This window comes from Nonomuraea mesophila (assembly GCF_004352805.1).
GTDB lineage: Bacteria > Actinomycetota > Actinomycetes > Streptosporangiales > Streptosporangiaceae > Nonomuraea > Nonomuraea longispora.
Window position 1 is genome coordinate 1 of record NZ_SMLD01000062.1, and the last position, 47,678, is coordinate 47,678.

Annotated in this window: 48 protein-coding genes and 2 pseudogenes; 33 read left to right on the forward strand and 17 right to left on the reverse strand. The window is 71.4% G+C overall.

What is annotated here, in order from left to right:
* Nucleotides 1-3: 3 nt before the first annotated feature.
* Nucleotides 4-657 (reverse strand): hypothetical protein, encoded by a 654-nt coding sequence (locus E1295_RS23145; protein ID WP_132632544.1) that lies wholly within the window; start codon nt 655-657, stop codon nt 4-6.
* 186 nt (nt 658-843) lie between these two features.
* Here E1295_RS23145 and gap point away from each other — a divergent pair, with 186 nt between their 5' ends.
* The 5 genes from gap (at nt 844) to E1295_RS23170 (ending at nt 4,705) form a co-directional block, all read left to right on the forward strand.
* Nucleotides 844-1,848: a type I glyceraldehyde-3-phosphate dehydrogenase gene (gene gap, locus E1295_RS23150; protein WP_132632546.1), complete on the forward strand. Its 1,005-nt coding sequence runs from the start codon at nt 844-846 to the stop codon at nt 1,846-1,848.
* Nucleotides 1,849-1,972: 124 nt separating this feature from the next.
* Nucleotides 1,973-3,172 (forward strand): phosphoglycerate kinase, encoded by a 1,200-nt coding sequence (locus E1295_RS23155; protein WP_132632548.1) that lies wholly within the window; start codon nt 1,973-1,975, stop codon nt 3,170-3,172.
* Between the two features lies 1 nt (nt 3,173).
* Nucleotides 3,174-3,956 (forward strand): triose-phosphate isomerase, encoded by a 783-nt coding sequence (gene tpiA, locus E1295_RS23160; RefSeq protein ID WP_132632550.1) that lies wholly within the window; start codon nt 3,174-3,176, stop codon nt 3,954-3,956.
* Nucleotides 3,957-4,055: 99 nt separating this feature from the next.
* A complete protein-coding gene (gene secG / locus E1295_RS23165; RefSeq protein ID WP_132632552.1) occupies nt 4,056-4,286 on the forward strand; it encodes a preprotein translocase subunit SecG in 231 nt (76 codons plus the stop codon).
* 74 nt (nt 4,287-4,360) lie between these two features.
* Nucleotides 4,361-4,705, forward strand: coding sequence for an RNA polymerase-binding protein RbpA (locus E1295_RS23170; RefSeq protein WP_132632554.1), 345 nt, complete (start codon nt 4,361-4,363; stop codon nt 4,703-4,705).
* Nucleotides 4,706-4,864: 159 nt separating this feature from the next.
* Here the strand turns inward: E1295_RS23170 and E1295_RS51085 are convergent.
* Both E1295_RS51085 and E1295_RS51090 read right to left on the reverse strand, forming a co-directional pair.
* Nucleotides 4,865-4,954: pseudogene (locus E1295_RS51085) on the reverse strand (hypothetical protein); the annotation flags it as partial.
* Nucleotides 4,951-5,376: a hypothetical protein gene (locus E1295_RS51090; RefSeq protein WP_246080264.1), complete on the reverse strand. Its 426-nt coding sequence runs from the start codon at nt 5,374-5,376 to the stop codon at nt 4,951-4,953. The pseudogene E1295_RS51085 and the gene E1295_RS51090, both read right to left, overlap by 4 nt.
* A gap of 901 nt (nt 5,377-6,277) precedes the next feature.
* Here E1295_RS51090 and E1295_RS23190 point away from each other — a divergent pair.
* Nucleotides 6,278-7,300, forward strand: coding sequence for a GNAT family N-acetyltransferase (locus E1295_RS23190; RefSeq protein ID WP_132632556.1), 1,023 nt, complete (start codon nt 6,278-6,280; stop codon nt 7,298-7,300).
* 99 nt (nt 7,301-7,399) lie between these two features.
* On the opposite strand, the pseudogene E1295_RS23195 reads toward E1295_RS23190, so the two are convergent.
* Nucleotides 7,400-7,879: pseudogene (locus E1295_RS23195) on the reverse strand (Clp protease N-terminal domain-containing protein); the annotation flags it as partial.
* 74 nt (nt 7,880-7,953) lie between these two features.
* On the opposite strand from E1295_RS23195, the gene E1295_RS23200 reads away from it, so the two are divergent.
* Nucleotides 7,954-8,718: a hypothetical protein gene (locus E1295_RS23200; RefSeq protein WP_132632560.1), complete on the forward strand. Its 765-nt coding sequence runs from the start codon at nt 7,954-7,956 to the stop codon at nt 8,716-8,718.
* 52 nt (nt 8,719-8,770) lie between these two features.
* On the opposite strand, the gene E1295_RS23205 is transcribed toward E1295_RS23200, so the two are convergent.
* On the reverse strand, nt 8,771-9,073 hold the full coding sequence (locus E1295_RS23205; RefSeq protein WP_166427370.1) for a hypothetical protein: 303 nt from the start codon (nt 9,071-9,073) through the stop codon (nt 8,771-8,773).
* A 64-nt stretch (nt 9,074-9,137) separates the two neighbouring features.
* On the opposite strand from E1295_RS23205, the gene add reads away from it, so the two are divergent.
* Nucleotides 9,138-10,157, forward strand: a complete 1,020-nt coding sequence (add, locus tag E1295_RS23210) for an adenosine deaminase (protein ID WP_132632564.1) — start codon at nt 9,138-9,140, stop codon at nt 10,155-10,157.
* A 40-nt stretch (nt 10,158-10,197) separates the two neighbouring features.
* Here the strand turns inward: add and pgl are convergent, their stop codons facing one another.
* From pgl to tkt, 6 genes are all read right to left on the reverse strand, one after another.
* Nucleotides 10,198-10,971, reverse strand: a complete 774-nt coding sequence (gene pgl / locus E1295_RS23215; RefSeq protein WP_132632566.1) for a 6-phosphogluconolactonase — start codon at nt 10,969-10,971, stop codon at nt 10,198-10,200.
* A 69-nt stretch (nt 10,972-11,040) separates the two neighbouring features.
* Nucleotides 11,041-11,952 (reverse strand): glucose-6-phosphate dehydrogenase assembly protein OpcA, encoded by a 912-nt coding sequence (locus tag E1295_RS23220; RefSeq protein WP_132632568.1) that lies wholly within the window; start codon nt 11,950-11,952, stop codon nt 11,041-11,043.
* 61 nt (nt 11,953-12,013) lie between these two features.
* Nucleotides 12,014-13,543: a glucose-6-phosphate dehydrogenase gene (zwf, locus tag E1295_RS23225; RefSeq protein ID WP_132632628.1), complete on the reverse strand. Its 1,530-nt coding sequence runs from the start codon at nt 13,541-13,543 to the stop codon at nt 12,014-12,016.
* Nucleotides 13,544-13,616: 73 nt separating this feature from the next.
* Nucleotides 13,617-15,215, reverse strand: a complete 1,599-nt coding sequence (locus tag E1295_RS23230) for a glucose-6-phosphate isomerase (protein WP_132632630.1) — start codon at nt 15,213-15,215, stop codon at nt 13,617-13,619.
* On the reverse strand, nt 15,215-16,306 hold the full coding sequence (tal, locus tag E1295_RS23235; protein WP_132632570.1) for a transaldolase: 1,092 nt from the start codon (nt 16,304-16,306) through the stop codon (nt 15,215-15,217). Before tal ends, E1295_RS23230 begins: the two co-directional genes overlap by 1 nt.
* A 6-nt stretch (nt 16,307-16,312) precedes the next feature.
* Nucleotides 16,313-18,421 carry a transketolase gene (tkt, locus tag E1295_RS23240; protein ID WP_132632572.1) on the reverse strand — a complete coding sequence of 703 codons (2,109 nt, stop codon included), beginning with the start codon at nt 18,419-18,421 and terminating at the stop codon, nt 16,313-16,315.
* 299 nt (nt 18,422-18,720) lie between these two features.
* Between tkt and E1295_RS23245 the strand changes: the two genes are divergently transcribed.
* The 4 genes from E1295_RS23245 to E1295_RS23260 all read left to right on the forward strand — a co-directional run bounded on the left by E1295_RS23245 (nt 18,721) and on the right by E1295_RS23260 (nt 22,236).
* Nucleotides 18,721-19,665 carry a heme o synthase gene (locus tag E1295_RS23245; RefSeq protein WP_132632574.1) on the forward strand — a complete coding sequence of 315 codons (945 nt, stop codon included), beginning with the start codon at nt 18,721-18,723 and terminating at the stop codon, nt 19,663-19,665.
* Between the two features lie 96 nt (nt 19,666-19,761).
* Nucleotides 19,762-20,100, forward strand: coding sequence for an ArsR/SmtB family transcription factor (locus tag E1295_RS23250; protein WP_246080258.1), 339 nt, complete (start codon nt 19,762-19,764; stop codon nt 20,098-20,100).
* Nucleotides 20,097-21,065: a cation diffusion facilitator family transporter gene (locus tag E1295_RS23255; protein ID WP_132632578.1), complete on the forward strand. Its 969-nt coding sequence runs from the start codon at nt 20,097-20,099 to the stop codon at nt 21,063-21,065. The genes E1295_RS23250 and E1295_RS23255 overlap by 4 nt, the downstream gene beginning before the upstream one ends.
* Nucleotides 21,052-22,236 carry a PrsW family intramembrane metalloprotease gene (locus E1295_RS23260; protein WP_132632580.1) on the forward strand — a complete coding sequence of 395 codons (1,185 nt, stop codon included), beginning with the start codon at nt 21,052-21,054 and terminating at the stop codon, nt 22,234-22,236. The genes E1295_RS23255 and E1295_RS23260 overlap by 14 nt, the downstream gene beginning before the upstream one ends.
* A 153-nt stretch (nt 22,237-22,389) precedes the next feature.
* Here E1295_RS23260 and E1295_RS23265 read toward each other — a convergent pair whose 3' ends face one another.
* Nucleotides 22,390-23,376 carry a COX15/CtaA family protein gene (locus tag E1295_RS23265; RefSeq protein ID WP_132632582.1) on the reverse strand — a complete coding sequence of 329 codons (987 nt, stop codon included), beginning with the start codon at nt 23,374-23,376 and terminating at the stop codon, nt 22,390-22,392.
* A 105-nt stretch (nt 23,377-23,481) separates the two neighbouring features.
* Between E1295_RS23265 and E1295_RS23270 the strand changes: the two genes are divergently transcribed.
* The 8 genes from E1295_RS23270 to E1295_RS23305 are packed head-to-tail and all read left to right on the forward strand — an operon-like array spanning nt 23,482 to nt 30,158.
* Nucleotides 23,482-24,627 carry an NAD(P)/FAD-dependent oxidoreductase gene (locus E1295_RS23270; protein WP_246080263.1) on the forward strand — a complete coding sequence of 382 codons (1,146 nt, stop codon included), beginning with the start codon at nt 23,482-23,484 and terminating at the stop codon, nt 24,625-24,627.
* On the forward strand, nt 24,624-24,866 hold the full coding sequence (locus E1295_RS23275; RefSeq protein WP_132632586.1) for a (2Fe-2S)-binding protein: 243 nt from the start codon (nt 24,624-24,626) through the stop codon (nt 24,864-24,866). The genes E1295_RS23270 and E1295_RS23275 overlap by 4 nt, the downstream gene beginning before the upstream one ends.
* Nucleotides 24,863-26,368: an NAD(P)/FAD-dependent oxidoreductase gene (locus tag E1295_RS23280; protein WP_132632588.1), complete on the forward strand. Its 1,506-nt coding sequence runs from the start codon at nt 24,863-24,865 to the stop codon at nt 26,366-26,368. The genes E1295_RS23275 and E1295_RS23280 overlap by 4 nt, the downstream gene beginning before the upstream one ends.
* Nucleotides 26,368-26,547 (forward strand): hypothetical protein, encoded by a 180-nt coding sequence (locus tag E1295_RS23285; RefSeq protein ID WP_132632590.1) that lies wholly within the window; start codon nt 26,368-26,370, stop codon nt 26,545-26,547. Before E1295_RS23280 ends, E1295_RS23285 begins: the two co-directional genes overlap by 1 nt.
* Nucleotides 26,544-27,545 carry a proline racemase family protein gene (locus tag E1295_RS23290; protein ID WP_132632592.1) on the forward strand — a complete coding sequence of 334 codons (1,002 nt, stop codon included), beginning with the start codon at nt 26,544-26,546 and terminating at the stop codon, nt 27,543-27,545. Before E1295_RS23285 ends, E1295_RS23290 begins: the two co-directional genes overlap by 4 nt.
* Nucleotides 27,542-28,534 carry a proline racemase family protein gene (locus tag E1295_RS23295; RefSeq protein ID WP_132632594.1) on the forward strand — a complete coding sequence of 331 codons (993 nt, stop codon included), beginning with the start codon at nt 27,542-27,544 and terminating at the stop codon, nt 28,532-28,534. The genes E1295_RS23290 and E1295_RS23295 overlap by 4 nt, the downstream gene beginning before the upstream one ends.
* Nucleotides 28,531-29,475, forward strand: coding sequence for an ornithine cyclodeaminase family protein (locus tag E1295_RS23300; protein ID WP_132632596.1), 945 nt, complete (start codon nt 28,531-28,533; stop codon nt 29,473-29,475). Before E1295_RS23295 ends, E1295_RS23300 begins: the two co-directional genes overlap by 4 nt.
* A gap of 14 nt (nt 29,476-29,489) precedes the next feature.
* The gene (locus tag E1295_RS23305) at nt 29,490-30,158 is read left to right on the forward strand and encodes a GntR family transcriptional regulator (RefSeq protein WP_132632598.1); all 669 of its coding nucleotides are present in this window, start codon (nt 29,490-29,492) and stop codon (nt 30,156-30,158) included.
* 377 nt (nt 30,159-30,535) lie between these two features.
* On the opposite strand, the gene E1295_RS23310 is transcribed toward E1295_RS23305, so the two are convergent.
* Together E1295_RS23310 and E1295_RS23315 are read right to left on the reverse strand one after the other, a co-directional pair.
* Nucleotides 30,536-31,465 (reverse strand): EamA family transporter, encoded by a 930-nt coding sequence (locus tag E1295_RS23310; protein WP_181958032.1) that lies wholly within the window; start codon nt 31,463-31,465, stop codon nt 30,536-30,538.
* 206 nt (nt 31,466-31,671) lie between these two features.
* Nucleotides 31,672-32,661 (reverse strand): hypothetical protein, encoded by a 990-nt coding sequence (locus tag E1295_RS23315; RefSeq protein WP_132632600.1) that lies wholly within the window; start codon nt 32,659-32,661, stop codon nt 31,672-31,674.
* Between the two features lie 156 nt (nt 32,662-32,817).
* Here E1295_RS23315 and E1295_RS23320 point away from each other — a divergent pair, with 156 nt between their 5' ends.
* Complete coding sequence (locus E1295_RS23320) at nt 32,818-34,017, forward strand: MFS transporter (RefSeq protein WP_132632602.1); 1,200 nt, start codon at nt 32,818-32,820, stop codon at nt 34,015-34,017.
* Between the two features lie 56 nt (nt 34,018-34,073).
* Here the strand turns inward: E1295_RS23320 and E1295_RS23325 are convergent, their stop codons facing one another.
* Entirely contained in the window at nt 34,074-34,871 is a 798-nt protein-coding gene (locus E1295_RS23325) for an ABC transporter permease (protein ID WP_246080260.1), read from the reverse strand.
* A complete protein-coding gene (locus E1295_RS23330; protein ID WP_132632604.1) occupies nt 34,868-35,776 on the reverse strand; it encodes an ABC transporter ATP-binding protein in 909 nt (302 codons plus the stop codon). The genes E1295_RS23325 and E1295_RS23330 overlap by 4 nt, the downstream gene beginning before the upstream one ends.
* Nucleotides 35,777-35,959: 183 nt before the next feature.
* Between E1295_RS23330 and E1295_RS23335 the strand changes: the two genes are divergently transcribed.
* The 12 genes from E1295_RS23335 to hisG all read left to right on the forward strand — a co-directional run bounded on the left by E1295_RS23335 (nt 35,960) and on the right by hisG (nt 47,124).
* Nucleotides 35,960-37,186, forward strand: coding sequence for a multidrug effflux MFS transporter (locus tag E1295_RS23335; protein WP_132632606.1), 1,227 nt, complete (start codon nt 35,960-35,962; stop codon nt 37,184-37,186).
* Between the two features lie 92 nt (nt 37,187-37,278).
* Nucleotides 37,279-37,977, forward strand: a complete 699-nt coding sequence (locus E1295_RS23340) for a helix-turn-helix transcriptional regulator (protein ID WP_132632608.1) — start codon at nt 37,279-37,281, stop codon at nt 37,975-37,977.
* Nucleotides 37,974-39,386, forward strand: a complete 1,413-nt coding sequence (sufB, locus tag E1295_RS23345; protein ID WP_132632610.1) for a Fe-S cluster assembly protein SufB — start codon at nt 37,974-37,976, stop codon at nt 39,384-39,386. Before E1295_RS23340 ends, sufB begins: the two co-directional genes overlap by 4 nt.
* Nucleotides 39,386-40,510, forward strand: coding sequence for a Fe-S cluster assembly protein SufD (gene sufD, locus E1295_RS23350; RefSeq protein WP_132632612.1), 1,125 nt, complete (start codon nt 39,386-39,388; stop codon nt 40,508-40,510). The genes sufB and sufD overlap by 1 nt, the downstream gene beginning before the upstream one ends.
* Nucleotides 40,507-40,827, forward strand: a complete 321-nt coding sequence (locus E1295_RS23355; protein WP_132333236.1) for a non-heme iron oxygenase ferredoxin subunit — start codon at nt 40,507-40,509, stop codon at nt 40,825-40,827. Before sufD ends, E1295_RS23355 begins: the two co-directional genes overlap by 4 nt.
* Nucleotides 40,828-40,831: 4 nt before the next feature.
* Nucleotides 40,832-41,578, forward strand: a complete 747-nt coding sequence (sufC, locus tag E1295_RS23360; protein ID WP_132632614.1) for a Fe-S cluster assembly ATPase SufC — start codon at nt 40,832-40,834, stop codon at nt 41,576-41,578.
* Nucleotides 41,575-42,831, forward strand: a complete 1,257-nt coding sequence (locus E1295_RS23365) for a cysteine desulfurase (protein WP_132632616.1) — start codon at nt 41,575-41,577, stop codon at nt 42,829-42,831. Before sufC ends, E1295_RS23365 begins: the two co-directional genes overlap by 4 nt.
* Before the next feature lie 2 nt (nt 42,832-42,833).
* On the forward strand, nt 42,834-43,274 hold the full coding sequence (sufU, locus tag E1295_RS23370) for a Fe-S cluster assembly sulfur transfer protein SufU (protein WP_132632618.1): 441 nt from the start codon (nt 42,834-42,836) through the stop codon (nt 43,272-43,274).
* A 61-nt stretch (nt 43,275-43,335) separates the two neighbouring features.
* The gene (locus tag E1295_RS23375; RefSeq protein ID WP_132632620.1) at nt 43,336-43,695 is read left to right on the forward strand and encodes a metal-sulfur cluster assembly factor; all 360 of its coding nucleotides are present in this window, start codon (nt 43,336-43,338) and stop codon (nt 43,693-43,695) included.
* 306 nt (nt 43,696-44,001) lie between these two features.
* Nucleotides 44,002-45,792, forward strand: coding sequence for a DEAD/DEAH box helicase (locus E1295_RS23380; RefSeq protein ID WP_132632622.1), 1,791 nt, complete (start codon nt 44,002-44,004; stop codon nt 45,790-45,792).
* 161 nt (nt 45,793-45,953) lie between these two features.
* Complete coding sequence (locus E1295_RS23385; RefSeq protein ID WP_132333230.1) at nt 45,954-46,217, forward strand: phosphoribosyl-ATP diphosphatase; 264 nt, start codon at nt 45,954-45,956, stop codon at nt 46,215-46,217.
* Between the two features lie 61 nt (nt 46,218-46,278).
* Nucleotides 46,279-47,124 (forward strand): ATP phosphoribosyltransferase, encoded by an 846-nt coding sequence (gene hisG / locus E1295_RS23390; RefSeq protein WP_132632624.1) that lies wholly within the window; start codon nt 46,279-46,281, stop codon nt 47,122-47,124.
* Between the two features lie 123 nt (nt 47,125-47,247).
* Here the strand turns inward: hisG and E1295_RS23395 are convergent.
* Nucleotides 47,248-47,678: CBS domain-containing protein (locus tag E1295_RS23395; protein ID WP_484214001.1), on the reverse strand; the 431-nt coding region annotated here is incomplete at its 5' end.

Consider the following 47,678-nt stretch of genomic DNA (forward strand, 5'->3'; position numbering starts at 1 on the left):
GTGTCAGTCGCGGGCCGGTTTGCGGGGGGTGAACAGGTCGGTCGTGGGCTTGGGAGCCGGGGCCTGGGCGGGTTCGAAGGGTGCCCGGTATTCCGGCTCCCGCGCTTCCTCGGCCTCGGCCTCCGCTTGCGCCTGCGCCTCCTGGGCCCGCTGCGAGCGGCGTACGCGGGTGACCCGGAGGGCGACCAGGACGAGGGCGGCCAGCGCCGCAACGGCGATGTAGAGCCAGGCGGGCCAGGTCTGCGTCAGCGGGTCACGATAGAGGGCCAGCGCTCCGGGCAGGCCTTCGGTGAAGGCGGGCAGGGTGATGTCGGACAGGCCGGCAGGGGCTTGCCTGCCGGGTTCGCGCTGGGCGGAGCTGATCATGATGGCCAGCCCCGCGATCTGGCCGGCGGCCACGGCTCCGCCGGCGTACAACGCGGCGAAAGGCGCCAGGGTGAACGCGCGCGGGCGCACCGCGCCCATGGCGAAGGCCACCACCAAGGCGATGACCAGGGACAGGGCCAGAGGGAGAGGAAGGCCGTTGCCGAACGTCGTGATGCCGCTGGGCAGGCTCTCCTGCAGAAGCACGGCCGCCCCCAGCCCCGCCGCGCAGATCAGCCCGGCCAGCAGGCCGACGATCAGTCCGGACAGCAGGCCGGATCGCTTGTGTGACATCTCAGCCCCCAGAGAATCACGAATTTACTCCGACGAGTCGGGCACTTTACTCGAACCTCTCAAAACGCGCCGCCAGAACGACGATTCACAGGTGGGCACCTGAAGTGGTCTAAACCAATTTGAGTCCGATAAGGTTCGTGGTTGAGGTACCAGCCCGCATCATTTGTTCGAGGAGATCGGTTCCCGATGAGCATCCGCGTAGGCGTCAACGGCTTCGGCCGCATCGGTCGCAACTTCTGGCGCGCTGTCGCCGCCAGCGGCAAGGACATCGAGATCGTCGCGGTCAACGACCTGACCGACAATGCGACGCTCGCCCACCTGCTGAAGTACGACAGCATCCTCGGCCGGCTGCCCTACGAGGTGAAGGCCACCAGCGACGAGATCACCGTCGACGGCAAGGCGATCAAGGTCTTCGAGGAGCGTGACCCGGCCAAGCTCCCGTGGGGAGACCTGGGCGTCGACGTGGTGCTCGAGTCCACGGGCCTGTTCACCGACGCCACCAAGGCCAAGGTGCACGCCGACAACGGCGCGAAGAAGGTCATCATCTCCGCGCCCGCGAAGAACGAGGACGTCACGATCGTCCTGGGCGTCAACGACGGCGACTACGACCCGGCCAAGCACACCATCATCTCCAACGCCTCCTGCACCACCAACTGCCTGGCGCCGATGGCCAAGGTCCTGCACGACACCTTCACCATCGAGAAGGGTCTGATGACCACCATCCACGCCTACACGCAGGACCAGAACCTGCAGGACGGCCCGCACAAGGACCTGCGCCGCGCCCGCGCCGCCGCGCTCAACGTGGTGCCCACCTCCACCGGCGCCGCCAAGGCCATCGGCCTGGTGCTGCCCGAGCTGAAGGGCAAGCTCGACGGCTTCGCCATGCGCGTGCCGATCCCCACCGGCTCGGCCACCGACCTCACCGTCGACGTCGGCCGTGAGGTCACCGTCGACGAGGTCAACGCCGCGGTCAAGGCCGCCGCCGAGGGCCCGCTGAAGGGCATCATCAGCTACACCGAGGACGCGATCGTCTCCTCCGACATCGTCACCGACCCGGCCTCCTGCATCTTCGACGCCGGCCTCACCAAGGTCATCGGCAACCAGGTCAAGGTCGTCGGCTGGTACGACAACGAGTGGGGCTACTCCAACCGCCTCGCCGACGTGGTCGAGCTGGTCGGTCGCGGCGCCTGATGCGGCGAGGGAGTGCCGCCGCCCGCGCGGGCGGCGGAAGTGAAGCGACCGCGGCGGCGGAAGGCGGCGGTGGACGGCGACCGAGCCCGCCTTGCGGGGTGAGGCCATGAGCAGGAGCACGAGCATGCGCACGCTTGACAATCTCGACGTGAAAGGGCGGCGGGTGCTCGTCCGCGCCGACCTCAACGTGCCCCTCGACGGGGAGACGATCACCGACGACGGCCGCATCCGCGCGTCCGTCCCGACGATCAGAGCGCTGACCGGCGCGGGCGCCAAGGTCGTGGTCTGCGCCCACCTGGGCCGGCCCAAGGGCCAGGTCACGCCGGAATACTCGTTGCGGCCGGTGGCCGCGCGGCTCGGGGAGCTGCTGGGACAGGACGCGGCCTTCGCCTCCGATGTGGTCGGCGACAGCGCCCGCAGTCGTGTCGAGTCGCTCCAGGACGGCCAGGTCGCCCTCCTGGAGAACCTGCGCTTCGAGCCGGGCGAGGAGTCCAAGGACGACGCCACACGGCGCGCCTTCGCCGAGCGGCTGGCCGGGCTGGCCGAGCTCTACGTCGGCGACGGCTTCGGCGCGGTGCACCGCAAGCACGCCAGCGTCTACGACGTGCCCCAGCTGCTGCCGCACGCGGCGGGAGGGCTGGTCGTGGCCGAGGTGGAGGTGCTGAAGAAGCTGACCGGGGAGCCCGAGCGGCCCTACGTGGTCGTGCTGGGCGGAGCCAAGGTCTCCGACAAGCTGGGCGTCATCGCCAACCTGCTGACCAAGGTCGACCGGCTGCTCATCGGCGGCGGCATGGCCTACACCTTCCTCAAGGCGCAGGGCCACGAGGTCGGCAGGTCGCTGCTCCAGGAGGACCAGCTCGACCAGGTCCGCGGCTTCCTCGACGAGGCCGCCAAGCGGGGCGTCGAGCTCGTCCTGCCGGTCGACGTGCTGGCAGCCGTCACCTTCGCCGCCGACGCCGAGCACGAGGTGGTCGAGGCCACCGCGATCCCCGCCGACCGGGAGGGTCTCGACATCGGGCCCAGAACGCGCGAGCTGTTCGCGAGCAAGCTGGCCGACGCCAAGACCGTGTTCTGGAACGGCCCGATGGGCGTGTTCGAGTTCGACGCGTTCGCGGGCGGCACGAAGGCGGTGGCCGAGGCGCTGATCGCCCGGACCGGCGGCGACGGCGCCTTCACCGTGGTGGGCGGCGGCGACTCCGCGGCGGCCGTTCGCCGGCTCGGCCTGCAGGAGGACGGGTTCTCGCACATCTCCACAGGTGGCGGGGCCAGTCTCGAATATCTCGAGGGCAAGACCCTCCCCGGACTCGCGGCTCTGGAGGCGTGACGTGACGACCCGCAAGCCGCTCATCGCCGGCAACTGGAAGATGAACCTCAACCACCTCGAGGCCATCGCGCTGGTCCAGAAGCTGGCCTTCGGGCTCAGCGACAAGGACTTCGACAAGGTCGAGGTCGCCGTCCTGCCGCCGTTCACCGACCTGCGCAGCGTCCAGACCCTGGTCGACGGCGACAAGCTGCGCATCGTCTACGGTGCCCAGGACCTCTCCCAGCATGACTCCGGGGCCTACACCGGCGAGGTGTCGGGCGCCATGCTGGCCAAGCTCGGCTGCACCTACGTCACCATCGGGCACTCCGAGCGGCGGCAATACCACGGCGAGGACGACGACCTCGTCAACGCCAAGGTGCAGGCCGCCTACCGCCACTCGCTCACCCCCATCCTGTGCGTGGGCGAAGGGCTGTCGGTGCGTCAAGAAGGCGGTCACATCGCGCACAGTCTTGGCCAACTCGACGGAGCGCTGCGCAAAATCACGGCCGAGCAGGCAAAATCGATAGTGGTGGCCTACGAACCGGTGTGGGCGATCGGCACCGGCGAGGTGGCCACCCCGCAGGACGCTCAGGAGGTCTGCGGAGCATTGCGAGTGAGACTCGCTGAGCTCTACGACTCCGAAGTGGCCTCTGCGGTCCGTATCCTTTACGGTGGCTCGGTCAAGTCAGGCAATATCGCAGGGATCATGGCTCAGCCCGATGTCGATGGCGCGCTCGTTGGTGGTGCGAGCATCGACGCCGGCGAGTACACGAAGATCTGCCGTTTCTCCGATATGCCCGGCTAACTGAGCCGTTCTGGGGGTGCGACTTGACATCAGGCCGTACCCTCAAGAAGCAAGTCTGAATCGTCACGCGTAACAGAGCATTGAAGGAACAGGCATACCGTGGAACTCGGAATCTCCATCGCCCTTATCCTGGCGAGCCTTCTCATGATCCTGCTCGTCCTCATGCACAAGGGCAAGGGCGGCGGCTTGTCCGACATGTTCGGCGGAGGGTTCTCGTCGAACTTCGGTGGTTCCTCGGTGGTGGAGCGCAACCTCGACCGGCTGACCGTCATCACCGGCATCGTCTGGTTGGTCTGCATCATCGCTCTCGGCCTGCTCCTGCGGCCCTGAGCAAGCAATTCGACGCGTGACAGTGATTCTCCCCCCGTGTCTGCGCGCGGGGCGATCGAGCGAGGAGTTCATCCGTGGGTAGTGGCAACGCGATCCGTGGCAGCCGAGTCGGCGCCGGCCCTATGGGGGAGGCCGAGCGCGGCGAGGCAGCTCCGAGAGTGCGGGTCTCGTTCTGGTGCGCCAACATGCACGAGACGCGCCCCAGTTTCGCCAGCGACGCGGCGGTCCCCGAGCTATGGGACTGCCCCCGCTGCGGCCTCCCAGCCGGACAGGACGAGGAGGCCCCGCCTGCCCCGCCCAAGAACGAGCCGTACAAAACGCACCTGGCTTATGTGAAGGAGCGCAGGAGCGACAAGGACGGCAAGGCGATCCTCGAGGAGGCGCTGGAACGCCTGCGGAGCAACAAGTCCCCCTGGTAGGCGTGTCAACGGAAGGGCCCCGGCGTCGTGCGGGGGCCCTTCCGTCGTTTCCGCTCCGGGTGCGCGCCTGTCGGCCGCGCGTGAACCGGCTCGCCGTCCAGTCATGCGCACGCGCGTCGTCCAGAGGACTCCGGGCGCCAGCTCGAACGGGTCGCGGACCAGGACCACCAGGTCGGCCGGACGCCCCGGCTCGACGACGCCCGCCTGGGAGCGGTTGATCCAGGCCGAGCCGCCCGTGTACGCGGTCATGGCCGCGGCCAGGACGAGACGCTGTCCGGGCGGGAACGAACGTCGGCCGGGCAGGAGTGGGTGCCAGCCGTGCAGGGACGGGCGGCCAGGCAGGGACGGGCGCTGTCCAGGCAGGAACGGGTGTCGGCCGGGCGGCAACGGGCGCTGTTCGGGCAGGGGACGGGCGTCGGCCGGGCAGGGACGGCGCCGTGCGCTATCGGGGCGGCGAATGGATACCGCCAGGGTGCGCGAGGCTGGCCGAGGTAGGGCAGCGGCAGCTCGTCCATCTGCGCGTGGTGTGTAACCCGCAGCGGCTGCAGGTCGGCCGTGACGCCCAGGGCGGCGTAGCGCGGCACGTCGGAGGGCTCGATGATCTGCAGGTGTGCGTGCCCAAGGATCTGGTCGAGGCCGCGCGTCCTGTCCCACCTCAGGGCGCCCACCATGCGCGCCCGCAGCCGCCCGGAGCGGGCCGTCGCCGGACAGGTGGGCGAGCAATTGTCAGATCCTGTGGATCGCGGATGATTGAGTCACTGGACTCGAAGCCATTGATCGAGGACTGTGAAGTCTTCGTCGCCGAGTCCTCGGAATGACTCCACGTGGTGAAGGAGTGCTCGGCCGCTGTGATGCGTGGAGACCCAGTTGCGATCGGCGTCGGTGATCTCGTCGTCGACCCAGGCGAACGGGCGTCCGGCCGCCCAGGTCACCAAGGTCCTGGTCTTCCAGCAGAGCCTGAACCATTGATCCTCGCGTTCATCGGATACCTCCGAGGAAACCCCCGCCTTCAGGCGGGGGAGGGATCGGACCCCTGCGGAGCAGGACAGGGGTAGCCGATTCGCCGCCAGGCGAACCGGCGTCAAAACGCCGCACGACATCGCACGGTTCGGTAGTGTGTTCGACGGTGGTGATGACCAAGCCACCGGACGAACGATCAGAAGCACCCTCGCCGCAGGGCTTGCGGAGAGGTGAAACGCCTGTGGAGCTGGTGTAAGACCTCAACGGGAGTTCCCTTTCCCGGGCGGGCGACCGGCGGTGAAGCAGGAAGGCCAGTCGGCGACGGCTGGAATCCCGGTCCTTCAGGGCCGGGAGGATGTCAAGCTCGTCGGATGGCTCCGGCCAGGTCACGACTGGCAGGCGTGGCAGCCCGATCCGGGGTGCTATCTCGGCGTTCGCCTCCTCTTCCCAGGTGGTGGCCCAGACGAGATCGCAGGGCAGCGCCGCCAACCGACGCCCCACCTCGGCGGTGGTGGGTCAGGTATAGAGCCGCATACGGTGATGAATGGGCATATTTCCTGATGAAACACATCGTTAGTAGCGGTGTAACAGCCCCCAGGCATGCTCGTGGCCATGGGATTCTTGCGCATCCGGACCACGGTGGACGAACGCCCCGGACGACTCGCGTCACTGGCCGCGGCCCTGGCCGACAGAGGCGGCAACATCCTCGGGCTGAGCGTCCAGCCCGACACCGACGGCACCGTCGACGAATTCGTCGCCGACATCCCCGCACACCCCGAGACCGTGCGCCAGGCCCTGGAGGCGGCCGGCGGCCGCAGGGTCCAGGTGGTGCCGGCCACGGCCCACGAACTCACCGACGAACCCACCAGGGCCCTGCTGCTGGCCTCCCGGCTGCGCTCGATGCCGTGGCGGCTGCCCCAGCTGCTGGCCGAGCTGCTGCGCGCGGACGATGCCCGCTGGATCTATGGTGAACCCGTGCACGATCTTCCCGACCCCGCCCTGCTCGTCGTGCCCGTGGCCGCCAGGCGCGCGGTCCGGCTGCGCCGCGGCGAGCTGCCCTTCACCTCGACGGAGGCGGCCAGGGCCGCCGCCTTCGCCCGGCTCGCCCAGCCGGCCGTCGAGCAGGAGGGCGCCGATCGCGGGGTCAAGCTCGCCGACGGGGCGGAGGTCACGCTGCGCCCGCTGACCTCGATCTACCGCGAGGCCGTACGCGACCTGCACGACAGATGCTCACCCGAGTCGCGCAGGTTCCGCTACTTCACCGCGCTGCCGGCGCTGCCCGAGCGCGTGTTCGACCGCATGTGCGACAGGAACAGGGGGCACTCGCTGGTCGCCGGGCACGACGGGCAGGTCGTCGGGCTGGCGAACCTCCTGTTCACCTCCGATCCCGGCAGCGCCGAGATGGCCGTCCTGGTCGAAGACCGCTGGCAGGGGCGCGGTCTGGGCACGGTGATGGCCAGGGCGCTGGTGCACGCGGCCCGCGACCTCGGGTACGCCGAGGTCAGGGCGACGTTGTTGTCCGACAACGTCAGGATGCGCCGGCTGCTGCTGTCGCTGGGCGCCACACTCGGCTACACCGAGGACCCGGGGGTCGTGGCGGCCCGGCTGCCCGTGGGCGTGCTGGCCTCAGCCTAGGCCCTCGTCGTCCTGCGGCTTCCTGCCTGGCGGCCGGATGCCCAGGTGGCGTTCGATGCGCTCCAGGCTCTCCTGGATCTGCGTGAGGCGTTCGTCGAGCGCGTCGCCGGAGGGATGGAACATCTCCGGGGGACGGTCTCTGGAGCCGCGGCCCACCCGGTCCAGCAGGCGCTGGCGTACGTCGGTCAGGTCTGCCCCGGCGTCCACCAGTGCCCGGGCGGCCAGCCCCTCACCCTCCCTGACCAGCCCGAGCAGGATGTGCTCGGTGCCGATGTAGTTGTGGCGCAGTTGCAGCGCCTCGCGCAGCGACAGCTCCAGCACCTTCTTGGCCCGCTGCGTGAACGGGATGTGCCCGCCCGGCGACTTGGTGCCACGTCCCTCCTCGCGCTCGACGAAGGCGCGTACGTGATCCAGCTCCACACCGCAGCCGTCGAGCACCAGGGCGGCCAGCCCCTCGCCCTCGTGGACGAGGCCGAGCAGGATGTGCTCCGTGCCGATGTGGTCGTGGTCCAACCTCCGGGCTTCCTCCTGCGCGAGGACGACGACCCTGCGCGCACGGTCGGTGAAGCGCTCGAACACCGGAGTCTCCGTTCGACGTGGGGACTGTTTCCACTATGCGCTAGAAACTCGCGGATGTGGGGTATTTGTCTAATGTGGATCTTGACGAGGTGGCCGGCCGGCTCTATGCGCTGCCGCCGTCCGAGTTCACCGCCGCCCGCACGGCCGAGGCCCGCGCGGCGAAGGACGCGGGTGACGTACGGCTGTCGCGCGAGATCGCGAAATTGCGCAAGCCGACCGTGTCCGCCTGGGCGGTGAACAGGATCGCCCGCGAGCACCCCGGCGAGCTGGGCGAGCTGCTGGAGGTGGGGGAGCGGCTGCGCGCCGCCTGGCAGGAGCAGGACGCCGCCGCGCTGGCCGAGCTGACCCGGCGCCGCGGCGAGGTGACGCGTACGGTGGGCAGGCTCGCCAGGCAGGCCGGTGACCTGTCGGCCGCGGCCTCCGCCGAGGTGGACCAGACCCTGGACGCCGCCATGGTCGACGCCGACGCAGCCGGGCAGGTGCGGCGCGGCACCCTGGCGAAGCCGCTCAGCTACAGCGGCTTCGCCCCCGCCCCGGTCCAGCGCGAGCGGCCCGCCGCCCGGAGGAAACCGGCACCCGAGGAGGAGTCCGCCCGCGCGAAGGAACGCGAGGAGGCCGAGGCGAGGAAGGCGAAGGAACATCAGGAGGCCGAGAACGCGCACCGCGAGTGGCGCGAGGCGCTCGAAGCGGCCACGAAGGAGCACGACGAGCGTGCGGACAAGGTCGCGTCGCTGGAACGCAGGCTGGACGAGGCGCGCAGGGAACTGGCCGACAGCCGGCAGCGGCTCGAGGTCGCCCAGCGCGAGGAACGGCACGCGCGGCGGCGACTGGAACGCTGACCCGCGAGGGCTGGTGCTCAGCGGGTGGCGCGGGCAAGGTGGGCGCAGGTGCTCAGCGGGTGGCGCGGGCCAGGTGGGCGCAGACGGGAAACCCCTCCAGCACGTACGGCTCCGCCAGGCGCAGGTAGCAGGCCCTGACACGCTCCACGGTCTCCGGCGGCAGGCGGGAGATCACCGCGAAGCGTCGGCCGCCCGCCTGGACGATGTCGTCCCACCACGAGCCGAGGCCGGCCCGGTGCCGCCACCGTACGGTGTCCACGGCCGCTGCGCGGAAGCCCGCCGCCCGCAGCAGCGCGGTGAAGCGCGGTGGCGGGTCGTGGGCGGTGAAGGGGCGCGCCCTGCCGGAACCTAACATTTTCACGTCAGATTAGACGTGAAAGGCTGTTTTCGCCCGCTGACCCGCTCGTATCGTCGTCGCCATGACCATCGACGCCTTCATCGACGCCCTGCCCAAGGTCGAGCTTCACGTGCACCTGATCGGCTCGGCCTCCGCCGCGACCGTGCTGGAGCTCTCCCGCCGCCACCCCGGCAGTGGTGTCCCCACGACGGAGGGGGAACTGCGACGCTTCTACACCTTCCGCGACTTCCCCCACTTCGCCGAGGTGTACGGCGCCGTCAACGCGCTCGTACGCGAACCGCGGGACGTGGCCACGCTCGTCGTCGGCCTGGCCCGCGACCTCGCCTCCCAGGGCGCCCGCTACGCCGAGGTTCAGGTCACGCCCTATGCCCACCACGTCGTCGGCATGCCCATGCGAGAGGTGACCGAGGCCCTCGACCTGGCCGCCCGCCGCTCACAGGCCGAGTGCGGCGTGGAGATGGCCTACATCTTCGACATCCCCGGCGAGTACGGCGAGCAGGCCGCCAGGATCACCGTCGAGCACGCTCTGCAGGAACCTCCCGCCGCGTTGGTAGGTTTCGGCATCGGCGGGATCGAGCAGGAGCGCCGGAAATATCGTGATGCCTACCGTTCTGCGTTCTCCGCGGCGCGCGCGGCCGGCCTGCACAGCGTCCCGCACGCCGGCGAGATGACCGGCCCTGAGACGATCTGGGAGGTCATCGAGGGCTACGGAGCCGAGCGCATCGGCCACGGCATCACCTGCCTGGCAGACCCCCGCCTGGTCGCCCACCTGCGCGAGACGCAGCTTCCCTTGGACGTCTGCCCGACCTCCAACCTGTGCACCGGCCAGGTCGCCCGCATGGAGGACCACCCGCTGCCGCGGATGCTGGAGGAAGGGCTGTACGTCACGCTCAACAGCGACGACCCGCCCATGTTCGCGACCACGCTGGCCGAGGAGTACCGGCTCGCGGCGAAGGTCTTCGGTCTCGGCACGCGGGAGCTGGCCCGCCTCGCCCGCAACGGGGTCCAGGCGTCCTACCTGGCCGAAGAGCGCAAGCAGGCCCTCGTGGCGGAGATCGACGCCCTCGTCGCGGCCGGCTGAGCTCGCACCCGGGGACGCCCGCCCGGAGAGCCGTCCCGGCCTACGGTGAGGCCATGCGGCCCAGGCCCGGCGGGATCTTGCCCGCCGCCGCCCGGTCCAGGAGGAACAGGGTGCGCCCCCGGCCCCTGGCGCCCGCCGCCGGCACCTGCACGGGCCCCGAGTCGGACAGGGCCAGCCGCACCGCGCCCGACTTCTCCTCCCCGGCGGCCACCACCCACACCTCGCGGGCGACCTGGATCGCGGGCAGCGTCAGGGAGATGCGCGTGGGCGGCGGCTTCGGTGAACCGTGCACCGCCACCACCGGGCGCGTGTCGTAGAGCGCGGGCATGCCGGGGAACAGCGAGGCCACGTGGGAGTCGGGGCCCATGCCGAGCAGCATCACATCGAAGCTCGGCACCGGCCCGTGATCCTCCGGCCTGGCGGCCTTGCGCAGCTCGGCGGCGTAGGAGTCGGCGGACTCCTCGGCCGTCATGCCCGAGTCGGGGCCGCGCATGACGTGCACCCGCTCAGGGTCGAGGTCGACGTGGTCGAGCAGCGCCTCGCGGGCACCGGTCTCGTTGCGCTCCTTGTCGCCCGCGGGCACGAACCGCTCGTCGCCCCACCACACGTCGAGGCGCCGCCAGTCGACCGCGTCGCGGGCGGGCGTCGCGGCGATGGCGGCGAGCGTGGCGATGCCGACCGTGCCGCCGGTCAGCACGATGGACGCCGACCCCTTGGCCGACTGCACGTCGACCAGCCGGGTGATGATCCGCGCCGCCACCGCCTTGGCCAGGATGTCGGCATTGCGGTGTACGACAACATTGGGCACGCTCACGAGCACTACTATCTCACCAAACTCAGCCAGAAACCCCAGGCGGCCGGGCCGCCCGGGGAGGAAATGTCATCACTTGTACGTGCGGGCGAAGTGCTTGACCGCGGCCTCGTAGACCTCGTCACTGTCGAGCCTGCGCAACTCCTCGGCCAGCAGCTCGGAGGTGTGGCGCCGGGCCAGGGCCACGTTCCTGTCGGGCTGGCCCGGCCGCGACAGCGTGGCCAGGCGGGCGTCCGTCCTGCAGATGGACAGTTCGCCGTCGTCCAGGCGCAGCCGTACGGAGGTCAGGCCCGGGCCCTCCGAGTCGGCGACCTCGATCGGCGCGCGCAGGCGCTCCGACAACCACGAGGCCAGCAGCGGCGCGCTCGGGTGCCCCTTCACGGCCTCCACGACCCCCTCGGACACCTGGCCCACCGGCTGGTCGAACGCGGCGGCCAGCAGACTGCGCCACGGGGTCAGCCTGGCCCACGACAGGTCGGTGTCGCCGCGGGCGTACCCCTTGGCCCTGGTCACCAGCGACGTGATGCCGCCCTCGTCCAGGCCCTTGGCGTCGGTGATGCGCCGCTGCGCCAGAGCGCCGATGGAGTCCTTCGACGGCACCTCGGGCGCAGCGCCCGGCCACCACACGACGACCGGCGTGTCGGGCAGCAGCAACGGGCTGACCACGGAGTCGGCGTGGTCGGTGAGCTCGCCGTACAGGCGCAGCACCACGACCTCGCCAGGCGTGGACTCGCCGATGCGCAGCTCGGCGTCGAGCCTGATCGGCTCGTCCTCCTCGCGCTTGATCACGACGATGATGCGGGAAGGGTGCTCGCGGGCCGCCTCGGTGGCGGCGCGCAGGGCGTCGTACTGGTGGCGCTCCTCGCAGACGACCACGAGCGTCAGCACCATGCCGATGGCGGGCGCGCCCATCTGGTGGCGCAGGTGCATGAACTGCGCCGAGATCTTGCCCGCCGTCGTGTCGGACAACATGAAGGTCGTCACGGGCGCTCCTCCGTCGATCGCGCGGCGACAGCCGTACCGGACGTGACAGCTCGTACGCTCACTAGAGCCTCCTCCACACGCGGCCGTCGCGCGCCATCATCGCGTCGGCCGACTCCGGCCCCCACGACCCCGACTCGTAGCCCTGCGGCTGGCCCTGCGTGGCCCAGAACTCCTCGATCGGGTCGAGGATCTTCCACGACAGCTCGACCTCCCGCTGGTGCGGGAAGAGCGGCGGATCACCGATCATCACGTCGAGCAGGAGCCGCTCGTACGCCTCGGGGGACGACTCGAGGAACGACTCGCCGTAGGCGAAGTCCATGGAGACGTCGCGCACCTCCATGGCCGTGCCCGGCACCTTGCTGCCGAACCTGACGGTGATGCCCTCGTCCGGCTGGACCCTGATGACGAGCGCGTTGTGACCGAGTATCTCGGTGTCGTCGGCGCTGAACGGCAGGTGCGGCGCCCGCTGGAACACCACGGCCACCTCCGTCACCCGGCGGCCCAGGCGCTTGCCGGTGCGCAGGTAGAACGGCACGCCCGCCCACCGCCGGTTGGCGATCTCCAGCTTGATGGCGGCGTAGGTCTCCGTGGTGGACGAGGCAGGGATGCCGTCCTCCTGCAGGTAGCCGGCCACCTTCTCGCCGCCCTGCCAGCCCGCTTTGTACTGTCCGCGCGCGGTGTTGCGCCCGAGGTCGGCCGGCAGGCGTACGGCCTTGAGCACCTTCTCCTTCTCCCGGCGCAGCGCGGAGGCGTCGAACGAGGTCGGGTCCTCCATCGCGACCAGCGCGAGCAGCTGGAGCAGGTGGTTCTGGATCACGTCGCGGGCGGCGCCGATGCCGTCGTAGTAGCCGGCCCGCCCGCCGATGCCGATGTCCTCGGCCATCGTGATCTGCACGTGGTCGACGAAGCTGCGGTTCCAGATCGGCTCGTAGAGGTTGTTGGCGAACCGCAGCGCCATGATGTTCTGGACGGTCTCCTTGCCCAGGTAGTGGTCGATCCGGAAGATCGAGCTCTCCGGGAAGGCGGAGGTGGTGATCTCGTTCAGCTCGTGTGCCGAGCGCAGGTCGTGACCGAACGGCTTCTCGATCACCACCCGGCGCCACGAGCCGTCGGGGGCGTCGGACAACCCCGTCCGCTTGAGCTGCTCGACCACCACGGGGAAGAACTTCGGCGGCACCGACAGGTAGAACGCGTAGTTGCCGCCGGTGCCCCGGGTCTCGTCGATCTCGTTCAAGGCCATGGCCAGCGCGTCGAACGCCCCGTCGTCGTTGAACTCGCCGGGGACGAAGTGGATGCCTTCGCGCAGCTGCTTCCACACCTCCTCGCGGAAGGGTGTCCTCGCGTGCGCCTTGACGGCGTCGTGCGTCAACTGGGCGAAGTCCTGGTCTTTCCAGTCGCGCCTGGCGAACCCGACCAGCGAGAAGCCGGGCGGCAGCAGCCCGCGGTTCCCCAGGTCGTAGATCGCCGGCAGCAGCTTGCGTTTGGCCAGGTCGCCTGTCACGCCGAACAACACCATCACACATGGTCCGGCCACCCGTGGCAGCCGCTTGTCACGCGGGTCGCGCAGCGGGTTGGCCGCCACGACTTCCATGGTGGTGGAGGTGCCCGCGGCCGAGGTGGCCACGGTCGCGGCCTCCTCCGCGGGCGCTGCCGGGTCTGTCATCTCAAGCCTCCTGTGCGGCTGCGAGCAGATGCGCGACTCCTGCCGCGCGGTCGGTCACATGCAAACGTACGGCGGGGTGCCCGCGGGTCTCGGCGGCGCCGAGGTCGGCGAGGGCCTGCGCCAGCTGGAGGCGGCCCAGGGTGTAGGGCCGCCCGGGAACCTCGACGTCCTCCGCCACCGCCCCCGTGATCAGCAGGAACACGCCGCCCTCGTGGAGCCGGCCGGTCGTGTGGAGGCGGCGCGGCCCCCATCCGAAGGTCACCGGCCGGTCGGTGCGCAGGGCGAGCAGTGCCCGCAGCGTGGCCGCGTCGGCCATCATCCAGGCGTCGGTCAGCTGCTCGAAGTCGGCACCGTCGGGCACCGGGGCGTCGAACGCGGCCAGCCGGTCGAGACAGGCCGTGATGGCCAGGTGACCGCCGGCCGGAACGGTGTGCAGCACCTCGGCGAACAGGCCGGGCAGATCCTTGGCCGTGACCCCGCCGTACACCTCTACGGGGCCGTCGGTGAACGCCGGAGCGCCGGCCGGCAGGTCGGGCAGGGCCAGCAGCGCGGCGGTCGCGTCGTGCGCCTCCGCCTCGTCCGGCCGGTCGGACGGGCGGTCCTCCAGCAGCAGTGCGGCGACGGCGGCGGCGTATTCCCACACCGGGAACTGCGCGCCCAGGGGCCCGTCGACGCGTACGTCGCCGAGATCGGACTCGATGGCGACGACCAGCTCCTCGCCGCTGTGGTGGGGATCGGCGCCGACGACGGGGAGGATGCCCCTGCCCCGCCTGCCGGTGGACCCCGCGATGAGCTCCTCGATCCAGCCGGGCAACCCGGTGATGGCCGAGAGCTGGTTCTCCAGCAGCAGCGTGTCGCGCCCGCCCAGCGCCGCGCCGCCGAGCGCCGCCCCCAGGTCGAGCCCGGGGTTGCCGGTGTCGAGCGACAGCAGCGGCAGCGCCTGGCCGGCGTCGTCCAGCAGGTGCTCCACGCGGGCGCCCGCCAGCGCGCAGGCCACCAGCGTGTACGCCGACAATGCCGGAACGCGGCCGCCCGCTCCGGGGGCCGACAGCAGCACCTGCAGGCCGCTCTCGCGGGCCCGGGCCTCCAGCGGCGAGCCCGGCCCGGTGACGACCACGATCCGCTCGGCAGGCGCGATGCCCGCCTGCGTGAAGTAGCGCTCGTAGACCCGCAGCAGGGCGTCGGTCTCCAGGGACCGGCCGGCCGCGTCGGCCACGACGACGATCGTGGCGCCGGGCGGCTCGGCAAGCGCCCGCAGCACCTGCCCGGGATCGGTCGTGTCGAGCACCGTGAGCGGCACGTCGTCGGTGTCGCAGATCACCTCCGCGGCGGCGGGCGAGCCGCCCGCCCCCGCCAGCACCACGTGTGTCAGCCCCTGCGCGCGCGCTCGCCCGGCGAGGCGGCCCAGCTCGGGCAGCAGCTCGTGGGCTTTCGGGTGCTCCGTCCCGCCTGGGCCGGCCGGGGCGCCCGCTTCGGCGTCCTCACCCCACAGCGTGGGGTCGCCGGCGGCGAGCCGCGCGGGCACGCCGTCGGCGACGAGGCGCCCCGCGGCGGAGGCGGCGGCCGAGGCCACCCCCTCCTCGCGGCAGGAGACCTTCATCACGGGACCAGGTTCTTGGTGACGCTCTCGAGCAGCTCGTTCCAGGACGCCTCGAACTTGTCGACGCCCTCGTCCTCCAGCACCTTGACCACGTCGTCGTAGTCGATGCCGGCCTCCTTGAGCGCGGCCATGGTGTTCCAGGCCTGCTCGTAGAAGGGGCGTACGGTGTCGCCCGAGACGTTGGCGTGGTCGGCCGTCGCGTCGAGCGTCTTCTCCGGCATCGTGTTGACGGTGCCGGGGACGACGAGCTGGTCGACGTAGAGGGTGTCGGAGTATTCCGGGTTCTTCACGCCGGTCGAGGCCCACAGCGGCCGCTGCGGGCGGGCGCCCGCGGAGCGCAGGCGCTGCCACCGCTCGGAGTTCATGACGTCCTCGAACGCCGCGTACGCCAGGCGCGCGTTGGCCACGCCCGCCTTGCCCTTCAGCTCCGGCTTGCCGAGCTTGTCGAGCCGCTTGTCGATCTCGGAGTCGACGCGGCTGACGAAGAACGACGCCACCGAGTCGATCTTGCTGAGGTCGAGGCCCTTGGCCTGCGCCGCCTCGAGGCCGGCCAGCCAGGCGTCCATGACCGCGCGGTAACGCTCGAGGGAGAAGATCAGCGTGACGTTGACGCTGATGCCCTCCGACAGCGCCTGCGTGATCGCGGGCAGGCCCTCCACCGTCGCCGGGATCTTGATGAACAGGTTGGGCCGGTCGACCAGCCACCACAGCGCCCGCGCCTCGGCCACGGTCTTCTCGCTGTCGCGGGCCAGGCGCGGGTCGACCTCGAGCGACACCCGGCCGTCCACGCCGCCGGTGGCGTCGTAGACCGGGCGCAGCACGTCGGCGGCCCAGCGGATGTCGTAGGTGGTGATGGCGCGTACGGCCTCGCCCACGTCGACGCCGCGCACGGCGAGGTCGTGCAGCTGGGTGTTGTACGCGTCGCCCTTGCTGAGCGCGTTGGCGAAGATCGTCGGGTTGGAGGTCACCCCGACGACGTTCTTCTCGCGGATCAGCTGCTCCAGGTTGCCGGTGCGCAGCCGTTCACGGTTGATGTCGTCGAGCCAGATGGCGACGCCCTGGCCGGACAGCTTGTTCAGGATCTCACTCATCTTCGTTCAGTTTCCCGTCGTCTCGCCCTTTTCCTGACCGAGCTTGGCCAGGCTCGCATGTGCCGCCGCGGCCACGCGCTCCGCCGTCAGCCCGAACTGCTCGTACACGGTCTTGTACGGGGCCGACGCGCCGAAGTGTTCGAGGCCGACGACCTCGCCGCACTCTCCGACGAACTGGTGCCAGCCGAGGGCGACGCCCGCCTCGACCGCGACCCGAGCCCGGATCGACGCAGGCAGGACCGTCTGCCTGTATGCGATGTCCTGCCCGTTGAACCATTCGACACACGGCATCGACACCACCCGCGTCGGGATGCCCTGCCCCTCCAGCAGCTCGCGGGCGTTCACCGCGATCTCCACCTCGCTGCCCGTGGCGATGAGCAGGACCTGGGGCTGGCCGTCGGAGGCCTCGCGCAGGACGTAGGCGCCCTTCGCCACGCCCTCGGCGCTGGTGCCCTCGAAGACGGGCAGGTTCTGCCGGGTCAGGGCCAGCGCCGCGGGGCGGTCGGTGTGCTGGAGCACCGTCTTCCAGGCGTAGGCCGTCTCGTTGGCGTCGGCCGGGCGGACCACGTCGAGGCCGGGGATCGCGCGCAGCGACCACAGGTGCTCGATCGGCTGGTGGGTGGGGCCGTCCTCGCCGAGGCCGATGGAGTCGTGCGTCCACACGTACGTGACCGGCAGCTTCATCAGCGCGGCCAGGCGCACCGCCGGACGCATGTAGTCGGAGAAGACGAGGAACGTGCCGCCGTAGGGGCGGGTGCCGCCGTGCAGGGCGATGCCGTTGAGGATGGCGCCCATGGCGTGCTCGCGGATGCCGAAGTGCAGCGTGCGGCCGTAGCGGTTCCCCGGGAACTCCTTGGTCTGGTATTCCTCGGGGATGAAGGACGGCTCGCCCTTCATCGTGGTGTTGTTCGACTCGGCCAGGTCGGCGGAGCCGCCCCACAGCTCGGGCAGCACCGGCGCCAGCGCGCTCAGCACCTCGCCCGACGCCTTGCGGGTGGCCATCGAGGCGCCCGGCTCGAACGCCGGCAGCGCCCCCGCCCAGCCGTTGGGCAGCTGGCGCTGCGAGATGCGGTCGAGCTCCTCGGCGCGCTCGGGGTTGGCCAGGCGCCACTCGGCGTAGCCCTTCTCCCACTCGGCGTGGGCGGCGCGGCCGCGCTGGGCGAGGCCGCGCGCGTGCTTGAGCACCTCGTCGGGCACGTCGAAGCTCTTGGCGGCGTCGAGGCCGAGGACCTCCTTGGTGGCGGCGACCTCCGCCTCGCCCAGGGCCGAGCCGTGGATCTTGCCGGTGTTCTGCTTGTTGGGCGCGGGCCAGCCGATGATGGTGCGCAGCCGGATGAACGACGGCCTGCCGGTCTCGGCCTTGGCCGCCTGCAGCGCCTCGTAGAGGGCCTGGACGTCCTCGACGTAGTCGCCGCCCTCGGTCCAGTCGACGCTCAGCGTGTGCCAGCCGTAGGCGTCGTAGCGGGCGACGACGTCCTCCGACTTGGCGATGAGCGTGTCGTCCTCGATGGAGATCTGGTTGTCGTCCCAGATGACGACGAGGTTGCCCAGCTTCTGGTGGCCGGCGAGCGAACTGGCCTCGTGGCTGATGCCCTCCTCGATGTCGCCGTCGCTGACCATGCACCAGATGTGGTGGTCGAACGGAGAGGCGCCCGGCTCGGCGCCGGGGTCGAACAGGCCGCGCTCGCGACGGGCCGCCATCGCCATGCCGACCGCGTTGCCCAGGCCCTGGCCGAGCGGGCCTGTCGTGGTCTCGACGCCGGCCGTGTGGCCGTGCTCGGGGTGACCGGGCGTGAGGCTGTCCCACTGCCGCAGCCGCCTCAGGTCGTCGAGCGAGAGGCCGTAGCCGGAAAGGAAGAGCTGGATGTAGAGCGTCAGGCTGGTGTGGCCGCACGACAGCACGAAGCGGTCGCGCCCGATCCATCCGGGATCGGTCGGATCGTGGCGCATCACACGCTGGAAAAGCAGGTATGCGGCGGGGGCCAGGCTCATGGCGGTGCCGGGGTGACCCGAGCCCGCCTTCTCCACTGCGTCCATCGCCAGGGCTCGAACGACGTCGACCGCCTTCTTGTCGAGGTCGGTCCATTCGAGGGCTGGCACGAGTTCGGTGCTCAAGTGCTCGATCTCCGGAATCTAGTTGTCATTGGTCACGCCGATTTTTGGCTATCCCGCCCACACGGACCCTAACCGAGTGGAGGTGACGATCAATTCCCGTTCCACTCCGGCGTCCCACTGGGGCGCAAGCCCCCCATTGGCTGGACCGGCCGACCCTGCGACTACAGTTTGGTTGTTCGCAGAGGCGTCACGGCGCCCACCCATGGATCCGCTCTAATCAGAGGTTACGCGTTGACCCCGCTCTCGCTGGAAGCGACTCCTCTCAGGCAGGAAGCGCCTTCGTACAGGTTGGAAGCGCCTTGACGGTGCTCACCAACAGGCAGGCGACGGCCCCGGCCCCGAAGGCGGGGGAGCCGCGTTCGATCGGCATGGTCGTCAAGGCCTACATCGCGCTCACCAAGCCGCGGATCATCGAGCTGCTGCTGATCACGACGCTGCCCGTGATGTTCCTGGCCGCGGGCGGGCTGCCGCCGCTGTGGACGTCCGTCGCGGTCATGGTGTTCGGCACCCTGTCGGCAGGCAGCGCCAACGCGCTCAACTGCTACGTCGACCGTGACATCGACCAGAAGATGCGCCGCACCCGGCGCAGGCCGCTGGCACGGCACCAGGTCTCGCCGCGCGGCGCGCTCGTCTTCGGCATCGTGCTCGGCGTGCTGTCCACCGTGGGGCTGTGGCTCACCACCAACGCGCTGGCGGCGATGTTGTCCACCGGCGCGATCCTGTTCTACGTGCTCGTCTACTCGATGATCCTCAAGCGGCGCACCGCCCAGAACATCGTGTGGGGCGGCATCGCGGGCTGCATGCCGGTGATGATCGGATGGGCGGGCATCACCGGAGGGCTCGCGTGGGCACCGCTGGTGCTGTTCGGGGTGGTGTTCTTCTGGACGCCGCCGCACACCTGGACGCTGGCCATGCGCTACAAGGAGGACTACGCGGCGGCCAAGGTGCCGATGCTGCCGGTGGTGGCCACCGAGCGGCGGGTGGTCATGGAGTCCATCGCCTACACGTGGGCGACCGTGCTGTGCTCCCTGGCGCTGTGGCCGGTGGCCGGCACCACGCTGTTCTACCCGGTCGTGGCGGCCGTGCTCGGGGTCGTGTGCCTGTGGGAGGTGCACCGCCTGCTGGCCAGGCTCAACGCCGGCAAGAGCGGTGTGGCCCTGCGTCCCATGCGCTTCTTCCACTGGTCGAACGCCTACCTGGCGCTGCTGTTCCTCGCCGTCGCGATCGACCCGCTGCTCGCCTGACCCTCCGCCCGGCCGTTGCGCCGGGCCCTTCTTCGTCCCTATAGTGCATATATGAATAGCTCTTCAGGTGTTATCACGGGTCTGGACGGTTGTGCGGTGCAGGAGCCGGACGCCGCCAGGGTCGCGGCCACCCGCGACCGGCTCGTGACGTCCGAGGAGGCCACGCGGCTGGCGGAGCTGTTCCGGTTGCTCGGCGACCCGACCCGGGCCCGGCTGCTCTACGCCCTGCTGGAGGCGGGGGAGCTGTGCGTGTGCGACCTGGCCGACGCGGTCGAGGTGACCGACACGGCCGTCTCCCACGCGCTGCGCCTGCTGCGTACGGCGGGCATCGTGGCCAGCCGCAGGGCCGGGCGGATGATCTACTACCGGCTGGCCGACGCCCATGTCCGCATGCTGCTCGACCTGAGCCGGGAGCATCTGAAGGAGACCGGATGAGCGCTGATCAGCACGGGCACGGGCACGGGCACGGGCACGCGCTGAGCGCCGACGCCGACAGGCGCTACCTGGCGGGGGCGCTCGCGCTCATCGTCGGTTTCATGGCCGTCGAGGTCGTCGCCGGTGTGATCGCCAACTCGATCGCGCTGATCTCCGACGCCGCCCACATGCTGACCGACGCGAGCGCCATCATGCTGGCCCTGCTCGCCATGCGCATCGCCGCCAGGCCGGCCATGGGCGCCTACACGTTCGGCTGGAAGCGGGCCGAGATCCTCTCGGCCCAGGTCAACGGCGTGACGCTGCTGCTGCTGGTGGCGTACTTCGTCTACGAGGGCGTGCACCGGCTCATGGAGCCGCCCGAGGTGTCGGGGCCCGTCGTCGTGGTCACCGCGCTGGCGGGCATCGGCGTCAACGCGCTGGCCGTCTGGCTGCTGTCGAAGGCCGACCGGCGCAGCCTCAACGTCGAGGGCGCCTTCCAGCACGTGCTCAACGACATGTACGCCTTCATCGCCACGGCGCTGTCGGGTGCCGTGGTCTGGCTGACCGGTTTCCGCCAGGCCGACACGATCGCCGCCCTGGTGGTCGCCGCGCTCATGCTCAAGGCCGGATGGGGGCTGCTGCGCGACTCCGGCCGGGTTCTGCTGCAGGCGGCGCCCAGCGGGCTCGACCCCGACGAGATCGGCCGCGTGCTGGCCGCGGACCCCGACGTCGAGGAGGTGCACGACCTGCACGTCTGGGCGGTGACGAGCGGCTATCCCACGCTGTCGGCCCACGTGATCGTGGCCGAGGGCTCCGACTGCCACCGCGTGCGCACCCGCCTGGCCGATCTGCTGCACGAACGCTTCGAGATCGGCCACACCACGCTCCAGGTCGACCACGGCCTGCCCGGCCCGGACCCGCACTGCTCCGACCCGCACGGACCCCGGCACTCTGATCCGTTAAAGTCACCCTATGGCGACCCGTGATCCACGCTGGGTGTTCAAGGACCGCCCCTCGTTCGCGTTGATCATCGGGCTGGTCATCACCGGCATCTGCGCTCTCGTCTCGTTCTCGTTCGACGTGCTGTTCAACGGCGCGCCGGTGCAGTTCTTCATCGCGCTCATGCTGGCGCTCGCGCCCGTGCCGCTGCTGCTGGCCGCGGTGCTGGCGCTCGACCGGATGGAGCCCGAGCCGCGCAGCAACCTCATCTTCGCGTTCGCGTGGGGCGCCGGGATCGCGGTGCTGGTCGCGGGCGTCGTCAACTCGCTCAACCTGCACTACATCATCGACACCGCCCGCCTGTCGGAGGCCAGCGCCCGCAACATCGCGGCCACGTTCGGCGCGCCCGTGGTGGAGGAGACGATGAAGGGCCTGGTGCTGCTGGGCCTGCTCCGCTTCCGCAGGGCCGAGCTCGACGGGCCGACCGACGGCATCATCTACGCGAGCATGGTCGGCCTCGGCTTCGCCATGAGCGAGAACGTCAGCTACTACATCGCCGCGCTGTCCGGCTCGGGCGTCAAAGGGCTGGCGGTCACCGTGGTGCTGCGCGGCATCCTGTCGCCGCTCGCGCACCCGCTGTTCAGCTCCATGATCGGCGTCGGGGTCGCCTACGCGGCCCAGCGCGGCGGCGGCGATCGCATCCTTCCCGTCCTGGCCGGCTGGTCGGGCGCGATGATCCTGCACGGCCTGTGGAACGGCCTGGCCTCCTACGGCGGCTTCCCCGGGCTCGTGGTGGCCTACCTGGCGCTGCTGGTCGTGCTCGTCGTGCTCATCGGCGTGGTGTTCAGGGACCGGCGCCGCGTCGTCGCCCTCATCCAGCGTTACCTGCCGCCGTACGAGCCGACCAAGCTGGTCACGCAGGCCGACATCTACATGCTCTCGACGTTCACCAGGCGGCGGCAGGCCCGGCAGTGGGCCAGGGCCCACGGTGGCAAGCGCGGGCTGCGCGCGATGCGCGACTACCAGCTCGCCGCCACCGAGCTGGGCCTGCTGCACGAGCGGGCGGCCCGACACGTGGTCGACGAGCAGACCTTCCACGAGGAGCAGCGGGCGCTGCTGGAGTGCATGAGCACCGCCAGGGCGGACTTCCCCGCGCGGGCGGCGCACGCCGGCTCGGCCGCCAGGGGCGGCTCACCGCCGGGCTACGCCCCCGGCTGACGCGGGACGCGCGTGCATGCGGAACGGGACGCCCGTACGTACGGAAGTGCTCTTCCGTGCGGAGCGGACCTTTGCGGACCCTCTCCCGCAAAGCGGGCCTGTGGTAGGGCGGGGGAGTGGCGGACTTAACGCCTGAAACCCCCGCGATTCAGCTCAGACGGCGGCATGGGCCGCGGTGGGGGAGGGGTCGGCGGACGCGGTCTCAGGGGCGCGGGTGCGCAGCGAGGTGGCCACCCGCAGCGCGGCGATCCAGACCAAGGTCGAGCCGAGGACGTGCAGCAGGACCAGCATGGCGGGCACGGCCAGGAAGTACTGGGTGTAGCCGATCACGCCCTGGGCCAGCTCCACCGCGAAGAGCGCCAGCGCCGCCCGGCGCGCGGGGCGCGGGGCGTTGTTCACGTGCAGCGCGAACGCCAGCGCGAACGTCAGCCCCACCACGACGTAGGCGATGTCGGCGTGGAAGCGTGCCACGACCTCGATGTCGAGGTCGAAGCGGGAGGCCATGGCGTCGCCCGAGTGCGGCCCCGTGCCACTGACCACCACGCCGGCCACCAGCAGCACGAACACCGCCGCGAGCAGCACGTGGCCGAGCCGCCTGATGTCGCGGTGCGTGACCCGCCGCGCGGGGCCGTCGCCCTCGCCCGCGCGGGCGTACAACATCCAGCAGGCCGCGATCAGGCCGCTGGAGATCAGGAAGTGCATGCCGACCGTGAACGGGTTGAGCATGGTGTTGACCACCAGCCCGCCCCACAGCGCCTGGGCCACGATGCCGACCGGCTGAAGCCCGGCCAGCAGCACCAGCGAGCGCCTGCGCGGCGTCATCCGCAGCGCGGAGAGCACGCACGCGACCCCCACGGCCAGCACCAGGAAGGTGAGCAGCCGGTTGCCGAACTCGACGGCCATGTTGAGCGGCGAGACCTCGGGGTGGGCGACCGGGACGAAGCTGTCGGGCGTGCACCTCGGCCAGGTCGGGCAGCCCAGACCGGAGCCGGTGACCCGCACTCCCGCGCCCGTCACCGTGATGCCCGCGTTGACCACCACGGAGGCCATGGCCCAGCCGCGCATGCTCGCCTCTGTGGGTGCCCAGAAGGAGAACAGGCGGCGCACCAGGGGGTGGGGATGGTCCGTGGGTAGCTTCACGTATCGATGGTAAGGGCCGGGCGGGCCGGTCCCGGGAACGGGGCTTCTCAAGGTTGTTCAGTATGTGACATATTACTGTGGGGAGGTGGTGGCGTTTTGTCCGACGTGATCGTCGTCGGCGCCGGCGTGGTAGGAGCGGCCTGCGCCTACTACGCCGCACGGGCGGGACTCGACGTGACCGTGATCGACCGCGGGCCCGTGGCGGGCGGCACGACCGGCTCGGGCGAGGGCAACGTCCTGGTGTCCGACAAGGAACCAGGGCCCGAGCTGGAACTGGCCGTCCTGTCCAACCGGCTGTGGCGCTCGCTGGCGCAGCGGTACGGCGGCGACGGCGGGTTCGAGTTCGAGGCCAAGGGCGGGCTCGTCGTCGCCGAGACCCCCGAGGTCCAGGAACGCCTCGCCGGCCTCGCGGCCGAACAGGACGTCGAGCACACCCTGGTGCCGGCCGGATCGTTGCGCGACTACGAGCCGCACCTCGCCGCCCACCTCGCCGGCGGCGTCCACTACCCGCAGGACGCCCAGGTGCAGCCCATGCTGGCCGCCGCCGCCCTGCTCCGGCACGGCGCGCGCAGCTACGGCCAGGGCACGCTGCGCCTGCGGCTCGGCGAAGCGGTCACCGGGATCACCCGCTCGGGCGGCCGGGTGACGGGCGTCCGCACCTCGAAGGGCGACGTCCGCGGCGGGGCGGTGATCAACGCGGCGGGCACCTGGGGCGGCGAGGTGGCCGCGCTGGCGGGCGCCGACCTGCCGATCCTGCCCAGGCGCGGCTTCATTCTCGTCACGGAACCCCTGAGCGAGCCGCTGGTCAGGCACAAGGTCTACACCGCCGCCTACGTCACCAACGTCGCCAGCGACTCGGCCGGGCTGGAGACGTCCGCCGTCGTCGAGGGCACCCCCGCGGGGACCGTGCTCATCGGCGCCAGCAGGGAACGGGTCGGGTTCGACAGGACGACGTCGGTGCCGGTGCTCGCGCGGCTCGCCGAGCAGGCGGTCGCGCTGTTCCCCGCGCTGCGCGACGTGCGGGTCATCAGGTCCTACTGCGGGTTCCGGCCGTACTGCCCCGACCACCTGCCCGTCATCGGGCCCGACCCGCGCGTGCCGGGGCTGTACCACGCGTGCGGGCACGAAGGCGCGGGCATCGGGCTCGCCCCCGCGACCGGGCATCTGCTCGCCCAGCTCCTCGCGGGACACAAGCCCGACCTCGACCTCGGCCCCTTCCGGCCCGGCCGCTTCTCCGAGGAGGACCAGTGACGTTTTCCATCACGGTCGACGGCCGGCCCGTGCCGGTCGTCCCCGGGCAGACGATCGGCGCCGCCCTGCACGCGGCCGGCGTACGGTCCTGGCGAAGCACCCGCTTCGGCGGGCGGCCCAGAGGACTGTTCTGCGGGATCGGCGTCTGCTTCGACTGCCTGGTCTCCGTCAACGGGCGGGTGCCCGAACGGGCCTGCCTCCTGGAGGCCGCGCCAGGGGACGAGGTGACCACGTCATGACGTACGACCTGGTGGTGGTCGGCGGCGGGCCCGCGGGGGTCGCGGGGGCGCTCACGGCGGCGCGGGCGGGACTGCGGGTGGCGCTCGTGGACTCCGGCGCGCGGCTCGGCGGCCAGTACTTCCGCCACTGTGCCGATTCCGGGGCCGATTCCGGGGCCGATTCCGACCCCGGGGCCGATTCCGACCCCGGGGCCGATTCCGACCCCGGGGCCGTCACCGGCCCCGCGCCCGGGCTCGGCCGGTTCCTGCGGCAGGAACGGGCCCTGGGCGAGCGCGCCGACGTGCTGCTGCGGCACCAGGTGTGGAGCGCCGCCCGCGAACCGGACGGAAGCCTGGCCGTGCACGGCGTGACACGCACGCGGGAAGGCGAACGGCCGGTCACCCTCCGGGCGCGGCGGCTGCTGATCGCCACCGGCGCGTACGACCGGCCGCTGCCCTTCCCCGGCTGGGACCTGCCCGGCGTGCTCACCGCCGGCGGCGCCCAGGCCCTGCTCAAGGGCAGCGGCGTCGTGGCGGGCCGGCGGATCGTCGTCTCCGGCACCGGGCCGTTCCTGCTCCCCGTGGCCTGCGGGCTGGCCGGGGCCGGAGCGCGCGTGCTCGGCGTGCACGAGGCGGGCGGCGGGCTCGGACCGGCCAGGCGGCCCCTCCTGGCCCTGGACAAGGCGGGCGAAGCAGTACGGTACGCCGTGGACCTGGCCCGGCACCGGGTGCCGTACCGCATCCGCCAGGCGGTGGTCGCGGCGCACGGGGAGCGCGAGGTGGAGGCCGTCACCGTCGCCCGGCTCGACAAGGGGTGGAACATCATCGCCACCCGCGTCGTCGAGTGCGACACCGTGGCCGCGGGGTACGGCTTCGTGCCGCAGATCGAGCTGGGGACCCAGCTCGGCTGCGGGACCCGGCACGACGTGGATGGCAGCCAGGTGCTCACCGTGGACGCCTCACAGCGCACCACCGTCCCGGGCGTCTGGGCGGCGGGCGAGCCCACCGGGGTCGGCGGGTGGCGGCTGGCCGAACTGGAGGGCCGCATCGCCGGCCTGGCCGTCGTGGCCGACACCCGTGCCCTTCCCGCCGCCCCGCCGCAAGGCCTGCCGGCGGTTCTCGCGCGGCGGCTGGTGCGGTGGAGGAGGTTCGGGGAGGAACTGCAGCGGGCGTACCCGGTCAAACCGGGCTGGCAGGGGTGGTTGCGCGACGACACGCTCGTGTGCCGGTGCGAGGAGGTGCCACTGGCCCGCGTACGCGAGGCTCAGGACCTCGGCGCGACGGACGCGCGCTCCATCAAGCTGCTGGCCAGGCCCGGCATGGGCTGGTGCCAGGGCCGCGTCTGCGGATACGCGCTCTCCTGCCTGGCGGGCGAGGCGCCGCAGCCGCCCCGCCGTCCCATCGCCCAGCCGGTCACCCTCGGCGCGCTCAGCCGGAGCGGCGAGGCGAGCGCCGGAGCCCCCGGCGACGGGATCCGCGCGGACGATCCACCCCCTCACCCGCCGACACCGAGGAGCTCCTGATGGAACACCGCGGCGAACCCCGGCACGACGTCATGGTGGCCACCGCGCCGCCGACGCGCGGCGAGCTCTCCACGGACACGGCCGGCCACCACGGCGGGCGGTGCGGGCCGCTCACGGACGAGCAGGCCGCTATCGTGCGGGCGGCGACCGACAAGGCACTGGCGGAAGGGCTGCGATGAGGACCGAACGCGTTTTCCACGCCGTCGACTCCCACACCGAGGGCATGCCGACGCGCGTGATCACCGGCGGCCTGGGCGTGATCCCCGGCGCGAGCATGGCCGAGCGGCGCGTCCACTTCCGCGACCACCTCGACCACATCCGCACGCTGCTGATGACCGAGCCGCGTGGCCACTCGGCGATGAGCGGCGCCATCCTGCAGCCGCCCACCCGGCCGGACGCCGACTGGGGCGTGCTGTTCATCGAGGTGTCGGGGCTGCTGCCGATGTGCGGGCACGGCACCATCGGCGTGGCGACCGTGCTCGTCGAGACCGGCATGGTGGAGGTCACCGAGCCGGTCACCACCGTACGCCTTGAGGTGCCCGCCGGGCTGGTGGCGGTGGACGTGGCCGTCGAGGACGGCATGGCCATGTCGGTGACGCTGCGCAACGTGCCCTCCTACTGCGACCGGCTGGACGCCGCCGTGACCGTGCCGGGGTTCGGGACGATCCCGTACGACCTGGCCTACGGCGGCAACTTCTACGCGATCGTCGACCTCGGCGACTACGGACTGCCGTTCGACCGCAAGGCCAAGAACGAGATCATCGCGGCCGGCCTGGCCACCATGGAGGCCGTCAACGCCGCCGACGAGCCCGTGCACCGCGAGGACGACCGCATCCGGGGCTGCCACCACGTCTATTTCGCCGCGCCCGGCTCCGACGCCCGGTACTCGCGGCACGCCATGGCCATCCACCCCGGCTGGTTCGACCGCTCGCCGTGTGGCACCGGCACCAGCGCCCGCATGGCGCAACTGCACGCGCGCGGCGAGCTGCCGCTCGGGCGGGACTTCGTGAACGAGTCGTTCATCGGCACCCGGTTCGTCGGCCGGCTGCTGGAGGAGACCACCGTGGGCGGCGGGCCCGCCGTCGTGCCGTCGATCACCGGCCGCGCCTGGATCACTGGTACCGCCCAGTACTTCCTCGACCCCCGCGACCCCTTCCCCGCGGGGTTCGAGCTGTGAGCGGGGAGCCCGCGATCACGACGGTCGACTACCATACGGGCGGCGAGCCGTTCAGGATCGTGACCGGTGGCGTGCCCGAGATCCACGGCTCCGACGTGCTCGACCGCCGCTCGGCGGCCATGAGGGACCTCGACCACGTGCGGCGGCTGCTGTGCCACGAGCCGCGGGGCCACGCCGACATGTACGGATGCTTCCTGGTCCCTCCCGACGACCCGGGCGCGAAATTCGGCGCGCTGTTCTGGCACAAGGACGGCTTCTCCACCGCCTGCGGCCACGGCACGATCGCGCTGGGCGTGCACGCGGTGCACGAGGGCCCCGGTCGCGGCGGGGCCGGCGCCGTACCCGACGGCGAGACGGACGTGGTCATCGACGTGCCGTCGGGCCGCGTCACGGCACGGGTGCGCTGCTCGGAGGGCCGGGTGCGGGCGGTGACCTTCGTCAGCGTGCCGTCGTTCGTGATCGCCCGCCGCGTGCCGGCCGGGGGGACGACGGTGGACGTGTCGTACGGCGGCGCCATCTACGCCTCGGTGCCCGCCGCGGCGGTGGGCCTGGCGGTGGAGCCGCGGCACCTGCCCGCGCTCATCGAGCGCGCCAGGCGCGTCAAGGCGAACCTGGCCGGCCACCCCGCCTCCCGGCATCCCGCCGACGACCGGCTCTCCGGAGTCTACGGCGTGATCTTCTACGACGAGCTGCCCGACGTGGACGGCGTGGCCTGCCAGCGCAACGTCGCGGTGTTCGCCGACGGGGAGGTGGACCGCTCGCCGTGCGGGTCGGGCACCGCCGCCCGCCTGGCGCTGCTGCACGAGGACGGGCTGCGCGGCCCGCTGATCCACACCAGCGTCGTCGGCAGCACCTTCCGCGCCCGGGTGGCCGCCGTCGCCGAGGGCGCGGTCGTACCGGAGATCGAAGGCATGGCGTACCGGACCGGGCGGCACTCCTTCACGCTCGATCCCGACGATCCGATGGGAACGGGGTTCACCCTGCGATGAGCACACTGCCATATCTCGACGCCGCCACGCTGGAGAGGCTGGTGCCGCCCCTGCGGGCCGTGGACGTCCTCGAGGACGCCCTCAGGGCCGGGCTCGACCCGGAGACCACACCGCAACGGTCGGTCGTGGACGTGCCCGCCGGGCAACTGCTGCTGATGCCGGCCGCGGCCGGGCGGTACGCGGGCGTGAAGGCCGCCACCGTCGCGCCGGCCAACCCCGGGCGGGGACTGCCCCGGATCCAGGGGACGTACCTGCTGCTGGACGGCGAGACGCTGACCCCGCTCGCGGCCATGGACGGGATCGCGCTCACCTCGCTGCGCACCCCCGCCGTCTCGGCGCTCGCCGTCCGCCATCTGGCCGGGCCGGGGGCGCGGCGGCTGGTGGTGTACGGCAGCGGCCCGCAGGCGTGGGGGCACGTGACCGCGCTCCGCGAGGTGGCGCCCGTCGCGGAGGTGACGGTCGTCGGGCGCGACCCCGCACGCGCGCGGGCGCTGGCCGGGCACTGCCGCTCGCTCGGGCTGGACGCGCGGGCCCTGACCTCCGCACAGGAGGGCGAGATCCACGGGGCGGTTGCCGGGGCCGACCTCGTGGCGTGCTGCACCACCGCCAGGCGACCCCTGTTCCCCGGTAAGCTCGCCCGCGACGGCGCCACCGTGGTCGCCGTGGGCTCGCACGAGCCCGGCGCACGCGAGCTCGACGGTGATCTGGTCGCGCGTGCCACCGTGGTCGTCGAGGCCAGGGCGGCCGCCATGGAGGAAGCGGGTGACCTGATCGTCCCGATCCGCCAAGGTACGATCACCACCGGTCATCTCGCCGGCAACCTCGCCGACCTGATCGCCGGACGAGTGCTCACAGGGCCGGGACCGCGTGTGTTCAAGGGCACGGGCATGGCGTGGGAGGACCTCGTGGTCGCGGCTGCCGCTTACGAGGCGTGGACGTAGGAGGGGGTGGCGGGATGGTCGCCGGGGATCGGCTCGACCTGCCGATGGTGGGGGAGCGGCAGAGCCTGCGCGAGCAGGTCGCCCATGCGTTGCGCGCGGCGCTGGTCACCGGCGAGATGCGGCCGGGAGTGGTCTACTCCGCGCCGGTGCTGGCCGCCCAGTTCGGCGTGTCGGCCACGCCCGTCCGCGAGGCCATGCTCGACCTGGCCAAGGAGGGCCTGGTCGAGGCGGTGCGCAACAAGGGCTTCCGGGTGACCGAGCTGTCCGACCGCGATCTCGACGAGCTGACCGAGATCCGCCAGCTCATCGAGGTGCCCACGGTGGCCAGGCTGGCCGACAGCGCGCGGGCCGAGGAGTTCGAGCGGCTGCGGCCCGTCGCTGAGGAGATCGTCTCGGCCAGCGAGCGGGGCGACCTGCTGGCGTACATAGACGCGGACCTGCGCTTCCACGTCGAGCTGCTGGCCCTGTGCGGCAACGCGCACCTGGTCTCCGTGGTGCGCGACCTGCGTACCAGGGCCAGGCTCTACGGGTTGTCCCAGCTCTCCGAGCGCGGCGCGCTGGCCGACTCGGCCAGGGAGCACCTGGCGCTGCTCGACGCGCTCAAGAGCGGCGACGCCGCCGCCGTGCGCCAGATCATGGAGGAGCACATCGGCCACGTACGCGGGATCTGGGCCGAACACTGACTGGTCCGAAGCGGGTCGGTTCGCGATCCGAGCGGTAAGTTCCGATATTTAGGGATCGCGGGCTCTTCGATCGAGGTACCCTCGATGCGGGCCGGCTGAGCGGCGCCTCGCGCGGGCGCCCGGCTGCCCCGTCGTTCCGGTCCATCGGACCACCGGACCACGCCACCCCCGCTGCCAGGCGGTGGCGTCAGCCTGGTCAAGCGGACTCCCGCACTCCGCTGACCTTCACCGGGCTCGGCACACCCCGCCCACCGAGGCCGAGCCCCCCGCCGCGCGCCCGAGACCCCATCCCACGGGCGCGCGGCGGCCCGTCCTTACAGGCCCGTCCTGTCCTTACAGGCCCGGCGTAACAGGCCCGGCGTAGCCCGGCGCCGGCCTCATCCGCCGCGCTTGTTCCCGCGGCCGGCCATCCGCGTCGAGCCGAGGCTCGCGGTCACGATGCACAGGATCGCCGCCCACTGCTGCACGTGCAGGAACTCGCTGAGCAGCAGCACGCCGACCAGCGCCGCCGCGGCCGGCTCCATGCTCATGAGGATGCCGAACACCCGCTTGGGCATGCGCCGCAGCGCCTGCAGCTCCAGCGAATAGGGGATCACCGACGACAGCAGCCCCACGCCCAGCCCGATCAGCAGCAGCTCCGGCTGGAGAAGGTCCGCCCCGCCGGTCGTGACCCCGACGGGCGCGATCAGCACCACCGACACGATCATCGCGAACGACAACCCGCTCGTGCCCGGGAACCGTTGCCCGGCCGCGGCCGACAGCAGGATGTATCCGGCCCAGCACGCTCCCGCCAGCATCGCGAAGGCGATTCCCGCCCAGCTCACCGACGCCGACTGCCCCCACGGCGCGAGCAGCACGACGCCCGCGCCGGCCAGGCTCACCCACAGCAGGTCGAGCCTGCGCCGGGAGGCCGCCACCGCCACGCCCAGGGGCCCGAGGAACTCGACGGCCACGGCGATGCCCATCGGCAGCCGCGACAGGGCCTCGTAGAAGCTCAGGTTCATCAGCGCGAGCGTCGCGCCGAAGCCGGCGCCCACCGCCCAGTCGGCCCGTGTCAGCCCCTTGAGCCGCGGCCTGACGAACAGGCCCATGATGAGCGCCCCCGCCGCGATGCGCAGGAACACCACCGCGCTCGGCGGCAGCGCCGCGAACAGTTCCTTGGCGAATCCGGCGCCGAGCTGCACGGAGAAGATCCCCAGCAGGACGAGGCTCGACGGCGGGATCGAGTCGGCGGCCGCGCGCAGCACGCCGCCCGGCCCGGCCAGGCCGGGGCGGCGGTCGAACGGGTCGTCGAGGGCGAAGGACACGAGACTCCTCGGCTGTGAGCAGGGCAACCCTGAGAGTACAGGTGATCGAATCCGGAGCTGGACGCCACCCTGGGGCCGGGCTGACCTGCCAGGTTCGGGTGGATTCTCCAGTCGATATCCGGCTCACATGGTAGCCATCGCCCAGGTGTCCATGACGCGGACCGCCGCAGCCGTCGAGCCGAGCGCGGGCGGCGGGGAGGTCGTCGCTAGCGTCGTTCCCGGCCGGAGCCCGAGTGCGAGGGCCGCGGTTCGCGGGGGCCCGGCCCGTACGGCTGCCCGTACGGCTGCCCGTACCCCGCCTGCGCGGGCGCCTCGTGCGCCACCCCGTACGCCTCTGTGCCGGGTGGTGGGTCCGCGGCGCCGGAACGGCGGCGAAGCAGCGGGACCACGAGGGCCGCCGCCACCCCCGCCGCGCCGACGACGGCCGCGGCCACCAGCGCGGTCAGCAGGTCCGCGCGCAGGGAGCCGCCGAACGCGCCGTAGACCGCCGCCGCCAGTGCGCCGGTCGCCTCGTCGGCCGCGAGCGCGCCGGTGCCGAGCAGCCGATCCCTGCCGATGCCCAGCGCGACCATCGCGCCGCCCATGCCGAGGGCGACCGCGAAGCCGGCCGACGCCAGCGTCGCGAACCGCCGCCGTGCGACCAGGACGGCGAGCGCCAGCGCGCCGAGCGCGGCCAGCGGCAGGACGACGGCCAGCGTGTGCAGCAGCCGGACGGACTCCCTGACCTGAGCGATCTGGGGTGAGTCGGCCAGCGTGAGTTCGGTGTCGGCCTGGCTCGGCGTCCGTGGCAGGGCGACGCCGAGGGCCTTGAGCCGCTCGCGTACGTAGCCGATCAGGTCGCCGGTGTCGACCACGATCGTGCTGCCGGTGCCGTCCACGACGAGATCGCGCGCCGCGAGGTTCGCGTCCAGCCACAGCTGCCGCGCCTGCGGTGTGGCGAGGATGGTGGCCATCTCGGTGTGGACACGGTCCTTCCACCGGCGCGGAACCGCGTAGCCCTTCGCGCCGGCCGCGTCGAAGGCGGTGTTGGCCAGCAGGCGTTGCAGCTCCTGGTCCTGCAGGAGCGGAGCCACCGTGGTCGCGTACGCGTCCGTCTGCAACTGGCCGTCGGCCCACCGCACGGGTACGGCGGCGACCGCCGCCAGGCAACCGACCACGACTGACAGGACCGCGACAAATCCCCTGACAAACCGCATCAGGACACCGTGCCAGTTCTCTGCAGTAGTTGTCCAACTACGCTGGGCGGCTCGCCGCCGGGTGGAAGGGCCTCGGGGCGGCCGCGCGGACCCTCCCGACATGCCCCATTTAGAGTGATACTCGATCTTTTAGTTAGGCAAACGAACCTTGGACCAATGAAAGCCCCTGACCTCACCGTGAGCACCGAGCGGCCGCCGCCCGCCTTGTCCGTGTCGTCGTTCGTCAGCAGCTTCGACCGCTTCGCCGTCACCCCCATGCTCGTGGTGATCGCCGCCGACCTCGGGGTGTCCCTGTCGGCGTCCGTCACCGCCGCCAGCGGCTACTACCTGGCCTACGGGCTGTCCCAGCCGCTGTGGGGGCTGCTGTCGGACCGGTTCGGCCGGGTGCGGGTGATGCGCGCGGCGCTGCTCGGCGCGGCGCTGGCGGGCCTGGTCTCCGCCCTCATGCCCGTGCTCGGGGCGCTGGTGGCGGCGAGGATCGTCGCCGGCGCCTGCTTCGGCGCGGTCATCCCCACCGGCCTGACGTACGTGGGCGACACGGTCAGGGCGTCGGTGCGGCAGCGCGCGCTCACGGACCTGATGGCCGCCGCCTCGCTCGGCACCGCCCTGGCCACCGGCGTCGGCGGCGTGATCGCCGGTCTCCTGCACTGGAGGGTGGCGTTCCTGGTGCCCGCCGCGTGCGCGCTGGCCTGCGCGGTCGCGCTGCGCTCGCTGCCCGAGCCGCCCCGTGCCGCCGGCGCGCGCGGCATGGGCCGCTACCTGGGGGCGGTGCTCGGGCACGGATGGGCGCTGCTGGTGTTCGGGCTGGCGTTCGTCGAGGGCGCAATCCTGCTCGGCGTCATGCCCTTCCTGGCCACCGCGCTGGAGCACGCCGGGTTCGCCGCGGCCGTGGCGGGGCTCGCCATCACCGCGTACGGCCTGGGCCTGTGGGCGCTGTCCAAGGTCGTCAAGCGGCTGGTGGGCCGCTGGTCCCCGCCCGTGCTGATGACGGTGGGCGGCGCGCAGTTGTGCGCCGGCTTCGCGATCGTGACCGTGCACGTGAGCCTGCCGACCGTGGCCGTGACGGCGCTGCTGCTCGGCGGCGGCTGGTCGTTCCTGCACTCGTCGTTGCAGACGTGGGCCACCTCGGTGGTGCCGCAGGCCAGGGGGACGACGATCGCGTTCTTCGCCTCGGCGCTGTTCGTGGGCAGCGCGGTGGCGTCCTGGGCGGGCGGGCCGCTGGCCGACCACGGGAGGTACGGGCTGCTGTTCGGCCTGGCGGCGGGCGCGGCCGTGCCGCTGACCGTGGTGGCCGCCCTCGCGCGGCGCCGCTACGGAGCCCTCAGCGCCGCAGCGCCCCAGCCGCAACCCGAATGAACCCCGGCAGGCCGGTTCGTGCCCAGGCCTGCCGTCACCCCTCCGGGGCCTCGGGCTCACTCCCAGCGGAAGGTGCGTGAGACCAGCCCCAGCGACAGCACCGCCCAGGCCGCCAGCACGGCCAGCGGGACGAGCGGCAGCGCCGCGCCCTGGGCCAGCACCGAGCGCAGCCCGCCGGTCAGCGCCGAGATCGGCAGGATCTCCAGCACCGGCCGGATGCCCTCGGGGAACTTCGACAGCGGGAAGATCACCCCGCCGGCGCCCAGCAGCACCAGGTAGACGAGGTTGGCGGCGGCCAGCGTCGCCTCGGCGCGCAGTGTGCCCGCCATGAGCAGCCCCAGGCCGCTGAAGGCGGCCGTGCCGGCGACGATGAGCAGCGCCGCGCTCAGGAACGAACCCTGCGGCCGCCACCCCAGCGCCAGCCCCACGGTCACGATCACGACGGCCTGGACGACCTCCACGGCCACGACGGCCGCCGTCTTGGCGAGCATGAGACCGGCTCTGGACAGCGGCGTCGCGCCCAGCCGCTTCAGCACGCCGTAGCGGCGTTCGAACCCCGTCGCGATGGCCTGGCCGGTGAACGCCGTGGACATGACGGCCAGCGCCAGCACGCCGGGCGTCAGGAAGTCGACCCGGCTGCCGCCCACGTCGATCAGCGGCATCATCGAGAACCCCACCAGCAGCAGCACGGGGAGCACCAGGGTGAGCGCCAGCTGCTCGCCGTTGCGGAGGGTCGCGCGGACCTCGGCGCACGCCTGCGCGAACACCATGCGCGGGAACGGCGCCGCACCGGGCGCGGGGGTGAGGTCGAGCGTGGTCATCGCGCCTCCAGCGGGTGACGGCACAGCGGTCATCGCAGCTCCCTGCCGGTCAGCTCAAGGAACACGTCTTCGAGGGTGCGGCGCTCGATGCGCAGGTCGTCGGCGGTGACGCCCTCGGAGGCGCACCAGGCCGTCACCGTGCCCAGCAGCTCGGGCCCGACCAGGCCCTCGATGATGTAGTGGCCGGCGGGCGACTCCTTGGCCGCGCTGCCCGCGGGCAGCGCGTTGAGCAGCTCTTCCAGCGCCAGCCCCGGCCGCGCCCTGAAGCGCAGCTGGCGTTCGGCGCCGGTGAGCGAGGCGGGACTGCCCTCGGCCACCACCCGCCCCCTGTCGATGATCGCCACGTGGTCGGCCAGCCGCTCGGCCTCGTCCATGTGGTGGGTGGTCAGCACGACGGACACGCCCGCGCCGCGCAGCTCGCCGACCAGCTCCCAGCAGGCGTGCCTGGCCTGCGGGTCGAGCCCGGCCGTCGGCTCGTCGAGGAAGACCAGCTCCGGCCGCCCGACGACGGCCGCGGCCAGCGACAGGCGCTGCTGCTGCCCGCCCGACAACCGCCGGTAGGGCGTGCGTACGTGCTCCGTCAGCCCCAGCCGGGCGAGCAGCGCGCCGGCGTCGAGCGGGCGGGCGTAGAAGCGCGAGACGAGACGCAGCCACTCGGCGCAGCGCATCGCCGGCGGCACGCCGCCCGCCTGCAGCATGACCCCCACCCGCGGGCGCAGCTCGGGCCGCGCGGGCGCCAGGCCGAGCACCCTGACCGTGCCCGCGTCGGCCTCGCGGAACCCCTCGCAGATCTCCACCGTGGACGTCTTGCCCGCGCCGTTGGGGCCGAGGACCGCGGTGACCGCCCCGCGTTCGGCGCGGAGCGTGAGGCCGTCGACGGCGGTGGTGCCGCCGTAACGTTTGACCAGGTCGATGATCTCGACGGCTGGGGAGTCCATGCCACGAGTTTAGGGACTGCGGTAGGCGGTCCCCGCCGCAGGTGAGTACGGCCCGATCGGTGTTCCTTGTCCGGGTCATGGGATTGTCAAGAAATATCTGATAACCGGGAATTCGGAGGAGCGGATCCTGGTTGGATGCTTCGGCCTCGTGGGGCCATCGGTCTGCGAGGGAAAGGGGCGCACATGTCCGTGGCAGAAGCCACGTCCGCCGTCGTCGTTCATGAGCGGAAGAGCCGCCGCGGCCTGCTGCTGGTGATCCTCGGGGCGCTGTCGGCGATCGGGCCGCTGTCCATCGACATGTACCTGCCCGCGCTGCCCGCCATCACCTCCGAGATGCTCAGCGTCCCCGCGCAGGTGCAGCTCACCCTCACCGCCTGCCTCATCGGCGTGTCCGTCGGCCAGGTGATCGCCGGGCCGGTCAGCGACGTACGCGGCAGGAGGGTGCCGCTGGTGGTGGGCGTGACCGGGTTCATGCTGGCCTCGCTGCTGTGCGCGTTCGCGCCGTCGGTGCCCATGCTGATCGCGTTCCGGCTGCTGCAGGGCATCCTGGGCGGCGCGGCGCTGGTCATCGTGCGCGCGGTCGTGCGCGACCTGTACGACGGCGCCGCCATCGCCCGCATCTTCGCCACCCTCATGCTGGTCAGCGGCCTGGCTCCCATTTTGGCGCCGATCGCGGGCGCCCAGCTACTGGCGTTCACCTCGTGGCGGGGCGTGTTCGTGGTGCTCAGCCTCATCGGCGCGGTGCTGCTGGTGGCCGTGCTGGCGGGCGTGCGCGAGACGCTGCCCGCGTCCGAGCGGGAGGGCGGCGGGCTCAGGCACACCGTGCGCACGTTCTGGCGGCTGCTGCGCGACCGCCCGTTCATGGGCTCCGCCCTGACGGCCGGGCTGGCGTTCGGGGCGATGTTCAGCTACATCTCCGGCTCGCCGTTCGTCCTCCAGGAGGTGTACGGCGCCACGCCACAGCAGTACTCCCTCATCTTCGGGCTCAACGCGATCGCGCTCACCGTCACGGCCCAGCTGGGCGGCCGGCTGGCGGGACGGGTGCTCCCGGCGCGGCTGGTGCTCATCGGCCTGGCCATCGGACTGACGGGGGCCGCGCTGCTGCTGGCGGCCGCGCTCGCCGGGTTCGGTCTGTGGTACATCGTCGCCGGGTTGTTCGTCATCATGCTCGGCCAGGGCCTGGTGCTGCCGGGCACCGGCGCGCTGGCGCTGGCCTCGCAACCCTCGCAGGTGGCGGGCAGCGCGTCGGCGCTGCTCGGCGTGCTGCAGTTCGCGCTTGGCGCGGTCGCGGCCCCGCTGGTCGGCCTGGTGGGATCCGGCAGTGCCGTGCCCATGGCCTGTGTCATGCTGGGGCTCATCTCCGGCTCGGCCGTGATCTTCGCCGCCCTGGGCCGCCCGCAAGTTAGGTAAGCCTACCCTGCGTGAGTAATTGCATTCCACCCGGTTCCGGGATCCGTTTGTGCAGCGGGAAGGAATTACGGCACACTGATGTTGTGAAAAACATGCACCTGAGTGAGCCCGGCAGCGAGCGCGGCACGCGCGCCCGTGTCGCCAGGCTGATTCTGGAGCGTGGTCCCGTCACGGCCGGGGCGCTCGGCGAGCGGCTCGGGCTCACACCCGCCGCCGTCCGCCGCCACCTCGACGTGCTGCTGGCCGACGGGATGATCGAGCCTCGCATGGCGCGCCCGCGCGGACAGCGCGGTCGCGGGCGGCCGGCCAAGCTGTTCGCCATCACCGACGCGGGGCGCAGTGCTTTCGAGCACGCCTATGACGACCTGGCCGGGAGCGCGCTGCGTTTCCTGGCCGAGCGCATGGGCGACGAAGCTGTGGCCGACTTCGCCCGCTCGCAGGTCTCGAGCCTGCTGAAGCGGCTGGAGCCGGTCATGCGGACGGTGCCGGCGGACCAGCGCGTGCAGGTGCTGGCGCAGGCGCTGTCGGCGGAGGGGTACGCCGCCTCGGCCAGCAAGGCCAAGTCCGGCGGCGACCAGCTCTGTCAGCATCACTGCCCGGTGGCACACGCGGCGGCGGAGTTCCCGCAGCTGTGTGAGGCCGAGACGGAGGCGTTCGCGCAGCTGCTCGGCGTCCCGGTGCAGCGCCTGGCCACGATCGCCCACGGCGACGGGGTCTGCACGACACATGTGAGCCCGCAGACGCTGGGCGATTCCGCACATAGAGACAAGAGCAAGGAGACCGGAAGGTGACTGTCACCGACCGCCCGGAGCTGGAAGGCCTCGGGAATTACAAGTTCGGCTGGTCCGACTCGGATGCCGCCGGTTCGACGGCCAGGCGTGGCCTGTCCGAGGAGGTCGTCCGCAACATCTCCGCGCTCAAGAGCGAGCCGGAGTGGATGCTCGACCTTCGCCTGAAGGGCCTCCGCCTGTTCGACAAGAAGCCGCTGCCGACCTGGGGCTCCGACCTCACGGACATCGACTTCGACAACATCAAATACTTCGTGCGCTCGACCGAGAAGCAGGCCACGTCCTGGGACGAGCTCCCCACCGACATCAAGAACACCTACGACAAGCTCGGCATCCCCGAGGCGGAGAAGCAGCGCCTCATCGCCGGTGTCGCCGCCCAGTACGAATCCGAGGTCGTCTATCACAAGATCCGTGAGGACCTCGAGGAGAAGGGCGTCATCTTCGTCGACACCGACACGGGCCTGAAGGAGCACGAGGAGCTCTTCAAGGAGTACTTCGGCTCGGTCATCCCGGTGGGCGACAACAAGTTCGCCGCACTCAACACCGCCGTGTGGTCCGGTGGCTCGTTCATCTACGTGCCGCCGAACGTCGAGGTCGAGATCCCGCTGCAGGCCTACTTCCGGATCAACACCGAGAACATGGGCCAGTTCGAGCGCACGCTGATCATCGTCGACGAGAACAGCTACGTGCACTACGTCGAGGGCTGCACCGCGCCGATCTACTCCTCCGACTCGCTGCACAGCGCGGTCGTCGAGATCATCGTGAAGAAGAACGCGCGCTGCCGCTACACGACCATCCAGAACTGGTCCAACAACGTCTACAACCTGGTAACCAAGCGCGCCGTGGCCTACGAGGGCGCGACCATGGAGTGGGTCGACGGCAACATCGGCTCCAAGGTGACGATGAAATACCCGGCCGTCTACCTCATGGGCGAGCACGCCAAGGGCGAGACGCTGAGCGTCGCGTTCGCCGGCGAGGGCCAGCACCAGGACGCCGGCTCCAAGATGGTGCACCTGGCGCCCCACACCAGTTCCAGCGTCATCTCCAAGTCGGTGGCGCGCGGCGGCGGCCGCACCTCCTACCGCGGTCTCGTGCAGATCGAGGAGGGCGCCCACGGCAGCGCCAGCACCGTCAAGTGCGACGCGCTGCTCGTCGACCAGATCAGCCGCTCCGACACCTACCCCTACGTCGACGTCCGCGAGGACGACGTCTCGATGGGGCACGAGGCCACGGTCTCCAAGGTGAGCGAGGACCAGCTCTTCTACCTCATGAGCCGCGGGCTCGACGAGGACGAGGCGATGGCCATGATCGTGCGCGGCTTCGTCGAGCCGATCGCGCGCGAGCTGCCCATGGAATACGCCCTCGAGCTCAACCGGCTGATCGAGCTGCAGATGGAAGGAGCCGTCGGCTGATGGGCCTGAACGAGAAGCCCCTGTCGACCCTGCATGAGAAGGCGTCCTTCGACCTGGCCGACTTCGCCGTCCCGACGGGGCGCGAGGAGGCGTGGCGGTTCACGCCGCTCTCGCGCCTGAAGGGGCTGCACAACGGCAAGGCCGAGGTCACCGGCCAGACGCTCACCCAGGTCACCACACCGGCCGGGGTCACCGCCGAGTGGGTGGGGCGCGGCGACCCCCGCATCGGTCAGGCCTACGTGCCGGCCGACCGGGTCAGCGCGCAGGCCTACACGGCCTTCGAGAAGGCGCTGGTCGTGACCGTGCCCAAGGAGGCCACGCCGGAGGAGCCGATCCGCGTCGAAGTGCGCGGCGGCGGCCTCGACGGCGCCACCTACGGCCACGTCGTGGTCAAGGTCGAGCCGCTCGCCGAGGCCGTGGTGATCATCGAGCACCACGGGAGCGCGGTCTACGCCGACAACGTCGAGTTCGTCGTCGGCGACGGCGCCACGCTCAAGGTCGTCAGCCTGCAGGACTGGGACGACGACGCGGTCCACGTCTCGCACCACCACGCCCAGCTGGCCAAGGACTCCACCTTCCGCAGCTTCGTGGCGACGCTCGGCGGCGACCTCGTACGCCTGTCGCCCAGCGTGTCCTACACCGCTCCCGGCGGCGACGCCGACCTGTCGGGCGTCTACTTCGTCGACGCCGGCCAGCACCTGGAGCACCGCCTGCTCGTCGACCACTCGCAGCCCAACTGCAAGAGCAACGTCGACTACCGCGGCGCGCTGCAGGGCGAGGAGGCGCACGCCGTCTGGATCGGCGACGTGATCATCAGGGTCGAGGCCGAGGGCACCGACACCTACGAGCTCAACCGCAACCTCATCCTCACCGACGGCGCGCGCGCCGACTCGGTGCCCAACCTGGAGATCCTCACCGGCGAGGTCGCGGGAGCGGGGCACGCCTCCGCCTCCGGCCGCCTCGACGACGAGCACATCTTCTACCTCCAGGCCCGCGGCATCCCCTACGACGAGGCCCGCCGCCTGGTCATCAGGGGCTTCCTCGGCCAGCTCATCGAGAGGATCGAGGTCGAGGAGATCCGCGAGCGTGTGCTCAACGCGGTGGAGGCGGAGCTGGCCCGATGACCGCATTCGAGAAGGTGTGCGCGCTCGACGACATCCCCGACGGCGGGGTGCTCGGCGTCGAGGTGGGGGAGACGCCGGTCGCGCTCGTACGCAAGGGCGGGGAGGTCTTCGCCCTGCACGACGTCTGCTCCCACGCCGAGGTCAAGCTCAGCGAGGGCGAGGTCTACGACGGCACGCTGGAGTGCTGGCTGCACGGCTCGTGCTTCGACGTCCGTACGGGCAAGCCCACGGGGCCGCCCGCGACCCGGCCCGTGAACGTATACACAGTCAAGATCGACGGCGATGACGTCCTCGTCTCGCTCTCGAAGGAGTCATAAAGACATGTCCACCCTAGAGATCCGTGACCTCAAGGTCGCCGTCGAGGACAAGGAAATCCTGCGCGGCGTCAACCTGACCGTGAAGTCCGGCGAGACCCACGCCATCATGGGCCCCAACGGCTCGGGCAAGTCGACCCTCGCCTACGCGGTCGCCGGCCACCCGAAATACACCATCACCGGCGGTGAGGTGCTGCTCGACGGCGTCGACCTGCTGGAGCTGTCGGTCGACGAGCGAGCCCGCGCGGGCCTGTTCCTGGCCATGCAGTACCCCGTCGAGGTCCCGGGCGTGTCGGTCTCCAACTTCCTGCGCTCGGCGGTCACCGCCATCCAGGGCGAGGCGCCCAAGCTGCGCCAGTTCGCCAAGGACCTGAAGAGCGGCATGGACGGGCTGGCCATCGACGCGGCCTTCGCCCAGCGCAACCTCAACGAGGGGTTCTCCGGCGGCGAGAAGAAGCGCCACGAGATCCTCCAGCTCGAGCTGCTCAAGCCGAAGATCGCGGTGCTCGACGAGACCGACTCCGGCCTCGACGTCGACGCGCTGCGCGTGGTCTCGGAGGGCATCAACCGCTTCCGCGCCACCGGCGAGACCGGCGTGCTGCTGATCACCCACTACACGCGCATCCTGCGGTACGTGAAGCCCGACTTCGTGCACGTCTTCGCGGGCGGCAGGATCGTCGAGGAGGGCGGCCCCGAACTGGCCGACAAGCTCGAGTCGGAGGGCTACGAGCAGTACACGAAGGCGTCTGCATGACCTACGACGGCTTGGACGTGGAGAAGATCAGGAAGGACTTCCCGGTCTTCTCCCGCGAGCTGCCCGACGGGCGATCGCTCGTCTACCTCGACTCGGGCAACTCCTCGCAGAAGCCCAACCAGGTCATCGACACCATGCGCGAGCACCTGGCGATCCACTACAGCAACGTCGGCCGGGCCATGCACCTGCTGGGTGCCGAGTCCACCGACGCCTACGAAAGCGCGCGTGACAAGGTCGCGGGCTTCATCGGGGCGCCCTCGCGCGACGAGGTGGTCTTCACCAAGAACGCCTCCGAGGCGCTCAACCTGGTCGCCTACTCCTTCGGCAACCCGGCCGTCACCGATCCCCGCTTCACGCTCGGCCCCGGCGACGAGATCGTCATCTCCGAGATGGAACACCACTCCAACATCGTCCCGTGGCAGCTGCTCGTGCAGCGTACGGGCGCGACGCTGAAGTGGTTCGGGGTCACCGACGACGGGCGGCTCGACTACGACCCGGGCGTCATCACCGAGCGGACGAAGATCGTCTCGATCGCCCACCAGTCCAACGTGCTCGGCACCGTCAACCCGGTCGCCGAGGTGGCCGCGCGGGCCCACGAGATGGGCGCGCTCGTCCTGCTCGACGCCTCCCAGTCCGTGCCGCACCACCCGGTGGACGTGTCCCGGCTCGGCGCCGACCTCGTGGCCTTCACCGGCCACAAGATGGTCGGCCCCTCGGGCATCGGCGTGTTGTGGGGCAGGGCCGAGGTGCTCGACGCGATGCCCCCGTTCCTGGGCGGCGGCGAGATGATCGAGGCGGTCTGGATGGACCGCTCGACGTACGCGCCCGTGCCGCACAAGTTCGAGGCGGGCACGCCGCCGATCGTCGAGGCCATCGGGCTCGGCGCGGCCGTCGACTACCTCACCGGCGTCGGCATGGAGGCCATCGAGGCCCACGAGCGCACGCTGACGGCCTACGCGCTCGACGCCCTGCGCGAGCTGCCCGGTCTTCGTCTCATCGGCCCTGACACGACCGAGGGGCGCGGCGGCACACTGTCGTTCACGCTCGAGGGTATCCACCCGCACGACGTGGGGCAGATCCTCGACGACCACTTCGGCGTCGCCGTACGCGTGGGGCACCACTGCGCGCGCCCCCTGCATCTGCGCTTCGGAATACCGGCGACCACGCGAGCGTCTTTCTACCTGTACAACACCACGGGCGAGATCGACGCCCTGGTGCGCGGCCTCCATCACGTTCAGAAGGTGTTCGCATAGCCATGATCGGCGAGTCGATGTACCAGGAGCTGATCCTGGAGCACTACAAGCACCCGCAGGGGCGGGGACTGCGCGAGCCGTACGACGCCGAGGTTCACCACGTGAACCCGACCTGCGGCGACGAGATCACGCTCAGGGTCAAGGTGGGCGACGCCGGCACGATCCTGGACGTCTCCTACGACGGGCAGGGCTGTTCCATCAGCCAGGCGGCCGCGTCGGTGCTGCACGAGCTGACCACCGGCTCGACGGTCGAGGAGACCCTCTCCGTGGTCGACGAGTTCACCCGGCTCATGCAGGGCAGGGGTCAGGTGGAGGCCGACGAGGAGGTGCTCGGCGACGCGGTCGCGTTCGCGGGCGTCGCCAAGTTCCCGGCGCGTGTCAAGTGTGCGTTGCTTTCCTGGATGGCTTACAAGGACGCTGTAGTGAGGAGCGCTGCCACGTGAGTGAGCGGAACGAAGGCACGATGCGACCCGGTGGTTCACTCACGACGGCGAAGGAGGTGTCATGAGCAAGCCAGTGGAGACCCCGACCGGCTTCCAGGGTGACACGAACGTTGACGAGGTCATGGAGGCGCTCAAGGACGTCGTCGACCCCGAGCTCGGCATCAACGTGGTCGATCTGGGCCTGGTCTACGGGCTCAATCTCGACCCGTCGGACGACGGGCAGGTGGTGGCGACCATCGACATGACGCTGACCAGCGCGGCCTGTCCTCTGACCGACGTCATCGAGGACCAGGCCCACTCCGCGCTGGAGGGCATGGTCTCCGATGTCAAGATCAACTGGGTCTGGCTGCCGCCATGGGGGCCCGACAAGATCACCGACGAGGGCCGTGAGCAACTGCGTATGCTAGGCTTTAACGTCTGATCTTTTCTGCTGTTGCGGCTGGCGTAAAGCGTCGGCCGTTTCAGTGTGTGTGCCAGGGCGGGTTCTGGAAGGTCCGGACCCATCCGGGGAATATCCGATAACATCCCGGTGTTGGCACCAAACGCACCTGACGTCTCATTGCGCGTCTAGCGCCGCTGCGGCCGGTGCCCCGGTGTGTCCCCCTCATTCTCGACCCGCTCCGACGGCGGGTGCCCTTGAACGTGTACGGCCAGCGCCGTACGTCCCGGCTCGTCCTTTCGCAGAAGTGACGCGCCACTTCGACGGAAAGGCACGACTTTCGTGACCATGCTTGACGCTGTCATGCCCGAGCTCGGCGAGACCACTCCCGAGCCTGGCCCCTCCGAGTTCGAGCTGCTCGGCCTGCCGAAGCCGCTCGTCAACGGGCTGGCCAAGCTGGGCTTCGACAGCCCCTTCCCCATCCAGAGCGCGACGATCCCCGACGTGCTCACCGGCCATGACGTGCTCGGCCGCGGCCAGACCGGCTCCGGCAAGACGCTCGCCTTCGGTCTTCCCACCATGGCCCGCATCGCGGGCGTGCGGCCCGCCCCCGGCAGGCCCAAGGCCATGATCCTCGTGCCGACCCGCGAGCTGGCCCTCCAGGTGCACGACGCCCTCGAACCTCTCGGCCGCGGCCTCGGGCTGCGCATGAAGGTCGTCGTCGGTGGCATGTCCATGGGCAAGCAGATCGAGGCGCTGCGGCGCGGCGTCGACGTGGTCATCGCCACCCCCGGCCGCCTGGGCGACCTGATCAGGCAGGGCGAGTGCTCCCTGTCGGAGGTCGAGGTCAGCGTTCTCGACGAGGCCGACCACATGTGCGACCTCGGCTTCTTCCCCGTCGTCACCGAGCTGCTCGCGCAGACGCCGGCCGACGGGCAGCGGCTGCTGTTCTCGGCCACGCTCGACGGCGACGTCGACAAGCTGGTGCGGCGTTTCCTGAAGGACCCGATCACCCACTCCGTGGCCCCCGCGACCTCCCCGGTCGACACCATGGAGCACCACGTGATGCAGGTCACGCGCGACGACAAGTTCGACGTCACGGCCGCCATCGCCAACCGCGAGGGCCGTACGATCATCTTCGTCCGCACCCAGCACGGCGTCGACCGGTTGTGCAAGCAGCTGGCCAGGGTCGGCGTCAAGGCGGGCGGCCTGCACGGCGGCAAGCGCCAGAACCAGCGCACCCGCATCCTCGCCGAGTTCCGCGAGGGCTCGATCGGCGTGCTCGTCTGCACCGACGTCGCGGCGCGGGGCATCCACGTCGACAACATCAGCCTGGTGCTGCACGTCGACCCGCCGCAGGACCACAAGAGCTACCTGCACAGGGGCGGCCGTACGGCCCGCGCCGGCGAGAAGGGCACCGTGGTGACGCTGGTGCTGCCCAACGAGCGGCGCTCGACCGACGCGCTCACCCGGCGCGCCGGCATCCACCCGTTCCGCCTGAAGGTCACTCCGGGCCACCCCAGGCTCGCCGAGGTGACCGGGGCCCGCACGCCGAGCGGCGAGCCCGTTCCCGTCTGGGAGCCCGACGTGCGCAAGCCGCTGCGGCCCCGCCGTGACGGCGGCCACAACGGTTCCGAGCGCCGTGGCCGCCGCCCGCGCCGCGACTTCGACGGCGACCGGCGTCCGCGCCGCCACGACAGCCGCCGCGACCAGGGCGGCGAGCGGCCGTTCGCGTCGGGTGACGACCGCGGCCCGCGCAGGGAGTTCGACGGCGACCGGCGTCCGCGCCGGCACGCCGAGGGCGAGCGGCCCTTCAGCCGCGGCCAGGACTCCCGTGACGGCAGGCCGCGCGGCGGCTACCGCTCCGACGACCGTCCCGCCGCCCGCCAGGACGACCGCGGCCAGCGGGGCGGGTTCCGCTCCGACGACCGCGCCGGCACGGGGCCCCGCTACGCCCCCGACCGCGGCCGCCCGTTCTCGGCCGACCGCGAGCGCGGCTACCGCTCCGACGACCGCGCCGCCACGGGCTCGCGCGACGGCTACCGCTCCGGCGGCGGCCGCTCCGACGAGCGTGGGCCGCGTGACGGCTTCCGCTCGGGGGAGCGCGGCAAGGGCGGCTACCGCCGCTACGAGCGCTGACGCCCGTTCGCCATCACCGCTGCCCGCCGCACCTGCCCAGGTGCGGCGGGCAGCGCCGTTCTCCGAGCGGGCAAGCGTCCCGCGTGGCGGACACCGGGCAGCGCCAGTGCCTGACGCAGACTAGGCTTGACAGGCACGTCAGCCTATCGACGAGAGAGACCATGAAGACCTTCGAAGAGCTGTTCGCCGAGCTGTCAGAGAAAGCCATGACCCGGCCCGCGGGCTCGGGCACCGTGGCCGCGCTCGACGCCGGCGTCCATGCCATCGGCAAGAAGGTCGTCGAGGAGGCCGCCGAGAGCTGGATGGCCGCCGAGCACGAGTCGGACGACAGAGCCGCCGAGGAGATCTCACAACTGCTCTACCACGTGCAGGTGCTCATGATCGCCAAGGGCATCGGGCTCGACCAGGTCTACAAGCATCTCTAGGGCGCGACGCGCCCGTCACCGGCAAGCCCTGGAGAAGCGACAGAGACGACAAGGACCTGACATGCTGCGTCTGGCAGTACCGAACAAAGGCGCCCTCAGCGAGGCCGCCCAGAGCATGCTCAAAGAGGCCGGCTACCGGTCGCGCAGGGACAGCAAAGAGCTCGTGGTGGTCGACGAGGCCAGCGGCTGCGAGCTGTTCTTCCTGCGCCCCCGCGACATCGCCGTCTACGTCGGCGAGGGCACTCTCGACGCCGGCATCACCGGCCGCGACATGCTGATCGACTCGGGCGCCCCGGCCGAGGAGATCATGCCGCTCGGTTTCGGCGGCTCCACCTTCCGGCTGGCCGCCATGGCGGGCACGATGTCGTCGGTCAAAGACCTCGACGGCCGGCGCATCGCCACCTCCTACACGGGGCTGCTGGACAAATACCTCTCCGACCAGGGCGTGGACGCCCGCGTGATCAAACTCGACGGCGCCGTCGAGACCGCGATCCGCCTGGGCGTGGCCGACGCCGTCGCCGACGTCGTGGAAACCGGCACCACCCTGCGCAACGTCGGCCTCGAGGTGTTCGGCGAGCCGATCATGCGCTCGGAGGCCGTGCTGATCAAACCGCAGAGCGCGCCGCAGACACAGGGCCGCGACCAGCTCGTACGCCGCCTCCAGGGCGTCGTGCACGCCCGCGACTTCGTCATGATGGACTACGACATCCGCGCCGAGCGCATAGAGGAGGCCATCGCCCTCACGCCCGGCATGGAGGGACCGACGGTCTCCCCGCTGCACCGCGAAGGGTGGGTGGCCGTGCGGGCGATGGTCCGGCGCCAAGGCCACCAGCAGGTGATGGACGAGCTCTGGGACATCGGCGCCCGGGCCATCCTGGTCACCGACATCTACGCCTGCCGCCTCTGACACCTTCCGCGACCGGGCCCCGGGCACGACGCTGCCCGGGGCCCGGTCGCTGAGGGAAGGCCGGTCGTGCACCCGGAAGGCCGTCGCAGGCGCGTCCTTCCCGGCCGGTCGCGCGGGAGGGCGTCAGCCGTGGGCCGTGCTGACCTGCCTGATCAGGTCGGAGATGCGTAGGCTGCCCAGGCAGCGGTCGAGCCCGTCGGTCACCACCAGGTCGTCGTGGACGCGGGCCGCGTCCCTGCCCGCCCTTTGCATGGCCGCGACGGCAGGGGTCGTCCGCGGGACCGTGCGCGGCGGCCCGGCCAGCCGCCGTGCCGCCTTCGCGCCGTGCAGCGCGTGCCTGTGACGGGCGGCGAACGACAGCAGGAGGCTGCGGTCCTGGCTGCCCTTCGCCCGCTGGAACTCGTCCACCAGGAGCACACTGGTGATCGTCAGCTCGTCCCCGAACGCCGCCACCGCCTCCTCCGCCCGCGCCTGCTTCGCCTGCGTTGCCTCCGACAGCCAGCGCGCAGGCGCCCGACAGGACCAGCCGGACGGGAAGTTCGAGCACCATGGGC

Bases quoted from the DNA above. Each gene is read 5' to 3' on its own strand.
- E1295_RS23260 (WP_132632580.1), top strand. From the start codon at position 21,052: ATGGCGACCCGTGATCCACGCTGGGTGTTCAAGGACCGCCCCTCGTTC.
- sufD (WP_132632612.1), top strand. From the start codon at position 39,386: ATGGGCCTGAACGAGAAGCCCCTGTCGACCCTGCATGAGAAGGCGTCC.
- E1295_RS23145 (WP_132632544.1), bottom strand. From the start codon at position 657: ATGTCACACAAGCGATCCGGCCTGCTGTCCGGACTGATCGTCGGCCTG.
- E1295_RS23285 (WP_132632590.1), top strand. From the start codon at position 26,368: ATGGAACACCGCGGCGAACCCCGGCACGACGTCATGGTGGCCACCGCG.
- E1295_RS51090 (WP_246080264.1), bottom strand. From the start codon at position 5,376: ATGGTGGGCGCCCTGAGGTGGGACAGGACGCGCGGCCTCGACCAGATC.
- sufC (WP_132632614.1), top strand. From the start codon at position 40,832: ATGTCCACCCTAGAGATCCGTGACCTCAAGGTCGCCGTCGAGGACAAG.
- E1295_RS23305 (WP_132632598.1), top strand. From the start codon at position 29,490: ATGGTCGCCGGGGATCGGCTCGACCTGCCGATGGTGGGGGAGCGGCAG.
- E1295_RS23315 (WP_132632600.1), bottom strand. From the start codon at position 32,661: ATGCGGTTTGTCAGGGGATTTGTCGCGGTCCTGTCAGTCGTGGTCGGT.
- E1295_RS23330 (WP_132632604.1), bottom strand. From the start codon at position 35,776: ATGGACTCCCCAGCCGTCGAGATCATCGACCTGGTCAAACGTTACGGC.
- tal (WP_132632570.1), bottom strand. From the start codon at position 16,306: ATGAGTGAGATCCTGAACAAGCTGTCCGGCCAGGGCGTCGCCATCTGG.
- E1295_RS23280 (WP_132632588.1), top strand. From the start codon at position 24,863: ATGACGTACGACCTGGTGGTGGTCGGCGGCGGGCCCGCGGGGGTCGCG.
- E1295_RS23355 (WP_132333236.1), top strand. From the start codon at position 40,507: ATGACCGCATTCGAGAAGGTGTGCGCGCTCGACGACATCCCCGACGGC.
- E1295_RS23325 (WP_246080260.1), bottom strand. From the start codon at position 34,871: ATGACCGCTGTGCCGTCACCCGCTGGAGGCGCGATGACCACGCTCGAC.
- E1295_RS23230 (WP_132632630.1), bottom strand. From the start codon at position 15,215: ATGAAGGTCTCCTGCCGCGAGGAGGGGGTGGCCTCGGCCGCCGCCTCC.
- E1295_RS23300 (WP_132632596.1), top strand. From the start codon at position 28,531: ATGAGCACACTGCCATATCTCGACGCCGCCACGCTGGAGAGGCTGGTG.
- zwf (WP_132632628.1), bottom strand. From the start codon at position 13,543: ATGGAAGTCGTGGCGGCCAACCCGCTGCGCGACCCGCGTGACAAGCGG.
- E1295_RS23340 (WP_132632608.1), top strand. From the start codon at position 37,279: ATGCACCTGAGTGAGCCCGGCAGCGAGCGCGGCACGCGCGCCCGTGTC.
- E1295_RS23375 (WP_132632620.1), top strand. From the start codon at position 43,336: ATGAGCAAGCCAGTGGAGACCCCGACCGGCTTCCAGGGTGACACGAAC.
- E1295_RS23335 (WP_132632606.1), top strand. From the start codon at position 35,960: ATGTCCGTGGCAGAAGCCACGTCCGCCGTCGTCGTTCATGAGCGGAAG.
- E1295_RS23205 (WP_166427370.1), bottom strand. From the start codon at position 9,073: ATGTTAGGTTCCGGCAGGGCGCGCCCCTTCACCGCCCACGACCCGCCA.
- E1295_RS23320 (WP_132632602.1), top strand. From the start codon at position 32,818: ATGAAAGCCCCTGACCTCACCGTGAGCACCGAGCGGCCGCCGCCCGCC.
- hisG (WP_132632624.1), top strand. From the start codon at position 46,279: ATGCTGCGTCTGGCAGTACCGAACAAAGGCGCCCTCAGCGAGGCCGCC.
- E1295_RS23290 (WP_132632592.1), top strand. From the start codon at position 26,544: ATGAGGACCGAACGCGTTTTCCACGCCGTCGACTCCCACACCGAGGGC.
- E1295_RS23155 (WP_132632548.1), top strand. From the start codon at position 1,973: ATGCGCACGCTTGACAATCTCGACGTGAAAGGGCGGCGGGTGCTCGTC.
- E1295_RS23385 (WP_132333230.1), top strand. From the start codon at position 45,954: ATGAAGACCTTCGAAGAGCTGTTCGCCGAGCTGTCAGAGAAAGCCATG.
- E1295_RS23190 (WP_132632556.1), top strand. From the start codon at position 6,278: ATGGGATTCTTGCGCATCCGGACCACGGTGGACGAACGCCCCGGACGA.
- sufU (WP_132632618.1), top strand. From the start codon at position 42,834: ATGATCGGCGAGTCGATGTACCAGGAGCTGATCCTGGAGCACTACAAG.
- E1295_RS23365 (WP_132632616.1), top strand. From the start codon at position 41,575: ATGACCTACGACGGCTTGGACGTGGAGAAGATCAGGAAGGACTTCCCG.
- gap (WP_132632546.1), top strand. From the start codon at position 844: ATGAGCATCCGCGTAGGCGTCAACGGCTTCGGCCGCATCGGTCGCAAC.
- E1295_RS23255 (WP_132632578.1), top strand. From the start codon at position 20,097: ATGAGCGCTGATCAGCACGGGCACGGGCACGGGCACGGGCACGCGCTG.
- add (WP_132632564.1), top strand. From the start codon at position 9,138: ATGACCATCGACGCCTTCATCGACGCCCTGCCCAAGGTCGAGCTTCAC.
- E1295_RS23380 (WP_132632622.1), top strand. From the start codon at position 44,002: ATGCTTGACGCTGTCATGCCCGAGCTCGGCGAGACCACTCCCGAGCCT.